The following is a 56,494-nucleotide window of genomic DNA, read 5'->3' on the forward strand; positions in this document are numbered from 1 at the left end:
GCTTGGCCCGGCGCCTTGCGGTCAACCAGTCCAGTCGGGCCCTGGGCGTTGAACCGAACAACCCAGTCCCGGACGATCTGCACCGTCACCCCGCCGATCCGGGCGGCCTCAGTGCGCGACACTCCGTCGTAAACGGCAGCCAAGGCCAGCAGGCGACGGGCTTGGGCCGCATCCTTGGTCCGGCGAGCCGCAGCACGAAGCCCAGCTGCGTCAAAGTCAGCTCGGAGTGGGATGGGCATGGCGAAGCTCCCCTGTTCGCCATGTTGAATCAGAGCGACGCCAGTCTGGGAATCCCCAACGAGTCACGCTCTCGGAGACTTGGTATTACCCCCGAGTTCAAGGGTGAGACCGTCGCCCTGCTGCAGGGCAGCAGGCCGCCGCTGACGAGGGTCGCAGCGGAGTTGGGCATCCAGCCCTCGATGGTGCGGCACTGGCGGGCGGCGCAGGACGGCAATCCGTTGCGGCCTTGTGCGGGACAGCCGACGCGTTCGGTCGCAGCCACTGGGTTGGCAGCACCATCTCCAGCCGATCTGGCGTCGGAAAACGCTAAGCTGCGGCAGGTTGGCCAACAAGCTGTAGGCGGGCTGCAGATTGCCATCTGTCGGCGCGTGACGGTGAAGGCAGAACGCGGACGGCGCCGCCAGGCGAGATGGATTTGGATGCTTCGCCTGCCGCAGGAGCGGCTTTTGACCTCGCGGCCGCCTCCCTTCACGCCGGCCATCGAGCCGCATGTGTTATGATACAAGATTACGATTTCGCGAGGTATTTGTGATTTGCACAACCGGGACAGGCATACAACTATAGGTGGCGTTGGGGCCTAGGATAACAAAGCCCCACGAGGGCGGACGCACATGCACATGCATCTCTCAGCCACCGGTTCGGGGGTTACCGAGGAAGATTTCTCGGCTCCGTCCAGAGGGCTTACCAGCCTTCCCGCCATTGCGTGCGCCTACTTGGCCATTGGATTGATAAGGGTCTCGGCTGCAGTAGCGCTCGCCTCCCCACTGCTGGTCGCCTGGTGGGTTTGGTAGGCACTCCTTTGTAGCGGCCTCACCGCCCAGGGCTTCACCAACATCCATCTGATGAATGGATAGCATCTGGGCTTCGCATTGGCGTAAAGCCGGTTTGCGCATCACCTTCCATCTCAAGCAAGGCCGGTCGGGGCGAAGTCTCAGGCGCCGGCTCCTTGGATGGAGAATCAAGCCATGATCCGCAATACCGTATTTGCCTCGTTGATTGCCCTGACCGCTGCCGGTGCCGCCCAGGCGCAGGACAACGGCCCCCGCCTGATTGGTGGCGGTGCCGATGGTGGCCCCCGCGTCGAGTATGGGATGCCGAGCGAGAATGTGGTCGGCGGCGGCTATGCCCGCATCACCGGCGAGGCCAACAGCCGCACCGTGGCCTATTCCGGCCAGACCGCCGCCCAGCATGAGGGCCGCTATGTCGCCCAGCTCGTCGGCGGTGGCCGGGAGCAGGCCCTGGTCTATGTCCCCGCCCAGGCCGCCAGCCCCACCCTCGCAGGCCGCCTCGTCAGCCAGGGCGGCTGATCGGCTAACAGCCTGGAAGGGCCCTGTTGCAACCGCTTCACTTCTGAACCTGCAGTCGGCACCTTACCCATGACCAGCAACAGAATCGCATGCACGCTGGTTGCCCTTGGCGCCGCTACGCTGTCATGGAGCTCCGTGCCGCAATCGCTCAACCGCGGTGAGGCTGCGCGATTGGCAGCTATCGAATTTGCGGCCCAGGCCACAGCCGCAGGTCATGGTCTATCCACCATGACGGAGGAAGAACGCCTTATGCGAGGGGCTCGGGCTTGGCTGGAAATGGTCGGTCCCAGATCGCGCCGATGATGCTCACCGACCAAGGATGCCGCAGCCATGTCAGCTGGAAATGCTGCTTGGCCTTGGTCAAATGGATGCGCCAGGATGATCCCTCTGGTAGCCTATTTTGGTAAAATGCACCCTGGCACCGCTTCATGTTCTTTACCACCACCGTGCCGCCCAACTTCGTGTTCCGGAAGGGGCGAAGATGTGGGCTATGCCTCCCGGGCCGGCACCGACCGCGAAGCCATGAGGAGTTCAGCCGAACACAACGCCAGCAATCCGGATATTATCGGGTATCCTGTTGCTGTGGCTTGATCTGCCGCTGAATGACGCGCGCGCGAACCATGATCCAAGCCAAGCCGAGCACCAGCAAAACCGGAATGCTGATGGCCATGGCAGAGCCACCAATGGTGACGCCCTGCCAACTGATGCCGAATTCCATCATCGCCATGCTGGAAACGGCAGCTCCGAACAGGAAAGAGCCGGCGACAGCAGCAGCCAAGGTTTTTCCCATAAGCCACCAAATGCCTGGAATATCGAAAACCTTCACAGTTGATGAGTGACCCTGACTGAATGCCGATGAGGCAGGTGTATGGCTGACGTCGGCGGGAAAGCAACACCCATGGCGGCAAGAGTCCGGCTGTGAAGGGTAAGGGGCTAGCTGGTGATGGTCCGGCTCATGCTCCACCGTATCTCATGTTCAATCGCAAGCGACTGCCCGGCTATGACTTCGACGCGAGATGCGAGGATATATCGCGGCGCGAGCAAATGCATTCGGTCCTTTTAGCTTTCTTCCCAATACGCCAAGGCCGATCCTGGGCGTAGCTGACAGGCTATCCATCGATTGTAGTAAACGGCTCATCGCCCTGGCTCCTTGCCACAACTGTTCCGCAGATCGCGCTGTTTGCCTCTCGGTGGCGCTGGAATTGCCTCCTTGTAGGGTGACACCCTGCTTACACCGCCCTAGAAGGCTGACATGCCTGCGCATCACAGCCTTCACGTCGCCCTGACGGCCGAGTTATGCCGGCTTGTCGAGCGTCTCGTCGCCTCCGGCCGCTACCAGAGCTCCAGCGAGGTGGTCCGCGCCGGCCTGCGCCTATTGGAACGCGCAGAGGCCTTGCCATCCGAGGCGTCCCTCCCCGGCTCCGTCCCTTCGACCTCGAGCGCCGCCAATGACCAGCCGCAAGAGTGAGCTGGCCCGCCACCGGCTGCCGAGCCCGGGGCGCCTCGCTGAGCTGGTCCTGGAGAGCTCGGCCGATTTCGCAATCCTCACGATCTGCCTGGACGGCATCATCACCAGCTGGAACAGCGCCGCCGAGCATGTGATGGGCTGGCCGGAGGCGGAGGCGGTCGGCCAGCGCGCATGCATAATCTTCACACCCGAAGACCAGGCGGCAGACGCTTGCAGGGGAGAAATGCTGGCGGCCCAAGGCTCCGACCGAGCCGTGAATGAGCGCTGGCACATGCGCAAGGATGGCAGCCGCTTCTGGGGATCGGGCTCCATGGCCCGCCTCGAGGATGACGAGACGGGCGAGCATATTGGCTACGTCAAGATCGTGCGGGACCGGACCGACCAGCATCTGGCTGGCGAGCGGCTCCGGGCTAGCGAGGCGGTACTGCGCAATGTGATGGAAAGCAGCGCTGACTGTCTCAAGCTGCTGACGCTCGACGGGCGGCTGACATTCATGAACGGTCCTGGCCTGTGCGCGATGGAGTTCAGCGAGCTGGGTGCCGTGAGAGGTCAGGACTGGACCTCCATCTGGCCTGAGGAGGAGCGGGGCAAGGTCAAGGCGGCCTTGGCCGAGGCTGCCGCCGGGCGGGTGGGCTGCTTCCGGGGCTTCTGCCCGACCAGAACGGGTGCGCCTCGGTGGTGGGACGTGCAGGTCACCGCGGTGCTGGGCGCGGACAGACGGCCGGAGCTCCTGCTGGCCTCTTCGCGCGACGTGACTGAGCGCGAGCGCTCGCGGGAGGCGCTGCGGGTGAGCGAGGCACGACTGCGTGCCGCTCTCGGCATCAGCACGGTCGGGGTGATGTTCTGGGACGCCGACTTCCGCCTGACAGAGGTGAACGACGCCTTCCTGCGCCTCACCGGATTCAGCCATGAGGAGGCGGTCGGCAAGGCCTGGCAGGAACTGACACCGCCCGAATTCTACCCGCCTTCGCTCAAGGCCGTGGGCGAGCTCACCACGACCGGCGAAACCACACCTTACGAGAAGCAGTATTATCGCAAGGACGGTTCGCGCTGGTGGGGTTTGTTTGCGGCGCGCCAGATCGGCGACGAGGTGGTGGAGTTCGTCCTCGACATCACCGACCGCCGGGAGGCCGGGGCGGCATTACGGGCCAGTGAGGAGCGCTTCCGGGCCCTGGTCGCCACGTCCGCCGCGACGGTTTGGACCACCGATGCCCAAGGGTTGGTAAGGGAGGATTCACCCAGCTGGCGCAGCTTCACCGGCCAGACGTTGGAGCAGTGGCTCGGTACGGGCTGGCTTGACGCCGTCCATCCGGATGACCGCGCCCATGCGGCCGAGAGCTGGGCCACGGCTGTTGCGTTGGCGATGCCGCTCGATACCGAGTTCCAGCTACGCCGCGCGGATGGGGAGTGGCGCCTGACCGCCGTGCGAGCCGTGCCTGTTTACGACGCGGACGGCAGCATCCGTGAGTGGGTTGGGACGAATGCCGATATCACCGACCGGCGCCGGGTAGAGGAGGCGCGGCAGTCCATCGAGGACCGGCACCGTATTGCCGTCCGGGCAACCAACGACACCATCTGGGACTGGGACCTGCGAACTGACCGGATCGAGTGGAACGAGGCGCTGCACGAGGCGCATGGCTACGCTCTGGAAGATGTCGATCCCTCGGGGGCGTGGTGGGTCAACCAAATCCACCCTGACGACCGCGAGCGGGTAAGCGCCTCGATCCGTGCCGTCATCGATGGAACTGACGCCCACTGGTCCGACGAATATCGCTTTCTGCGCGCCGACGGCACCTACGCCGACGTGCTGGATCGCGGCTTCATGGTGCGCGGGCCCGGCGGCGAGCCGCTACGGATGATCGGCGCCATGCTGGATGTGACGGAGCGACGGCAGTCGGAGCGGGAACTGCGGCGGCTGAACGAGGAGCTGGAGGTCGAGGTGGCACGCCGCGCCGAGCAGCTTCGACGCCAGGAGGAAGCGCTGCGGCAGAGCCAGAAGCTTGAGGCCGTGGGCCAGCTCACGGGCGGAGTGGCCCACGACTTCAACAACCTGCTGACTGTTATCCGCTCCTCGGCCGGGCTGCTGCGGCGACCCAACCTGTCTGAGGAACGGCGGCGCCGGTACGTCGAGGCCATCGCCGATACGGCCGATCGGGCGGCCAAGCTCACCGGCCAGCTCCTGGCCTTTGCGCGACGGCAGCCCTTGAAGCCCGAGGTGTTTGCGGTCGGCGAGCGGGTCCAGGCTGTCGTGGAACTTATTCGGCCACTGGTGGGCGCACGCGTGACGATCGAGACCGCCGTCGTGCGCGAGGACTGCGCGGTCGAAGCCGACCCCAGCCAGTTCGAGACGGCACTGGTCAATCTGGCGGTCAACGCGCGCGACGCGATGGAGGGCGAGGGACGTCTGACCCTTCGCTCCTGGCTCGCCTCCGCCGTGCCGCCTACCCGCGGGCATGCGGGCACCCCGGGGGCCTTCGTGGCCGTTTCTGTCTCGGATACGGGGGCAGGGATCGCGCCCGAGATGCTGGCCAGGATTTTCGAGCCGTTCTTCACCACCAAGGAGGTCGGAAAAGGCACCGGGCTGGGTCTGTCGCAGGTCTACGGCTTTGCCAAGCAGTCGGGTGGCGAGCTCCATGTTGAAAGCCAAGTCGGTCAGGGCGCGGTTTTCACGCTCTACCTGCCGCGGGCCGATGTGAAGCCGGTGGTCGCACCCGTGCAGCCCGACGACGAGGCCGACGTGCCAGCGGCGGGGTGCCGGAACGTGCTGCTTGTCGAGGACAACACCCAGGTTGGCGAGTTCGCCCGTCAGATGCTGGAGGATCTCGGTTACGTTGCCACCTGGGCGCCGCACGCCAAGGCCGCCCTGGCGCTGTTGGAGAAGGATGCGGGCCGCTTCGACGTGGTGTTCTCGGATGTGGTCATGCCTGGCATGAACGGGGTGGAACTCGGGAGGGAGATCCAGCGCCGGTGGCCGGAGATGCCCGTCATCCTGACCAGCGGCTACAGCCACGTCCTGGCGGAGGGCGGCGCCAAAGGTTTTGAGCTGTTGCACAAGCCCTACTCGGTTGAGGGGATATCGAAGGTATTGCGTGCGGCTCGGTGAAACCGTGAGGCGGCCTTCATCAACCGGATTGCTGGGCGGCCTGCCTTCCCGCGCCGGTCGCGCCCACCCCGTCCGATCTGCTGCCGCATGCCGAGAAGTATCTCGCCGCATGGCGACGAGCTTGGCATCGGCTTCGTGTCGTTCAGTCCAATCGGCAAGGTATCCTGAGCAGCAGGACCGGCCAGGACGTGGCCTGCGGGATGCCGCAGGAACTCGACATCGCAGAGCTGACAATTGCCCAGCTGCTACGGAGATCGCCGCCGCCGCGGCTCGGTGAAGCCAAACCCCTGCCTGCCATTATGGATAAGGCCAAACTTCCCCAGCATCAGCATCAGCATCAGCACCGGGCGCGGGCGCGGGCTCGGCCAGGTCTGGATGCAGGTGCCGTGCCCGGTGCGGCGGGAGGCATTAACCCGCGCCTTGGGCAGCCACCGACCATGGGCTAGCTAGCCGGTTGCCGCCGGGCCGAGTCCAGGCTATCCGCCGGGCGCGATGCATGCCCCTGTCAACCCCCGCCCCCAGGACGGCCCCCTGCCGGCCTATCGAGCCCGAGTCGCGGCCGGGCTGTTGAAGCCGGACACTGCCCAGGCCCTGGCGGCGGAAACGCTGCAGGAGCTCTGGCATCGGCTGCGCGGCTATGACCCGCATCCGGAGGCGCCTGCCGAGGCCGGGTTCTTCGCCCGCTTTATGCGCCGTAAGCCGGTGCCCGAGGCGCCGGAGGGAACGCCGCAGGGCCTGTACCTCGTCGGTGAGGTGGGGCGGGGCAAGTCCATGTTGATGGACCTGTTCTTCGAATGCGCCGATGTCATCCGCAAGCGGCGAATCCACTTCCATCAATTCATGCAGGACTGCCACCAGACGATCCATGCCTGGAAGAAGCGCAACCCGGGCGAGGCGGACCCGATTCCGCCGCTGGCCAACAGCATCAGCGCCGATGCCGCCCTGCTCTGCTTCGACGAGTTCCAGGTCCATGACATCGCCGATGCGATGATCCTCGGCCGGCTGTTCGAGGCGCTCTTTGCCCGTGGCGTGGTGGTGGTGGCGACCAGCAACACCGCCCCGGACGACCTGTTCAAGGGTCGGCCCGGCCGCGACGCCTTCCTGCCTTTCATCACGCTGATCAAGAAACGGCTGAACGTGCTGCACCTCGAGGCACAGCAGGATTACCGGCGGGAGCGGATCCGCGGCCTGCCGACCTGGCACAGCCCTGTGGACGGACGGGCGGAGCGGGCGTTGGACGCAGCCTTCCTGGAGTTGACAGGCGAGGCGCAGGGGGTGCCGGTACGCCTCACGGTCCTTGGCCGGGTCGTTGAACTGCCGGAAGCGGTGCGGGGGGTGGCAAGGGCGGAATTCGACGATCTCTGCGGCAAGCCGCTCGGCCCCGCCGACTACCTGGCCGTGGCGACGCATTTCCATACCCTTGTGCTGGACGGCATACCCCGTCTCGGGCCGGAGAATTTCGACCGGGCCCGGCGCTTCATCACCCTGGTGGACGCGCTTTACGAACATCGCTGCAAGCTCGTGGCCTCGGCCGAGGCACCGCCCGATTCCCTTTATGAACAAGGGGAGAACGCGGCGATGTTCGAGCGAACTGCGAGCCGGCTCACGGAAATGCAAAGCAAGGACTATCTCGCACTGCCGCATCTAACGTAATATGAAGTAATAATTCACGGAATCGAGAGGACTCTGCATGCGCCTGCTGCCCCTGATCCTCCTGGGCCTTGGTCTGGTTGCTGCCCCGGCGGGTGCTGCGGAAAAGGGGGGAGGGAGCAGGCCACAGGCCAGGACGGCGTCAGCGAAGCCGCAGCAGGCAGCGATGGCACGGCGGCCGCAGGCGGTGGTACATCGCTCGGCCCCGCTGCGCGGCCAGCTTGGCGTCTCTCGGGACCAGCGGGCGGCTTCGGCGGCCGGGGCTTGCAGTGCAAAGCGGGGTGGTTGCCGGGCACCGCGAATGAGCTGGACCCAGGGTCTGCCGCCGGCGGCCGGCATCCAGGCCAATGCCTGCCCGGATGGAACCATGGCTGTTCTCGCGCAGGGGCATGACGATATCGTCCGCTGCATGCCGATCTAGCCTGCCCTGAGGGCAAATGCCGGGGCATGCCTTGCCGGTCGATGCGGTCGGGAGTAGGAAGCGGCGCTGTTTTTGCTTGGATGGTCATGGCTGAGTAGCCATGGCTGCCCAGGCGCCTTCTGCCCCCCGTTCCTCAAGGACACGTCATGGCCCGCAAGAAGATCGCGCTGATCGGCGCCGGCAATATCGGCGGCACCCTCGCCCACCTGATCGGCCTCAAGCAGCTGGGCGATGTCGTCATGTTCGACGTCTTCCCGGGCGTGGCGGCGGGCAAGGCGCTCGATATCATGCAGTCCGGCCCAGTGGACGGGTTCGACAGCAACATGGCCGGCACCGGCGACTACGCCGCCATCGCCGGCGCCGATGTGGTGATCGTCACTGCCGGCTTCCCGCGCATGCCGGGGATGAGCCGCGACGACCTGCTGACCAAGAATGCCGGCGTCATGGGCCAGGTGGCGGAGGGCATCAAGACCTACGCGCCCGACGCCTTCGTCATCTGCATCACCAACCCGCTCGACGTCATGGTCTGGGCGCTGCAGCAGAAGTCGGGCCTGCCGGCGAACAAGGTGGTCGGCATGGCCGGCGTGCTGGATAGCAGCCGCTTCCGGCTCTTCCTCGCCCAGGAGTTCAACGTCTCGGTTGAGGACGTGACGGCCTTCGTGCTGGGCGGCCACGGCGACACGATGGTGCCGCTGACCCGCTACTCCACCGTCGCCGGCATCCCCGTCCCCGACCTGGTCAAGATGGGCTGGACGACGCAGGAGAAGATCGACGCCATCGTCAACCGCACCGCCAATGGCGGCGGCGAGATCGTGAAGCTGCTGGAGAAGGGTTCGGCCTTCTACGCCCCAGCTGCCTCCGCCATCGCCATGGCCGAAGCCTATCTGCTCGACAAGAAGCGGGTGCTGCCCTGCGCCGTGATGCTGAACGGCGAGTACGGGCTGAGCGACTTCTATGTCGGCGTGCCGGTTGTCATTGGCGCCGGCGGCGTGGAGCGGATCGTCGAGGTGCAGTTCACGCCGGAGGAGAAGACCGCCTTCGACAAGTCCTGCGATGCGGTGAAGAAGCTGATCGAGGACTTCAAGAAGCTCGGCGTCTGAGGGCCGGTCTGGCGTCCATTCGCTTGCAGGGGTGACCGCATGAACATCCATGAATATCAGGCGAAGGAGCTGCTGGGGCGCTACGGCGTCACGGTGCTCCAGGGCCATGTGGCCTGGACGCCGGACGAGGCGGTCGAGGCAGCCAAGCGGCTGCCCGGCCCCGTCTATGTGGTGAAGTCGCAGATCCATGCCGGCGGCCGCGGCGCCGGGCGCTTCAAGGAGGACCCGAACGGCAAGGGCGGCGTCCGCGTCGTCAAGTCGGTCGAGGATGTCCGGGCTGCCGCCGAGGCGATGATCGGCAAGACGCTGGTCACCAAGCAGACCGGCGATGCAGGCAAGGTCGTCTCCCGCGTCTATGTCGAGGATGGCTGCGACATCAAGCGGGAGCTCTATCTGGGCCTGCTGGTCGATCGCGCGACCTCTCGCCTCACCATCATGGCCTCGACCGAGGGCGGGATGGAGATCGAGGAGGTGGCGGAGCACCACCCCGAGAAGATCCTGAAGGCGGCGATCGACCCGGCTTCGGGCATCTCCGGCTTCCATGCCCGGAAGCTGGCCTTCGGCCTCGGGCTGACCGGCAAGCAGGTGGCGAGCTTCACCAAATTCGTGACCTCGCTCTATGGCGCCTTCCAGGAGCTCGACTGCGCCATCGTCGAGATCAACCCGCTGGTCGTCACCGGCGCGGGGGAGATCGTGGCCCTCGATGCCAAGGTCTCCTTCGACGACAACGCGCTGTTCCGCCACAAGGACCTTGAGGCGCTCCGTGACGATACGGAGATGGACCCGAAGGAGCTGGACGCGGTCAAGAATGACCTGAACTATGTCGCGCTCGACGGCGAGATCGGCTGCATGGTGAACGGCGCTGGCCTCGCCATGGCGACGATGGACATCATCAAGCTTTACGGTTCCTCGCCGGCGAACTTCCTCGATGTCGGCGGCACGGCGAATGCAGCGCGGGTGACCGAGGCGTTCCGGATCATCACCTCGGACGCCAACGTCAAGGCGATCCTGGTGAACATCTTCGGCGGCATCGCCAAGTGCGACATGATCGCCAACGGCATCGTCGAGGCGTCGAAGAACCTCTCGCTCTCCGTGCCGCTCGTGGTCCGGCTCGAGGGGACGAATGTCGAGCTGGGCAAGAAGATCCTGGCCGAGAGCGGTCTCGCCATCATTCCCGCCGAGAACCTGGCGGACGCGGCACAGAAAGTCGTCGCCGCGGTCAATGAGTCGCGCGCCTCCGGCACGACGAAGGGGGCCTGAGCCATGGCGATCCTGATCGACGAAAACACCAAGGTCATGACCCAGGGCTTCACCGGAGCCCAGGGCACCTTCCATGCCGAGCAAGGCATCGCCTATGGCTCGAAGTATGTGGGGGGCGTGACGCCGGGCAAGGGCGGCACCACCCATATCGGCCTGCCGGTCTTCGACACGGTGGCAGATTGCGTCGCCGCCACCGGGGCCAATGCCAGCGTCATCTACGTGCCGCCGCCCTTCGCCGCGGATGCGATCCTTGAGGCGATCGACGCCGAGCTGCCGCTCGTCATCTGCATCACCGAGGGCATCCCGGTGCTCGACATGGTGCGGGTGAAGCGGGCGCTCGGGGGGTCGAAGTCGCGCCTCATCGGGCCGAACTGCCCAGGCGTGATCACGCCGGATGCCTGCAAGATCGGCATCATGCCGGGGCATATCCACCGGCGCGGCTCGGTCGGCATCGTCTCCCGCTCGGGCACGCTGACTTATGAGGCGGTGTCGCAGACCACGGCGGCGGGCCTCGGCCAGTCCACCTGCGTCGGCATCGGCGGCGACCCGGTGAAGGGCACCGACTTCGTCGAGGTGCTGGAGATGTTCCTTGCCGATCCCGAAACCAAGTCGATCGTCATGATCGGCGAGATCGGCGGGCAGTCCGAGATCGAGGCGGCGGAATTCCTGGCCGCTGAGAATCGTGGGGCGAACGCCAAGCCGGTGGTCGGCTTCATCGCCGGTGCCACGGCCCCTCCGGGCCGCCGCATGGGCCATGCCGGTGCCGTGATCTCGGGCGGCAAGGATACGGCTGAGGCGAAGTTCGAGGCCATGCGCGCGGCCGGCGTCCATGTGGCGGATAGCCCAGCGGCGCTTGGTTCCACCATGGTGAAGGCCCTGAAGGGCTAGGCACCCAACGCGGGGCAGCCCTGTGGGGCTGCCATTGGGGCATGCCGGCCCTATGTTACGTGTCGCCGCAGCCTTTCGGGGGTGCGGCGATCATTGCATGTGCCGATAGAGACCGCCGGCTCCCTTGGCCGGCACGGAGAGATACATGGCCGGAGTGGATATCCTCGCGACAGCGATGACGGGCGCCAATGCCGCCTTCCTCGCCGATCTCTACGCCCGCTGGGTGGAGAAGCCCGACAGCGTCGATCCCTCCTTCGCTGAACTCTTCGCCGTCCTCGACGACGATGCGAAGGCGGTGCTGACCGATGCGGTCGGTGCCTCCTGGGCGCCGCGTGGCCGTGGCGGCTTCGCCCCGGAGCCCGAGCCTGCACCGGCCGCCAAGGGTGGCGCGAAGGGCAGTAAGGGTGCCGCACCGGCTGCGGCCCCCGCCGCCGATGCCGAGACGATCCGCCGCGCCCAGCTCGACTCGATCCGCGCACTGATGCTGATCCGCAGCTACCGGGTGCGTGGCCACCTGCACGCCCAGCTCGACCCGCTGGGCCTGGCCAAGCCGCGGCCGCACCAGGAGCTGGAGCCCACCTTCTGGGGCTTCTCCGAGGCCGATATGGACCGGCCGGTCTTCATCAACGGCGTGCTCGGCCTCGACACCGCGACGCCGCGGCAGATCATGGAGGTCTGCCGGGCGACCTATTGCGGGCCGATCGGCGTCGAGTTCATGCATATCCAGGACCCGGACCAGAAGGCCTGGATCCAGCAGCGCATGGAAGGCGCGCCCTGGTCCACCGCCTTCGATGCGAAGGCGAAGCGGGCGATCCTCGAGGACCTGACCGAGGCCGAGGGCTTCGAGGCCTTCTGCGCCCGCAAATACGTTTCCACCAAGCGCTTCGGCCTCGAGGGCGGCGAGAGCACCATCCCGGCCATCCAGGCGGTGATCGAGACGGCGGCCGGCGCCGGGGTGAACGAGATCGCCATCGGCATGGCGCATCGCGGCCGGCTCAACGTTCTGGTGAACGTGGTGAAGAAGCCCTTCACCCAGGTCTTCTCCGAGTTCAAGGGCGTCGGCGCCAATCCTGACGATGTTCAGGGTTCGGGCGACGTGAAGTATCACCTGGGCACCTCGACCGATATCGAGGTCGGTGGCCGGCGGGTGCACCTCTCGCTGCAGCCGAACCCCTCGCATCTCGAGGCGGTCGACCCCGTAGTGGTCGGCAAGGTCCGGGCGCGGCAGGACATGGCGGGCGACACCAAGGGCCGGCATTCGGTTATGGGCATCCTGCTGCATGGCGACGCGGCCTTCGCCGGCCAGGGCCTGGTCTACGAGACCATGGCGATGAGCCAGCTCATCGGCTACCGCACCGGCGGCACCATCCATCTGGTGACCAACAACCAGATCGGCTTCACCACCGTCCCGGCGCATGCCTATTCCGGCCTCTACTGCACCGACATCGCCAAGTCGGTGCAGGCGCCGATCTGGCACGTGAACGGCGACAATCCGGAGGCGGTGGTCTTCGTCTCGCGCCTGGCGGCCGAGTTCCGCCAGACCTTCTCGACCGATGTGGTGGTGGACATCGTCTGCTACCGCCGCCACGGCCATAACGAGAGCGACGAGCCGGCCTTCACCCAGCCGATCATGTATGGCCGGATCAAGGAGATGCGGACCACCCGTACCCTCTATGCCGAGCGGCTGGCGGCCGAGGGCAGCGTCCCGGCCGAGGAGTCGAAGGCAATGTGGGACGCCTTCAACCAGACGCTGGAGCAGGCGCATGAGGCCGCTCAGAGCTTCAAGCCCAACAAGGCCGACTGGCTGGAAGGCCATTGGTCCGGGCTGAAGGCCGCCGGTACCGAGGATGCGATAGAGCAGCTTCACCCGACCGCCGTGGCGCTCGAGACGCTGCGCGAGGTCGGCGCGGCGCTGGCCCGGGTACCGGAGGATTTCGCCGCCAACCCGAAGATCGCTCGGCAGCTCGAGGCGAAGCGGCAGGCGATCGAGAGCGGCGAGGGCATCGACTGGGCCACCGGCGAGGCGCTCGGCTTCGGCACGCTGCTGCTGGAGGGGCACCGTGTGCGCCTCTCGGGCGAGGACGTGCAGCGGGGCACCTTCAGCCATCGCCATGCGGTGCTGGTCGACCAGAAGACCCAGGCCGAATACGTGCCGCTGAACAACATCCGCTCGGGCCAGCCGCGATTCGAGGCCTTCAACAGCCTGCTGAGCGAGTTCGGCGTGCTGGGCTACGACTACGGCTACTCGCTGGCCGACCCGCACACGCTGGTGCTGTGGGAGGCGCAGTTCGGTGACTTCGCCAATGGCGCCCAGGTCATCATCGACCAGTTCATCGCCTCGGCGGAGACCAAGTGGCTGCGCATGAGCGGCCTCGTCATGCTGCTGCCGCATGGCTATGAGGGGCAGGGGCCGGAGCACAGCTCGGCCCGGCTGGAGCGCTACCTGCAGCTCTGCGCCGAGCGGAACATGCGGGTCTGCAACCTGACCACGCCAGCCAACTACTTCCACGCGTTGCGGCGCCAGCTGAAGGCGAATTACCGCAAGCCGCTGGTGCTGATGACGCCGAAGTCGCTGCTGCGGCACAAGCTGGCGGTCAGCAGCCTGGCGGAATTCGGCCCGGGCAGCGGCTTCCGCTACATCATCCCCGAGATCGACGCGATCGCGCCGGAGGAGGAGGTGAAGCGGGTCGTGCTCTGCACCGGCAAGGTCTATTATGACCTGCTGCAGGAGCGCCGCGACAAGGGCGTGAAGGATGTGGCGATCATCCGCATCGAGCAGCTGCATCCTTTCCCGAAGCAGAGCCTGAGCCAGGCGCTGGCGCCCTACAAGAATGCCGAGGTGGTGTGGTGTCAGGAGGAGCCCGAGAACATGGGCGCCTGGACCTATATCGACCGGCGGCTCGAGAAGGTGCTGAAGGGTCTCGACATCAAGGCAAAGCGGCCCGACTACGTCGGCCGAGACGAAGCGGCGAGCCCGGCCACCGGCCTCGCCAAGGTCCACCAGCAGCAGCAGGAAGCCCTGGTGCGAGCCGCGCTCGGCCTCTGAGGCCCGCGGCTGCTAAGCGGAAGGCGAGAGAAGAATGGCGACGGATATCCTGGTACCCACCCTCGGCGAGAGCGTGAGCACCGCCACCGTGGCACGCTGGCTGAAGAAGGCCGGCGAGCAGGTCTCGGTGGATGAGCCGCTGGTGGAGCTGGAGACCGACAAGGTCACGGTGGAGGTGAATGCCCCTGCCGCCGGCGTCATCGAGTCGATCGCCGTGGACGAGGGTGGTGAGGTCGAGCCCGGCGCGGTGCTCGGCGTGATCGGCGCGGCCGGTGCCGCGGCAGCGGCGAAGCCGGCTGCCGCCCCGAGCCCGGCACCTACCGCACCCGCGCCTGCTGCGCCGACGCCCGTCCCGGCGGCGGCGGCCCAGCCCAAGGTGGAGGAGCCGCGGGTGCCGCAGGGCCCTGTTGCCGTGCCCGGCACCCCGCATGCCCCGCTGCCTGCGGCGGCCAAGCTGATGACCGAGAACAAGGTCAGCGCCGAGCAGATCGGCACCGGCACCGCCAAGGACGGCCGGATCAGCAAGGGTGACGTGCTCGACTTCCTCGCCCGCCCTGCCGCCGCGCCAGCTGCGGCTCCGGCCGCCGCCAAGGCCGCGCGCCCGATCGAGGCGGGCGAGGAGCGGGTGAAGATGACCCGGCTGCGCATCACCATCGCGCGCCGGCTGAAGGAGGCGCAGAACACCGCCGCCATGCTCACCACCTTCAACGAGGTGGATATGGGCGCGGCGATGGCGCTGCGCGCCGAGTACCGCGATGCCTTCGAGAAGCGCCACGGGGTGAAGCTCGGCTTCATGTCCTTCTTCGTGAAGGCCTGCGTGGCCGCGCTGAAGGAATTCCCCGCCGTCAACGCCGAGATCGATGGCGACGCGGTGATCTACAAGAACTTCGTCCATATGGGCATCGCGGTCGGCGGGCCGAACGGCCTGGTGGTGCCGGTGCTGCGCAATGCCGACCAGATGAGCTTCGCCGGGATCGAGAAGACCATCGGCGATTTCGGCAAGCGCGTCCGTGACGGGCAGCTGAAGCTGGAGGAGATGGCGGGCGGCAGCTTCACCATCACCAATGGCGGCATCTATGGCAGCCTGATGAGCACGCCGATCCTGAACCCGCCGCAGTCCGGCATCCTCGGCATGCACAAGATCCAGGAGCGGCCGATGGTGGTCGGCGGCAAGGTCGAGGTACGGCCGATGATGTACCTCGCCCTGTCCTACGATCACCGGATCGTCGACGGGAAGGAGGCGGTGAGCTTCCTTGTCCGCGTGAAGGAAGGCGTCGAGGATCCGCGCCGGCTGATGCTCGACCTCTGAGCTGACATCCAAGGATCACGGGGGCCGGTGCGCCGGCCCCCTGATTCCTGCGCGCTACCTGCATTCATCTGCTAGGATTCCGGCTGGCGAAAGCCGGACCCTCGGCGCGCGCCCCCGGGTGCCGCGCCGCAATCCATACCGGGAGAGTCACATGCGTTCCTTCGAAGGCCAATTCTCCGACAACCGCCCGCTGAAGCGGACGCGCGAGGAGAAGACGCGCCAGCTGGCCGAGCTGAAGGAGACCTACAAGTCGCTGAAGCCGCACACCTCGCCCGAGCTCCGCAGCTCCATCGCCGGCAAGATCCGCGAGCTGCAGGCTGAGTTGGCGGCCCCGCCGCCGCCGCCGCGGGAGCGCCGCGGGCCCCCGCACCAGGAGCAATTCGGCACCGGCCCCCGCCCGCCCCGCCGCCCGCGGCCGCCGCGGGAGATCTGACGCCGGGGCCTTGGTGCCCTCCTGGCGCCCCTACCCCTCCGGCCCGCATCGGCGCAGCATGGGCCGAACGAGCCAAGGTATTGGATCGGGGAGGGGAAGCGCCATGCGCCTCAAGGACAAGACCGCCATCATCATCGGCGCCGGGCAGAGCCCCGGTGAGGGTATCGGCAACGGAAGGGCGACCGCCATCCGCTTCGCCCAGGAGGGGGCGCGGGTCTGTTGCGCCGACCGCGACCTCAACTCTGCCGAGGAGACGGCGCAGCTGGCAGGGAACGGCGCCTTTGCGATTGAGGCGGATGTGACGCGGGAGGCAAGCCTCGCCGCGGCGCTGGCCGAGGCGGTGGCGCGTTTCGGGCGACTCGACATCCTCCACTACAATGTCGGCGTCTCGCTGGCCGGGGGTGATGCGCCGCCGACCGAGATCACCGAGGAGGCCTTCGACCGCGTCACCGCCATCAATCTGCGCGGCTTCGTCATGGCGGTGAAGCATGCGCTGCCGATCATGCGGGCGCAGGAGGGGGGCGTGATCCTCTCCATCTCCTCGGCGGCGGCGGTCGAGAGCTACCCTTACGTGGCCTACAAGGCGACCAAGGCGGCGATGCTCGCCGTCACCGAGCAGGTAGCGAACCAGAATGCCGGCCATGGCATCCGCTGCAACACCATCCTTCCCGGGCTGATGGACACGCCCATGGCAGTCGATACCCGCGTCCGCCATACCGGCAAGACCCGCGCCGAGGTGGCAGCCGAGCGCGACGCCAAGGTGCCACTGCGCCGCCGGATGGGCACCGCCTGGGACGTGGCCAATGCTGCGCTCTTCCTCGCCAGCGACGAGGCGGGCTTCATCACCGGCGTGGCCCTGCCGGTCGATGGCGGCCGTCTGGTGCAGATCGGCTGAGCCTGTCCTGGCCATGGCCGGGCACTGAGTTGCAATCGACAAGCGTTCGCATCTACAAGAAGCTCCCCAGGCCAGGGATTCCGCATGTCCTTCGTCACCGATGCCGTCCTGGCAGACCCTGCCCAGGCCGAAGCCGTGCTCGATCTCGGGGCCGCGCCGCGCGGTTTCCGGGGGCGGATCCGCGGGTTGCGGGCCTTCGCCTCGGGTGGCCTTCCCGCGGAGGAGCTGGAGCGCCGCTTGCTCGAGCTCGGCTTCGTCGAGGGGGCCGAGGTGGAGCTCCTGCATCAGGGCCTCTTCGGCCGGGACCCCATTGCCATCCGGGTCGATTCCGCGACCATCGCGCTGCGCCGGCGAGAGGCTGCGGCGGTGCTGGTGGAGCCGGCCCCGTAGGACATAGCGCGTATGAATGAGATGTCCGCCGGCCTGCGCGATCTCCGCATCGCCCTGGTCGGCAATCCGAATTGCGGCAAGACGGCGCTGTTCAACACGCTGACCGGCAGCCGGCAACGGGTGGCCAACTATCCCGGCGTGACGGTGGAGCGGAAGGAAGGGGGCTTCCTCACCCCCGCCGGCCGGCGGGTGCGGATCCTCGACCTGCCTGGCACCTACTCCCTGCGCGCCCGCAGCCCGGACGAGGTGGTGACGCGCGACGTGGTGCTCGGCCAGCAGGCCGGGGTGGAGCCGCCGGAGCTGCTGGTCTGCGTCGCCGACGCGACCAACCTGCGGCTGGCCCTGCGCCTGGTGCTGGAGCTGAAGCGGGCCGGGCGGCCGATGCTGGTGGCGCTCAACATGTTCGACATCGCCCGGCACCGGGAGATCGAGGTGGATGCCGGGCGGCTCTCGGCCGAGCTCGGCCTGCCGGTCGTCACTACCGTCGCGGTGCGGCGGGGCGGGACCGCGGCCCTGCTCGAGGCGATCGACGCCCAGGCCTCGCCCGAACCCGGCACGGCCGTATGGGAAGCGCCGGATGCCGCGGGGCTGCGCGCCCTGCAGCGTGAGGCGGACCGCATCCTCGCCGCCGTGGTCCGGGTGCCGGACCGGCGCGACGCGGTGACGCGACGGCTGGACGCGGTGCTGCTGCACCCGGTGGCCGGGCTCGTCATCCTGCTGGTGGTGCTGTTCCTGATGTTCCAGGCGGTCTTCGCCTGGGCGCAGCCGGCGATGGACCTGATCGATGGCGGCTTCCAGGCGCTCGGCGCCGCCGTCGGCGCATTGCTGCCGGAGGAGGGGGCGGCCGGTCTGCTGCGCAGCTTCCTGCAGGATGGGCTGATCGCCGGCGTCGGCAGCGTGCTGGTCTTCCTGCCGCAGATCCTGGTGCTGTTTCTCTTCATCCTCCTGCTGGAGGATTTCGGCTACATGGCCCGCGCCGCCTTCCTGATGGACCGCATCATGGGCGGCGCCGGTTTGCATGGCCGGGCCTTCATCCCGCTGCTCTCCTCCTTCGCCTGCGCCATCCCGGGGATCATGTCGACGCGGGTGATCGACAGCCGGCGCGACCGGCTGGCCACCATCCTCGTCGCACCGCTGATGACCTGCTCGGCCCGCATCCCGGTCTATACGCTCATCATCGGCGCCTTCGTCCCCGACCGGCCGGTGGGTGAGGGCGCTTGGTCCTGGGTCGGGCTGCAGGGGCTGGTGATGTTCGGCCTCTACGCGGCGGGTATCCTCAGCGCGCTCGGGATGTCCTTCGTCTTCAAGCGGCTGCTCTGGCGCGGCCAGCCGACCGAGCCCTTCATGCTGGAGCTGCCGGACTACAAGCTGCCGCGCCTGCGGAACCTGGCGCTCGGCCTGTGGCAGCGGGCGAAGGCCTTCCTCAGGCGGGCGGGGACCATCATCCTGTCGATGATGGTGGTGATCTGGTTCCTCTCCTCCGTCCCGCGCCCGCCCGAGGGGGCGGACCGGCCCGCCATCGAGTACAGCCTCGCCTACGGCATCGGCCAGGCGGTGGAGCCGCTGCTGCGGCCGATCGGCTTCAACTGGCAGATCGGCGTGGCGCTCATCCCCGGCATGGCGGCGCGGGAGGTGGCGGTGGCCTCGCTCGGCACCGTCTATGCGGTGCAGGATGCGGAGGAGGATGCGGCCCAGCTCGGCCAGGCGCTCGCTGGCAAGTGGAGCCTGGCGACGGCGCTCGCCTTCCTCGCCTGGTACGTCTTCGCGCCGCAATGCGTGGCGACGCTCAGCGTGATCCGGCGCGAGACGGGCGGGCGGCGCTGGATGTGGTTCAGCTTCGCCTACATGCTGACGCTCGCCTACCTGGCGGCCTTCGCCACCTTCCAGGCGGCGCGGGCCCTCGGCGCCGGGTAGGGGCTCAGTACCGCACCAGCGACAGCACGATCTCGACCGCGATCAGCAGCAGGATGGCGGTCTCCAGCAGCTCCGCCCGGCCGCCGGCGGCCTCGCCATGCAGGGCGGTGTAGGTGTCGCGGATGATCGCCAGCTTGCGGTCCACCGCGGCGCCGACATTGGGCACGCGGAACTGCTCCATCGCCGCGGCATAGACGCGGGCGAGGTAGACGTCCTCGGTCACCTGCAGGGCGTTGTCGACGCGCTCCGTCAGCTCCGTCACCTCGGCGACGAGGGCGTGCAGGTCGCGGGCGAGGCGGGCATAGCGGCGGGAGGCGAGCAGGTTGGTCCGGCGCCGCGCCGCCTCCACCAGGGCCCGCATGCGCGGCAGCTCGTCATCCAGCATCTCGTCATAGCCGCGCAGCTCCAGAAGCTGGGCATTGGCCATCTCCAGAACGTCGGCGACATCGGTCTCCCGCTGCGGCTCGTGGATGAAGGCGCGGTCCCAGGTGAGCACCACCAGGTCGTCCGGGTGGTAGGAGAAGCGCTGGCGCAGCAGGTCGCGCCGGGCGCCCTCGGAAAGCGGCCGCTCCTCGCCCGAGAGCAAGGGGATGAGGTCGAGGGTCTCGACCAGCGCCTCCGCCGTCATCGGCCGGTCGAAGGCATCGACGATGGCGAGGAGGTAGTCCTCCTGCAGAGGCGTGGCGGCCGGCCGGTCCAGCGCCTCGGCCAGCAGCTCCCGCAGCCGTCCGAGCAGGTCTTCCCACAGGCGGGTCTCGGCCGCGGGACCGACGGCACGGTCGGCGCCGTTGACCAGACCGGTGAAGGCGGCCCAGCCGAGATCGGCGGCCGGCAGGCGCAGGGCGACCGCGGCAATGCCGAAATCATAGAGGCGGACGCCGGCCGAGGCCGTCATGGACCTGCCATCGACCGTGACCTCCACTGGCCCGAGGTCGAGGGCGAGCGGCGCGACGCCGAAGGAGACGGCCTTGGGCGAGGTGCCGACCAGGCGGCTGCGGACGCTGCTGCCCCGGGCGCGGCTGGCCCAGAGCGATTCGGCCCGGCGCAGGTCGATCTCATAGGCCAGGTCGAAGAGCCGCAGCGCCACCACCTGTCCCGACCGCACCGTGGGCTCCACCTGCGCCATCTCTCGCTCCTCATGCCTTGCCGCGGCCATAGCATGGGAAGATGACAGGCGAACGGGCGGCATTCCGCCGCAGGGAGGGTTGGCGATGGCGGATGATCATCTGGAGACGGGGACGCGGATCAGGGGCGAGGTGATCGGCGAGGCGCGCTCGGCGGCGGCGCTGGCCGGCGCGACGGAATTCGACCGGCCCTTCCAGGAGCTGGCGCTGCGCTATTGCTGGGGCGAGGTCTGGGGGCGGCCGGGGCTGCCGCGGCGCGACCGCAGCCTCATCAACCTCGCCATGCTCGGCGCGCTCGGCAAGCCGAACGAGCTGAAGATCCATCTCCGCGGGGCGCTGACCAATGGCGTGACCCGGGCGGAGATCCAGGAAGTCTTCCTGCAGCTCTGCATCTATGCCGGCGTGCCGGCGGCCGGCGAGGCCTTCCGCGTGGCGCGGGAGGTGTTCGAGGAACCGGAGTTCCGTGATGTCGGCCTAGGCTGACCGGCGAATCGCCTCATATCCCGCCTTGACCAGTACCGGCCCATGCTCGCGCTCCAGCCGGCGGATGGTGAAATGCGCCTGGGCAATGCTGGAGAAATGCTCGAGGAAGGCGATGTTCACCGCGGCGCCCCCGGCCGCGCCGATCACCGGCGCCGCCTGAGCGGAGAGCTTCAGCGCCACGGGCGCGCCGAAGCGGCTGGCGATGGCGCCGAGGAAGCCCGGCAGCAGGGCGCCGAGCCCACGCCCGACCGCCCCCTTCAAGGTCTCGGCGAGGGCGATGCGAAGGGCGAAGTAGCCGCTTTCCGCATCGTCCTCCGCGGGGTCGCGACCGCCGAGAGCGAAGACCTTCAGGCATTCCGCCTGCACCATCGGGTCCGACAGGTCCTCGCCCTGCTCGGCGGCGATGGCGGCGATGCGGCGCAGCAACAGGGTGGTGGAGACCGGCAATTCCATCAACGTGCCCGGCAGGCCGAAGGCCCCGCCCGCGGCGCCGGAGGCCGCCAGCAGCCCGCGATGCAGCCAGGAGGCGGAGAGCGGCGTCGGGTTGCGCTTCGGGTCCGAGCGCATGGCGGCCTGCATCGCCCCCTCAAGGGCGCGGCGAATGGCGCCATCCAGCATCCGCTGCACGGAATCCGGCAGGCGGCGCTTCAGCGCCTCGACCGAGCCGCCGACCAACGAGGCCAGGCGCACCGGGAGGGAGGTGCCTTCGAGGATGGCGACGGCATCAGCGAGCGCCGCCTGCTCGTCGCTGCGGAGGCCGGCGGGGATGGGCAGGGTCGTCATGCTGGTGTCGCTCATGCTGGCAACAACCTCCGTGCTGGCGCCGGGTTCGCCAGGCCGGCAGGATTACGGCGAGCCGAAGGAGTGAGTTGATGGATGGCAGCCTCGCCCCCACCGTGATCCGCACGGCCTGCCCGCATGACTGCCCGAGCGCCTGCGTGCTGGAGGTGGAGCGCGTCTCGCCGGAGCGGATCGGCCGGGTCCGCGGTGCCGCCGCCTATGACTACACGGCCGGCACCTGCTGCGCCAAGGTCGCCCGCTATGCCGAGCGGGTGCATCACCCGGACCGGCTGACCCGCCCCCTGCTGCGCATCGGCGCCAAGGGCGAGGGCCGCTTCGCCCCGATTTCCTGGGACGAGGCGCTGGACCGTATCGCCAAGGCCTTCCGCCTGGCTGCGGCACGGTATGGGGCGGAGGCGGTCTGGCCCTACCACAGCGGCGGCAATATGGGCGTGCTGGGGCGCTGGGGGCTCGACCGGCTGCGCCATGTGATGGGCTATTCCCGGCAGAAATCGACCATCTGCGTCACCCCGGCCGAGATGGGCTGGCGGGCCGGCCATGGCGCGGCGCGCGGCGCCGACCCGCGGCGGGTGGCGGAAGCTGACCTGATCCTGATGTGGGGCGGCAATCCGGTCTCCACCCAGGTCAACCTGATGACGCATATCCAGCGGGCGCGGAAGCGGCGCGGGGCGAAGCTGGTGGTGGTGGACGCCTACCGCTCCCCCACCATCGAGGCGGCGGATATCGGCATCGTGCTGCGGCCCGGGACGGATGCGGCGCTGGCCCTTGCCCTGATGGGCATGGCGCTGGAGCGCGGCGCGGCGGACCGTGCCTTCCTTGCCGCGCATACCGATTGGGACGCGGCGGTGGAGGCGCATCTCCGTCGCCATACGCCGGAATGGGCGGAGGGCCTGACCGGCGTGCCGGCGGCCACGATCCGTGCGCTGGGCGAGCTCTATGCCGGGACGCGGCGGATGTTCCTCCGCCTCGGCGTCGGCTTCACCCGCTACCGCAACGGGGCGGCGACAATGCATGCCGTCTCCTGCCTCGCCGCGCTGACCGGCGCCTGGGCGGCCGAGGGGGGCGGCGCCTTCTTCTACGCTCTGGAGGGCTGGGGGCTGGATACGCGCCTTGCCTGGGCGAGCGACCGGATCGACCCGAAGGTGCGCGTGCTCGACCAATCGCGCATCGGCGCGGTGCTGGCCGGCGAGGCGCTGGCGGGCGGGCCGCCGGTCACGGCCATGCTGATCCAGAACGCCAACAGCGCCGAGGTGGCGCCCGACAGCCATGCGGTGCGGCGCGGGCTGGCGCGGGAGGATCTGTTCCTCGCGGTGCATGAGCAGTTTCTCACCCCGACCGCGGCCTTCGCCGATGTGGTGCTGCCGGCGACGACCTTCCTCGAGCATAGCGACCTCTATCTCGGCCTCGGGCATACCGCGCTGACCGTCGGGCCGCGGGTGATCGAGCCGCAGGGCGAGGCACGCAGCAACCATGCCGTGGTCCGTGGCCTCGCAGCGCGCCTCGGGGCGGAGCATCCCGGCTTCGGCATGGGGGAGGAGGCGATGCTGGATGCGACGCTTCGTGCCTCCGGCCTCGGTGACTGGGAGGCGGCAAAGGCGGCGGGCTTCATCCCGGTCGCCAACAGCATCCCGGCCGGCGAGGCCTTCGCCGGCTTCCCGCAGCCGGATGGGCGCTTCCGCTTCCATGCGGACTGGGCGGCGCTCGGCCCCTATTCCGCCGGCATGCCGGAACTGCCGAGCCATTGGGAGCGGCTGGAGGAGGCCGGCGAGGCCACGCCCTTCCGCCTCATCACCCCGCCGGCGCGGAGCTTCCTCAATACCAGCTTCACCGAGACCCCCGGCTCCCGCACCCGGGAAGGGGCGCCGCGGCTGCGGCTGCACCCGGCGGATGCCGAGCGGCTCGGCATTGCCGATGGCGACCGCGTCCGCATCGGCAATGCGCGCGGCGTGTTGACCCTCGCGGCGATGCGCTTCGACGGCGTGCTGCCCGGCGTGCTGGCGGTGGAGGGCATCTCGCCCAGCGCCGATTTCCCCGAGGGCATCGGCATCAACGCCCTGGTCGGCGCCGAGCCGGTGGCGCCGGCGGGCGGCGTCGCCTTCCATGACATCGCGGTATGGCTACGCCCCGCCTGACACCACGAGGATGCCTGCCGAAGTCACCGGGAAGCCCTGCACCGAGAGGCGCAGATGCGGCGGGAAGAGCGGGCCCAGCGGCGGCCCCTCATCGGCCTGCTGCGGCGCGAGGTCGATGAACCGGTCCAGCATGCCGGGCCCCTGGTTGTCGTCGAGTGGGAGCATGCGGTGGCCCTCGGCGGCAAGGCGGCGCTCCAGCGCCTCCAGGTGGCGGCGCTGGTAGAGCACGGTGCTGCCGCGGCCGAGCGTGCCGCCGAGCCCGTCGAGGTTGAACTCGGTGGTGTGCACGGCTATCCCGCCCGGCTTCAGGCAGCGCATCGCCGCCATGACGAAGTCGAGCCCGCGCTGCAGCGTGCCGAGATGCTCCATGGCGCAGACAGACCACACCATGTCGAAGCCGCGCTGCTGCAGCGCCTCCGGCACCTGGGCCATGTCCGCCTGGCGGAAGCTGACGAGGCGGTCGAACTCGGCGCGCCCCACCATCTCGGGACGGTAGAGCGCCTCGGTCGCGGTGCTGTGCTGGCCGGTCTCGATCCAGTCCCGCGCGCGGGCATCGCCGGCATCGAGATCGGTCGCCACCACCTCGACGCCATGGGCGGCGAGCAGGCTCGGCAGCGCCTCGCGCCCCACCGCGAAGCCGAGGGCGCGGCGGCCGGGCGCGAGCATCCCTGCCTCCCACATCGCCTGGAGGACGAAGGCATCCTCCCAGAGCTTGCGGTGATAGACCGGCGGCGTGCCGAGCAGGCGCGACCAGTGGCGCAGCCAGTCATGCTCGATGTCGGACTGGCGGCAGGTTCGGCTGGCGAGGCCGGTATGGGTCGGGCCCATGGGCACCGGCGCGGCCGGGCCGGCGAGGCCGGAGGCATAGTGGCGCTCCGCCATCTCGGCGCCGAGCACCTTCACGCTCCAGCGGAGCAGCCCCGCCTCCCGTTCGCTGCGCAACCGGGTATCGCCCAGCAGCGGCAGGCGACGGTGCCGCCGCCGCCAGCGGGCCAGGATGCGCAACGGGTTCAAGGGAGGCGCCGGCTCAGCTGTCCAGCCGGATGCCGAGGTCGCGGATCAGCGGGCGCCATTCGGCATTCTCCCGCTTCACGAAATCCTGGAACTCGGCCGGTGACCAGGGCGCGCTCTCGATGCCGAGGTCGCGGTAGCGGGCCTGCACGTCATCCGCGCCGACACCGGCCTTCAGCGCCTCGGCGAGGCGGGCGACGATGGGGGCGGGCACGCCGGCCGGCACGCTCATCCCCTGCCAGCCATAGGCCACGGCATCGGCATGGCCGAGCTCGCGCAGCGTCGGCACATCTGGGGCACGGGGTGAGCGCGCCTCGGAGAAGACGCAGAGGGTCTTCACCCGCCCCGAGGTGATGAAGGGGATGCCGGAGGCGCAGTCGATGACGACCGATTCGAGGTTGCCGGCGAGCAGGTCCTGCATCGCCGCCGGACCGCCGCGATAGGGGACATGCGTCGCCTCGAGCCCGGTGCGGCGCTTCACCATCTCCATCGCGAGGTGGTGCGGCGAGGCGACGGCGGGGCTGCCGTAATTCGGCGGCCGCGTCTTCGAGGCGGCAAGGAAGCCGGCGAAGTCGCGCACCGGGTTGTCCGGCCGCACCACGAGGAAGAGCGGGAAGCGGCCGATGAAGCCGACACCCTGGAAGTCGCGGTCCGGGTCGAAGGGCAGGCGGCTGTAGAGCGCCGGGTTGTAGACCAGGATGCCGTTGTCGACATGCAGCAGCGTGTAGCCATCCGGTGCGCTGCGCGCTGCGGCTTCGCTGGCGACGACGGCGCCGCCACCCGGGCGGTTCTCCACCACCACATTCTGGCCGAGCTTCGCCCCGATATGGGAGCCGATCAGCCGGGCGAAGGTGTCGCTGGCACCACCGGGCGGGTAGCCGACGATCCAGCGCAGCGGCCGGTCGGGGAAGGCTTGCGCCCGCGCGATGCCGGCCAGCGTCGCTCCGCCAATTCCGGTGAGAAGAGTGCGTCGTCCCAGCATCGCTTCAAGCCCCCGTATCGCCATGCAGCATCTAGCGGATTCCATCGCCCTTCGTCACGATCCGCCGCGCAGGAGGGCTTGTAGCAGCAGGAGCCAGCAGGGCAGCGTCGCCACGGCGAGGAGGTGCTCGAGGCTGGTGATCGCCGCCATCAGCGGAGCATCGCCGCCCATGGCGCGGGCCATGACATAGCTGGTGGTCGCCGTCGGCAGCGCCATGAACGTCACGGCGGCGGCGAGCGGCAGCGGGTCGAGCCCGAACCAGCGGCCGAGGGCGAAGGTCAGCGCCGGCATCAGCAGCAGCTTCACCGCGGTGGTGGCGAGCTGCAGCGGCAGGCGGCCGCCGAGCGTGCCGAGCGAGAGGGCCGCGCCGACGCAGAGCAGGCCGAGCGCGACCGACGCCTGGCCGAGCGACTGCAGCAGCGGCTTCACCCCAGGCGGCAGGCCGCCAAGCAGCGCGACGGCGAAGCCGGCGAGGCAGGCGAGCAGCAGCGGGTTCAGCATCAGCTGCCGCAGCACCCGCCGTGGCGAGAGCCGCCCGCCGGTCCCCGGCCCGAGGGCGAAGACCAGCGTCGTCAGCGTCTGCACGAAGGGCACGATGAGGCCGGTGGCGACGGCGCCGAGCGCCGTTCCTCCCGCGCCGAAGATGCCGCCGATGACGGCGAAGCCCATCAGGTTGTTGAAGCGGATGCCACCCTGGAAGACCGAGGTGGCGGCGGGATGGTCTACCCGGAAGGCGCGGGCGAGCAGGAGGCTGACGGCGCCGCCGGTGAGCAGGCTGAGCCAGATCGCCAGCCCCATGCGGCCGATCGGCAGGGCGAGGATGTCGACCGAGGCGATGGCCGAAACCAGCAGCGCCGGCATCAGCGCCCAGAAGACCAGGCGCTCGATCCCGGCCCAGATGGCGTCATGCGGCAGCAGGTGGCGCTTGAGCAGCGCGCCGAGCAGCAGCAGCCCGAAGGGTGGCACGAAGACGTCGATGTAGAGCAGCATCTAGGCGCCGCGGCCGGTGGCGCGGGACAGGCCTGCGAGCTCGCCCAGGCAATGCGCCTCGGTCCGCGCCTCCGTCCCGCTGGCCCGTGCAGCGGCATGGGCGACGCGGAGATGGCCGGCCTGCGGATAGAGGATCACGTCGAGGGCGCAGGCGGGGCCGGCATAGAGCCAGATCTCGGCGCTGCCCTCGCGGCGGCGGAAGGCGGGCTCGCCCAGCCAGCGTCGCAGCAGGTCGGGCCCGAGGCCGAGCAGCTCCACGGCAGCGGCGGGCCGGGGCGCGGCGGGATTGGTGGCGACGGGCAGCGGACGGGCCAGTGCAGGAACTATGGGCGGGGCGGCGCTAGCCGGGCCGATGGCGACGAGGCTGGCACGGCTGCTTTCGAAGGCTTCGCGGAGCGCATCGGCCCGCTCCTCCGGCGCGGCGCAGGCGCCGAGCAGGCCGATGGCCGGCAGCGTGAGGGTGCGGCGGCGGGGCGCCATGGCGGCGCGGGCTCCGGAGAGGGCGGCGCGCCGCCGGAGCTGTCCCCGACGGCGCGACCAGGCAGGCGGCAGGCTTTTGCGTGGCTCAGCCTCGCGGCGGGTGGCCACGCTCCGGCATCAGACCTCGGCGGGGGTGGTCATCAGCCGGGGCGCCGGCGCGGCACTGCCCTCGCTGATCATCTCCATGCGGCCGGAGACCTGGCCGCCTTCCTCGACGGAGAGCTTGCGGTAGCGGGCGGTGCCGTTGACCTTGCCGGTGCCACGAATGGTGAGCGAGCCGCGGGCGGAGATGGTGCCGTCGAACAGGCCGGCGATCTCGGCATCCTCGACCTGGACCTCGCCGCGGAACACGCCGGTCGGCGCGACATAGAGCTCGGCAGCGTGGATCATCTCGGACTCGACCGTGCCCTCAACCACCAGGCGCTCGGCATCGGTGACGGTGCCCTGCAGGCTGATGCCGCGGCCGACCACCAGGGTGCGGCGCTCGGCGGCGTCGGGCCGTGCCGGAGGGCGAGCCGGAACGCCCATCGGGGCCGCCGGTACCGCCGGGCGAGGCGCCATGCTGGGCGTGGCGGGGGCGGCGTTCGGCTTCGGGGCCATCGACATCATGGGCGTGTCCTTGAGTGTTGAGCGGAAGGGCGGCACGCCGATATCGGCATCGCGTGCGGCGGAGGTCGTGCCGGCATCCTCGGCACCCGGCGGGAAGCCCGCTTCCTGGCCCGTCCCCGTGTCGCTGGCCGGCGAGCCCGGCCCGTCTTCGCGTTTGCGGCCAAAAATGGCCATGCTGTCCCCCAAATCCACAGCGGTGCGCCACGGCGGCGCATCGACGGGCGCCGCATATCCCCACACGGCGTCCCGAGAGACCCGGGCTAACATGGCGGGTTGCGCCGGCACAACGGCGCGCTGCATTTCAGCTGCGGAATTGCGGCGCCGTCCCTGCCGCGCTCCGCTCCTGCCCACGATGCAGCAGATGCGTCATCGCCGCGGTGCCCAGCACGGGCACCAGCAGGTTCAGCCCGGGCACCAGGGAGAGCGCCGCCAGCAGCGCGCCGAGCACCAGCACCGGCGCCTCCCTCCGCCGCCGCTCCACCCGCGCCGCATCGACCGGCATGCGGCGCTGAGCGACTCCCTCGAACAGGCCATGGCCGAGCGCGATGGTCGAGATAAGCCAGAGCGCCACCGCGCCGAAGGGCGGGGCGAAGGCGAGCAGCGGCAGGGCGGCCAGCGTCACCACGCCGGTCTTCAGCGCGAAGCCGATGTTGAACCGGGTCTGGGCCATGAGGCTGGCCCCGAGGGCTGGCGGCAGATGCGGGTAGTAGCGCCGCTCGACTGCCGCAGCCACCGGATCGAGGAAGAGGCCCGAGAGCGCCAGCATCACCGGCACGAAGAGCCAGATGGCGAGCACCAGCACCAGCAGCCCGCCCAGCGCCCCGGCGATGCCGGCCAGCCAGCCATCGCCGCCGGCGGCGCCCGCGACCGCCCAGGCGGCCAGCGCCGCCAGACCGAGGAAGGCGAGCAGCGCTGCCCCGAAGGACTTGGCCAGTGGGCCGAGGAAGGCCGGGTCGGCCAGCTGGCGGAGGGAAAGGAGGCAGGCGGCAATCATGCGGGAAATCCTCGGCGGGGGAAGGCGGGCTGGGGCATGGGCAGCATCCTCTCCGTGGTTGCGGCGGCCAGGGGCGGGGGCTATCCCCGCATCGCCACGGGCACAACGCCCAAGGCCGCCGGATGCAACCGCGCAATGAGGTCCCATGAGCGAGCCCACCCTCGACATTCTCGGCATCGGCAACGCGATCGTCGATGTGCTCGCCCGTGCCGCTGACGCCTTCCTCGCCGCCGAGGGGCTCGAGAAGGGAGGGATGCGGCTGATTGGGGCCGAGGAGGCCGAGGGCCTCTATGGCCGGATGGGGCCGGGCATCGAGAGCTCGGGCGGCTCGGCGGGCAATACCTGCGCCGTCGCCGCCGCGCTCGGCGCCCGGGTCGGCTTCCTCGGCAAGGTGGCGGAGGATGCGCTGGGGCGGGTCTTCGCGCATGACATCCGGGCGGCGGGGGTGCATTTCCCCACCGCGCCGCTCGCGGGCGACGCGCCGACCGCGCGCTGCCTCATCCTCGTCACGCCGGACGCGCAGCGGACGATGAACACCTATCTCGGCGCCTGCGTCGCCTTCTCGCCGGCCGATGTCGATCCGGCCGAGGTGGGCCGGGCCAAGGTCACCTATCTCGAGGGCTATCTCTTCGACCCGCCGGCGGCGCAGGAGGCCTTCCGCGCCGCGGCCCGGGCGGCGCATGCCGCCGGCCGGCAAGTGGCTCTCAGCCTCTCGGACGCCTTCTGCGTCGAACGGCACCGCGATGCCTTCCGCCAACTGGTGCGGGAGGAGGTCGACATCCTGTTCGCCAATGAGAGCGAGATCACGGCGCTCTACGGGACCGATTTCGAGGCAGCGGCGGCGGAAGCCGCGCGGGAGGTCGCGCTGGCGGCCCTGACGCGGAGCGAGAAGGGCAGCCTGATCCTCGCTGGAGGCGAGCGGCACGCGGTGGCTGCGGCGCCGGCCGATGTCGTGGACACGACCGGCGCAGGCGATGCCTATGCCGCCGGCTTCCTTGCTGCCCTGACGCGCGGCCTGGCGCTGCCGGAATGCGGGCGCTGGGGCTCCATCGCTGCGGCCGAGGTGATTTCGCATTTCGGTGCAAGGCCCCAGGCTGATCTGCAAGCCCTGGTTGCGGCCGTTCCGGGGAACCACCCCGTCTCCTCCGTGTTGGGCTGAGGCAGGCCCGGGGCCGCCTCGCCAAGTGCGGGGCTGGCGCCACGGGCCATCATGCCCCGGCAGTGTCTTCGGCTGGCCGGTGGCCAAAGGAGACGCCTCCCATGCGACTGAAATCGGAACTGCTTGCCACCGCGCTCGGCATCACCTTGCTGGCCGCGCCGGCCCTCGCCCAGATGAGCCCGGCGCCGATGACGACGCCCATGACGCCTGCGCCGCAGGGCTCGGCCGAGCGCGCCATGCCGCATCATGGCCACCATCACGGCATGCGCGCCGAACGCCGCGCCGAGCGGCGGGCGATGCGCGAGGAGAACCGACAGGACGCCGCCGGCCTGGTCGAGGAGGCGAGCGAGGCGCTGCGCCGCGGCCGCACCGCCCAGGCGACCGATCTGCTTGAGCAGAGCGAGACGCGGCTGCTGACCCGCAGCATCCCGGCCGACCGCGCCGGCCAGCCGATGCGGAGCCCGGCGCTCGACAGCCTGGCCTCGGCCCGCAGCGCCATCCAGAACCGCGACCGGGCGGGCGCCCAGCGCGAGATGGAGCAGGCCCTTGCCATCCTCCGCCGTGACGGCGGCATGAGCGGGGCCGATGCCTCCGGCACCATGCCGATGGGGGGCTCAGGGATGGGCCAAGGGACGATGGGCCAAGGCATGGGCATGCCCGGACGGACCATGCAGGATGGCGGCAGGGCCGGCAGTTCGATGAGCCGGGCTGATGGCATCATCCGCGTCCAGTCCGGCGGGCAGGACATGCGGACCCGGCGGGATGGCGACCCGGCCACCAGCCATGGCACCGTCAACCGCGGCTCCGGCGGGGTCGGGGCGGCGCCCCAGCCCGGTACGACCCCGACGCCGCAGGTCACCGGCAGCGGCCGCAGCAGCAGCGGCGGGGCCGTGACCACGGGGACGCCGAGCAGTGGCAATGCCAGCGGCGCCACCACCCCGCCGACCGGCAACCAGTCCGGCGGCACGGGCGGCCAGCCGGCGCGCTAACCGCCGACGGCAGCGCCGCTTTCCGCCCCGAAAACGGCGCCGCATGCAAGGCGAGCGCCGTGTGCATGGGATTTCCTGCATGCGGCGCTCGCTTTTTCCGCGGCGAAGCCCTATGTGTGCGCCGCAACAAGCCGTCAGCCTGCTCTGCCCGACCCTCAGCCGCCTCCGGCTGATGAGGCCGGGCTTCGCTTTGCGTTGCGGCGGCAAGGGAATCAAGGCCCCGCAATGGAAATCCGTAACGTCGCGATCATCGCGCATGTCGACCATGGCAAGACGACCCTGGTGGACAATCTGCTGAAGCAGGCCGGCGCCTTCCGCGCCAACCAGGCTGTCGCCGAGCGTGCGCTCGACCGCAACGACCTGGAGCGCGAGCGCGGCATCACCATCCTCGCCAAGTCCACTGCCGTTGAGTGGAAAGGCGTCAAGATCAACATCGTCGACACCCCCGGCCACGCCGATTTCGGCGGCGAGGTGGAACGCATCCTCTCCATGGTCGATGGCGCCATCGTGCTGTGCGATGCCGCCGAGGGGCCGCTGCCGCAGACCAAGTTCGTGCTGACCAAGGCGCTGGCCCGTGGCCTCCGCCCGATCGTCGTCATCAACAAGGTCGACCGCCAGGACGCGCGCCCGGACGAGGTGCACAACGAGGTCTTCGACCTTTTCGCCGCGCTGGGCGCCACCGACGAGCAGCTCGACTTCCACACGCTGTTCGCCTCCGGCCGCCAGGGCTGGGCGGATCTCGAGCTGGAGGGGGCCCGCAAGGACCTCTCGCCGATGTTCGACCTGATCCTCAGCCATGTGCCGGCGCCGAAGGTCGATCTCGAGAAGCCCTTCGCGATGAACGCTTCGATCCTCGAGAGCGACAACTTCCTTGGCCGCATCCTCACCGGCCGCGTCGAGCAGGGCACCGCCCGGGTCAACATGCCGGTCCGCGTGCTGCGCCAGGACGGCACGGTGGTCGAGAGCGGCCGCCTGACCAAGCTGATGACCTTCTCCGGCCTCGACCGCGTGCCGGTCGAGGAGGTCCAGGCGGGCGACATCATCGCCATCGCCGGCCTGTCCGACGCGACCATCCCCGACACCATCGCCTCGCCCGAGGTGACGGAGCCGCTGCCCGCCATCCCGGTCGACCCGCCGACGCTGGCCATGACCTTTCGTATCAATGACGGCCCGCTTGGGGGTCGCGAGGGCAAGAAGGTGACGTCGCGGCAGATCCGCGACCGGCTTTTCAAGGAGACCGAGGGCAACGTCGCCATCCGCGTGAAGGTCAGCGAGGAGGTGGACGCCTTCGAGGTCGCCGGGCGCGGCGAGCTCCAGCTCGGTGTTCTGATCGAGCAGATGCGGCGCGAGGGCTTCGAGCTGACCATCGGTCGCCCCCGCGTCCTGACCCGCGACAACACGGAGACGGGCGAGCGCGAGGAGCCCTTCGAGGAGGCGCTGATCGACGTGGACGAGGCCTATTCCGGCGTCGTCGTCGAGAAGATGTCTCAGCGCAAGGGCCAGATGCAGGACATGCGGCCCTCGGGTGGCGGCAAGGTGCGGCTGACCTTCCACATCCCCTCGCGTGGCCTCATCGGCTACCACGGCGAGTTCATGACCGACACGCGCGGCACGGGCATGATGAACCGGCTGTTCCTCGGCTACTTCCCCTGGGCGGGGCCGATCGAGGGGCGGCGCAACGGCTCGCTGATCTCCAACTCCGATGGCGAGGCGATCCAGTACGCGCTGTTCTACCTGCAGGAGCGCGGCACGCTCTTCGTCGATCCGGGCGTCAAGGTCTATGTCGGCATGATCCTCGGCGAGCACAGCCGGGACAACGACCTGGACGTGAACCCGATCAAGGAGAAGAAGCTCACCAACATCCGCGCCGCCGGCAAGGATGAGGCGCTGCTGCTGATCCCACCGCGGCGGATGAGCCTCGAGCAGGCCATCGCCTATATCGAGGATGACGAGCTGGTGGAGGTGACGCCGGGCGCCATTCGCCTGCGCAAGCGCTACCTCGACCCGCATGAGCGCAAGAAGCACGCCCGCCGCTCGGACAGCGAGGCGGCGTGAGTGGCGGCCGTGGCACCGCGATGCGGTGCCGCGGCCAGATGCGGCATCCTTGTCCATGATCCAGGAAGGCTTCGGTGATAAGATGCCGGAACCTTCCAGATCTGCACCGAGGATGCCTGTCCGTGACGACGCCGATTGCCGAGGACTTCCCTGCCATCCGAGCCCGGCTCGAAGCCATCCGTGCCGAGGAGCAGCGGCCGGCTGCCGAGCCGGAGCGGAGGGCCGAGGCCCGCCCGGCTCAGCCGGTCGATTTCTATTCCTGGCTGACGGGAGGCACCCTTTGGGCACCGGGCGCCTGAGTCAAAAGCTCAGGGCGAGCCCTGCCAGCAGCCCTACGACGACATTCACCACGATCCCGACCAGCACGGCCGCCACGGTGAAGGCCATCACCCGGTCCTGCGGCACCCCCAGCACCAGCGGCGCACCTTTGTAGAAGGTGTAGAGGCTGTAGAGCCCGAGCAGGGCGAGGATCGCCAGCGGCGGGATGATGGCGAAGATGCCAGCCAGCCAGGCCGCCGTCGGCGTATGGACCGCAAGCTTCATTGCCGCCGTCTCGTCCGCCGTGCCGCCGAAGCGTGGCGACAGCGCCTGCACCACCTTGCCCCACAGCCAGAGGCCGAGCAGCCCCAGCAGGTAGCCGAGGATGGCGTTCACCAGCAGGCTGAAGATGCCGACCGGCGCGCCGAGCACGCTACCCAGATAGCCGGCGAAGATGGCCGAGCCGATGAAGCCCGCCACCGCCGGCAAGGCCGAGAGCGGCATGGCGTAGCCTTTGAACAGGCTCGCCGTATCCGCCGGCTCGGCCGCGATCGCGCGCCATTCCTGCTCGGGCCGTTGGAGCAGCGCCTTCGCGCGGTCGAGGAATGTCATGGGCATGGCGTTCAGCGATAGACGAAGGCGGCGTCGTCCAGGTCGATGGCGGCGAAGGCATCCTTCTCCGACCAATAGTCCTGGGTGTGCTGCCATTCCGGCTTGTCACCACGCTTGGGCAGCAGGTGCATGCCGCGCATCAGGTAGCCCGGATTGAAGTTCTCGGGGTCGATCCAGGGCAGGATCGGCATGTCCTTGTCCTCGGGTCGCAGTGCCACCTCGACGCGCCGGGCGCCCTTCGCCTCCATATGCTTCAGCAGCCGGCAGACGAAATCGCCGACGAGGTCGGCCCGCAATGTCCAGCTCGCGCGGAAATAGCCGAAGACCCAGGCCATGTTGGGGATGCCGGTGAACATCATGCCGCGATAGGTCACCGTCTCATGGAAGGCGAGCGGCTTGCCGTCGATCTCGAAGGCAATGTCGCCGAGCACATTGAGATCGAAGCCGGTGGCGGCGACGATGATATCCGCCTCCAGATGCTGGCCGGATTTCAGCTGGATGCCCGTCTCGTCGAAATGCTCGATTTCGTCGGTGACCACCGAGGCCTCGCCGCGCGCCACGGCCTGGAACAGGTCGGCATCCGGGACGAAGGCGATGCGCTGGCGCCAGGGCCGGTAGCTCGGGGTGAAATGCGTGCCGATATCGTAGTCGGGGCCAAGGATGCTGCGGAGATTGGCCAGCATCTCCGCCTTCACCGCGTCCGGCTCGTTGAAGCAGCGCTCGGTGAAGACCGTCTGCTCCAGCAGGATCTTGCGGCGGACGATCTCGTGGATCCAGGTCTCGTCCACCTGCAGCTTGCGCAACTCCTCGGCCAGTTCGATCGCGTTGCGGCCCGTGCGGAAATAGGTGGGCGAGCGCTGCAGCATCGTCACATGCGCCGCCTTGCCAGCCATGGCCGGCACGATGGTCGCAGCCGAAGCGCCGGAGCCGATGACGAGGACGCGCTTCCCGGCATAGTCCAGCCCTTCCGGCCAGCTCTCGGAATGGACGAGTTGGCCACGGAAGCGCTCCTTCCCTGCCCAGTCGGGCATGTAGCCCTGGCCATGACGGTAATAGCCCTGGCACATCCAGAGGAAGCCGGCGGTGATGGTGACCGTCTCCCCGGTGTCGCGGCGCGTCGCCTCGATGGTCCACAGATTGTCGGCGCTGGACCAATGGGCGGAATGGATCCTGTGGTTGTACCGGATATGGCGGTCGAGGCCGTTCTCCTCGATCACGTCGCCCATATATTTCCGGATTTCCTCGGCGGTCGCGATGGGCGTGCCGGTCCAGGGCTTGAAGCGGTAACCGAAGGTATGCAGGTCGCTGTCCGAGCGGATGCCAGGATACTTATGCGTCCACCAGGTGCCGCCATAGGTTTCCTCGGTTTCCAGCACGGTGAAGCTGGTGCCCGGGCATTGGGTCTTCAGGTGGTAGGCACCGCCCACCCCGGAGATGCCGGCGCCGACGATCAGCACATCGACATGCTCAGCCGGCTGCGAGGAGGGCCTTTCAAGAGTTGCGGCTTCGGACATCGTCCCTGATCCTTGCTGGGGCACCGTCTGGCGGGCGCCTGTCCCGCAGATAATGGTAGCAGCCTATCGGTCGAGCAAGCAGGATCGACGGTGGCATCTCAGACAAGAGCCTCCGGCCCCGTCGGCGTCCAGGTGCGGCCGGGCACGCTGGCGAGCAAGGCCTGGGTGTAAGGGTGCTGTGGGGCGGCGAAGAGGATGGCGGTCTCGCCCTGCTCGACCATCTCGCCCCGATGCATCACGAGGATGCGATCACAGACCTGCGCGGCGACGCGGAGGTCGTGGGTGATGAACACCAGCGAAAGGGAAAGGCGCGCCTTCAGCTCGGCCAGCAGCCGCAGCACCTGGGCCTGGACGGAGACGTCGAGCGCCGAGACAGGCTCATCCGCTACCAGCACCGCGGGCTCCAGCGCGAGCGCCCGGGCCAGGCCGATGCGCTGGCGCTGGCCGCCGCTGAACTCGTGCGGGAAGCGGTCGGCCGCCGAAGGGTCGAGACCGACCAGCTCCAGCATCCGCACCGCCCTGGCGCGGGCCTCCGCGCGGGAGGCGCCATGGATGCGCGGGCCCTGGGCGATAAGGTCGCCGGCCCGCCGGCGCGGGTTGAGCGAGGCGAAGGGGTCCTGGAAGACCATCTGGATGTGCCGCGTCATGGGCCGGAAGGCGGCGCGGGAGGTGGCGCGCAGCTCCGCCCCGTCCAGCCGAATACTGCCGCCATCGGTCGGCAACAGGCGGACCAGGGCGCGGGCGATGGTGGACTTGCCGGAGCCGCTCTCGCCGACGATGCCAAGCGTCTCGCCCCGATGCAGGGTAAAGGAGACGCCCTTGAGGGCTTCCACGCTGCGCCGCCGGGCGAAGAGGCCGCCGCTGCGATAGGTCTTCCGCAGATCCTCCACCTCCAGCACGGCCGGGCCGGGGGGCGTGGCCGGGCGGCGGGGCGGGGCGAGCGGCGGCACCGCGGCGATGAGGGCGCGGGTATAGGGATGGCTGGGCGCCTCGAGTACCTGCCGGGCGGGGCCGGTCTCGACGATGCGGCCGCGCTGCATCACCGCGACGCGGTCGGCGATCTCCGCCACCACGCCGAAGTCATGGGTGATGAACAACACGCCGGTGCCGCGCCGGGCCTGGATCTCGCGGATCAGCGCCAGGATGCGGGCCTGGGTGGTGACGTCGAGGGCGGTGGTCGGCTCGTCGGCGATGAGCAGGCGCGGCTCCATCGCCAGGGCCATGGCGATCATCGCCCGCTGACGCTGGCCGCCCGAGAGCTCATGCGGATAGGCGCGGGCGGCGGCGGGCGGGTCGGGGATGCCGACCTCGGCCAGCAGGGCGGGCACGCGGGCAAGGTCGCCGCCATGCTCCTCCAACACCTCGGCGATCTGCCGCCCGACGGGCATCACCGGGTTCAGCGCCGTCATCGGTTCCTGGAAGATCATGCCGATGCGGGCGCCGCGGATCGCGCGGAGGCGGGCCGGCGGAAGGCGCGCGAGATCCTCGCCCTCGAACAGGATCCGCCCGCCGGCCAGCGTCACCCGCGGGGCCGGCAGCAGGCCGAGAATCGCCGTGGCGGTGAGCGACTTGCCGGAGCCGCTCTCGCCGACGACGCAGAGGATCTCGCCCGCCGCGACGTCGAGGTCCACGTCCTGAAGGGCGAATTCGCGGTCCGCCCCGCGCGGCAGCCGGACCGAAACACCGCGCAGCGAGAGCAGCGGCGCGCTCACAGCACCTGCATCCTGGGGTTCAGCGCATCGTTCAGCCCCTGGCCGACCAGGCTGAAGGCCAGCACGGTGACGAGGATGGCAGCGCCAGGGATGGCCGAGACATACCATTCGGTCCGCAGGACGGAACGCCCGGCGCCGATCATGTTGCCCCAGGAGGCGATGTTGGGGTCCGACAGGCCGAGGAAGGCGAGGGCGCTCTCGAGCAGGATGGCGATGGCCATGACGACGCTGGCGTAGACGATGACCGGCGGCAGGGCATTGGGCAGGACCTCGCCGAGGATCAGCGGCATGTCGCGCATGCCGAGCCCCCGCGCGGCAAGGACGAATTCGCGGTTCCTGAGGGAGAGGAATTCCGCCCGCACCAGCCGGCAGGGCGCCGTCCAGCCGACCAGGCCGATGGCGATGGTGATGACCGACAGCTCCGAGCCGAAGACGGCGACGAGGACCAGCAGCAGGATGAAGTTCGGCACCGTCTGGAAGGCCTCGGTGATGCGCATCAGCAGGTCGTCCACCCAGCCGCCATAGAAGCCGGCGACGGCCCCGACCAGCACGCCGATCCCGACCGCAACCACCGAGGCGACGAGGCCGATCAGCAGCGAGACTCGGGCACCGTGGAACAGGAAGCCGGCGATGTCGCGGCCGAGATTGTCCGTCCCGAGCGGCAGGCGCGGGTTGGCGCCGGGCCATTGCAGCGGCCGGCCGGCGAGGGCCAGCGGGTCGCGCGGGAAGAGGGCATCGGCCGAGAGGGCGGCGGCGATGACGGCGATGAGCAGCACCGCGCCGATGATCCCGGCCGGGCTGCGTAGATAGGCCCGGAGGGCCTTCATGCGCCGATCCGCGGGTCGAGCCGCGCATAGAGGAGATCGACCACGAAATTCACCAGGATCACCAGCAGGGCGGAGACGAGGACGATGCCGAGCAGCGTGTTGAGGTCCCGCTGCACCACGCTCTCGAAGGCCAGCCGCCCGAGGCCGGGCAGGGAGAAGACGCTCTCGATGACCACGCTGCCGCCGAGCATGGTGCTGAACTGCAACCCGACGAAGGTCACCATCGGCAGCAGGGCGTTCCGCAGCACATGGCGCCGCAGCACCTTGCCCTCCGGCAGGCCCTTGGCGCGGGCAGTGCGGACGAAGTCGAGGCTCATCACCTCGAGCATCGAGGCGCGCATGAGGCGGAGGTAGATGGCGAGGAAGATCAGCGCGAGCGAGACCACCGGCAGGACGAGATGGGTGGCGATATCGGCCACACGGGCAAGGCCGGTCAGCCCCGCGCCGATGGTCTCGAACCCGCCCGGCGGCAGCCAGGCCAGCTTCACGCTGAACAGCACGATCAGCATCAGCCCGAGCCAGAAGGAGGGAATGGCGTAGAAGACGAGGCCGAGCGTCGAGATCAGCGTGTCCGGCCAGCCATTCACCCGCCGCGCCGCCAGCACGCCGAGCACCAGCCCGGCGGCGAAGGCGAAGGCCAGCGCGCAGGACATGAAGAGGGCCGTGACCGCCAGCCTCTCCCCGATCACGCTCGCCACCGGCTTGCCGTAGATCGCGGATTGCCCGAGGTCGAAGCTCGCCAGCCGCAGCAGGTAGCGGCCGAGCTGCACGGCGACGCCGGCGTCCAGCCCGTACTGCTCCCGCAGCCGCGCCGCATCCTCGGCGCTGCCGCCGCCCATCTGCGCCATCAGCGCATCGACGGTATCGCCTGGCGCCAGCTGCAGCAGCAGGAACAGGCCGACCAGGATGACGGCCAGCACCGGCAGCGACTGCGCCAGGCGGCGCAGCGCCAGCGCGGCAAGCCGCATCATGCCCCCCTCCTCATGTCCGGGACCTCACGCTGGCGCCAACCAGGCATCCGCCCAGGAGGAAGAGGCCCAGCGCGGGTTGGTGTGGCTGTTCATCAGCCGCTTCGAGTAGACGCTGATGAAGGCGTGCTCCACCGCCATGTGCACCGGCAGGTCGTCGATCGCGAGCTTGACGAAATCCTGATAGAGCGACTTGCGCCGCGCCGGGTCGAGTTCCGTCGCCGCAGCGTCGATGGTGCGGTCCATCTCCGGATTGTCGTAGCCATACTGGTTGGTCCAGGGCGCCCCGACCGGGCTGCCGGTGCGGAACCAGACGGTGGTGGAGACCGCTGGATCGTTCCGGTACTGGTGCCAGCCCGTCGTCAGGTCGAAATCGTGGTTGCGGTAGACGCCGGTGAGGAAGCCGGGTGCGTCGCGGGCCTCGATCTCCACGCGGATGCCGATCTCGCGCAGGCTCTGCTGGATGAAGGTGGCAAAGTTCAGCGTGTACTCGCCCCAGGGCGCCGGCAGCAGCTTCAGCGGCTGGGCGAAGCGCTGGCCGTTGCGTGAGGGGCGCTTGTAGCCCGCCTCGTCCAGCAGCGCCTCGGCCCTGGCCTTGTCGAAGGGGTAGGGCGCCGGCCGCGGCACGTAGAAGGGCGCCGAGGAGGAGGGGATCGGCCCGGTGCCGAGCCTGGCGTAGCCGAAGAGGAAATTCTCGACGAAGAAGTCGAGGTCGAGCGCATGGGCGATGGCCCGCCGCACCCGGACATCCGACAGCTCCTTCCGGCGGAGGTTGTATTCGCAGACGGTATGCGCCGTGTTGCCCTCGTTGCCCTTGGTCCCGACGGTGAAGCGCGCATCCTTCGACAGACGCGCGATGTCGGAGAGGGACAGGCCGGAATAGGGGCTGAATTGCACCTGCCCGCTCTCGATGGCCGCCGCGGCCGCCGCACGGTCCGAGATGAAACGCCATACGATGCGGTCGAGATAGGGCAGCCCGTTGCCACGCCAGTAATTCGGGTTGCGCTCGGCCAGCAGATACTGGCCGCGCTGGTACTCGACGAATTTGAAGGGGCCGGTGCCGATCGGCGCGGTATTCGCCGGGTTGGCGCGGATATCGGCGCCTTCATAGACATGCGCCGGGATGACATGGCCGAGATCCGGCAGCGCCCGCAGCAGCAGGCCCTGCGGCATCGGCCTGCTGAATTTGAAGACGGCGGTGTGCTCGTCCGGCGTCTCCACCGCTTCGAGGAAGAGGTAGAGGGTGGTGCCGTAGTTGAGAATCTTCTTCCAGCACTCCATGGCGCTGAACTGCACGTCCTTCGAGGTGAAGGGCTTGCCGTCATGCCAGGTGACGCCGCGGCGCAGATGGAAGGTGTGGGTGAGGCCGTCCGGCGCACTGTCCCAGCGCTCAGCCAGCACGCCGGTCGGCTCGCCGGCGGCGTCGAGATCGACCAGTGGTTCGACCATCTTGGAGGCCATGACATAGACGCCGGTCGAGGCCTGGATTGCCGGGTTCAGCACCCGCTGCTCGCCGACGATCTGGACGGTGAGGGTGCCGCCGCGCTGTGGCGCGCCCTGGCCGAAGGCAAGGCCTGGCATCAGCCCACCCAATGCGATGCCGCCCGCGCCGGTCAGCGCCTGCCTCCGCCTCAACTCCATGATCCCGCTCCTGTTTCGTTGCGTTGCAGCATGCCGGGCGCCGCTGCCGGGGGCAAGCTCAGCGGAAGGCGAGGATGAGGCCATGCGCCGCCGCCGGTGGCACGGCCAGGCCGAAGCGCCCCTCCATCGCGCCCAGGCCGGCGGCGCAGCGGACGGCGGCGGAGGGGTTGGCGACGCGCACGGCCAGCGTCACCGGCCCCTCGGGCGGCAGGCCGGAGAGGTCGAGCCCCGGATAGCGCCCGGCGAGCTGCATCCCGTCGAGGAAGACGAGCGGCGCCGCCCCGGTCTCGACCCGCATGGCGCCGTCCGGCTCGGCCGCTGGGCTGCTGTCGAGCATCTGCCCGATGCGCGCGGCCGTGCCGGCGGGGTCGGCGGCCAGCACCTCGATGGCGGCCAGGGCCTCGGCGGTATTCTGGTGCCGGGTCAATTCCGGGATCCAGGTGGCCTCGGGCGTGAGGTGCTCGCAGGCGAAGAGGCGAAGGCCCGGTGCCGCCGGCTCGGCCAGGTGGAAGGTGCGGAAGCGGGTCTCGGTCGTGCGGCCATCCGGCAGGGTCACGGGGCGTCCGAACTGCTGCACCGGCAGGGTCGGCACCCCGCGCGCGGCCATCTCGGCGGCGCCGGCCTCGGCGTCATGGGCGCGGAAGGCGATGGCGGAGATGCCCTCCCGTGTCTCCAGCATCTGCCGCCAGCCGGCATTGAGCTCCGTCGGGGCGAGCACGCCGAGCAGCTCGAAATAGTCGCTCTTCAACATGATGCAGTTGTTGCCGGTGCCCATATGCGGGGAATGGGTTCCCCTCGGGGCGACGGTGAAGCCGAGCCGGGCGAAGCCGGCCGCCGCGGCATCCAGGTTCCGCACCAGCACCACGCCATGGTCGATCCCGCCCAGATGCGTCAGCATGATCCCAATTCCCTCCAGCCCCCATGCCTCAGCACAAGGGAGCGTCATGTCGCACGCCATCGAAACCCGCGTCACCCGCCTGCTCGGCATCCGTTACCCGATCGTGCAGGGCGGGCTGGCGCGCGTGGCCTTCTCGGGCCTCGCCGCCGCCGTCTCCAACGCCGGGGGGCTCGGACAGATCAGCACGGCAGGGCTCGACGGGCCGGAGGCGCTGCGGGCCGAGATCCGCCGCTGCCGCAGCCTGACCGACCAGCCCTTCGCGGTGAATTTCCCGATCGGCCGGAACGATATCACCCCTGGCCTCGATGCCGCACTGGAGGAGGGCGTGCGCATCATCGCGCTGACCGCCGGCAACCCGGCCCCCTTCATCCGCCGCTGCGAGCAGGTGGGCGCGAGGACGCTGGTGCTGACCGCCGGGCCTGAGCTGGCGAGGAAGGCCGAGGCGGCCGGGGCCGACATGGTGGCGACCGTCGGCTATGAGGGCGGCGGCCATATCGGCCGGTCCGACGAGACGACCATGGTGATGGTCCCGCGCACCGTCGCGGCGGTGAAGATCCCGGTGCTGGCCTCGGGCGGCATCGCCACCGGGGCGGGCCTGCTCGCTGCGCTGGCGCTGGGCGCCGAGGGGGTGGAGATGGGCACCCGCTTCGTCGCCAGCGCCGAGGCGGTCGCGCATGACAATTACAAGAATGCCCTGGCCGGGGCGGCGCCGGCGGACACCATGCTGATCAAGCGGACGCTCGGCATGCCCGGCCGGGTGCTGCGCAGCCCGCATGCCGAGCGGATCGTCGCCGCCGAGGCGGCCGGCGCCCCGAAGGAGGAGATCGTCGCCATGATCGCCGGCACCGCCAATGCCCGCGGCACCGATGGCGGCGACCTGCTCGACAGCTATGTCTGGGCCGGGCAGTGCGTCGGGCTGATTGGCGGGGTGGAGCCGGCCGGCGCCATCATCGCCCGCATGGCCGAGGAGGCGGCCGCCGGCCTCGTCCGGCTGCGGGGGATGGTGGCATGAGCGACCCGGCCCTGCTCTCCGCCACCACCCTGGCCGGTCGCTTCGCCCAGGGGACGCTCTCGCCGGTCGAGACGCTGGAGGCGGTGCTGGCCCGTATCACTCGGCTGAACCCAGGCCTCAACGCCATCGTCGCGCTCGACGAGTCCGGCGCCCGCGCCGCCGCCGAGGCCAGCGCCCGGCGCTGGCGGGCCGGGTTGCCGCTCTCGCCGCTGGATGGCGTGCCCTTCACGGCAAAGGACAACATCGCCGTCGCCGGCCTGCCCTGCGCCTGGGGCAGCCCGCTCTTCCGCGAATTCGTCCCGGAACGGGACGAGCTGCCGGTGGCGCGGCTCCGCGCCGCAGGGCTGGTACTGCTGGGCAAGACCAACGTCCCCGAATTCACCCTGCAGGGCTATACCGACAACCCGGTCTTCGGCCCGACGCGCAACCCGTGGGACATGGCGCTGACGCCGGGCGGCTCCTCCGGCGGGGCGGTTGCCGCGGTGGCGGCCGGGCTCGGCCCGCTCGCGCTTGGGACGGATGGCGGCGGCTCGATCCGCCGGCCGGCCTCGCATACCGGGCTGGTCGGGCTGAAGCCGACGCCGGGCCGGGTACCGCGCTGCGACGGGCTGCCCGCGATCCTGCTCGACCTCGAGCAGATCGGGCCGATCGCCCGCACCAGCGCCGACCTCGTCGCCCTGCTTGCCCTGCTGGCCCCGCCGGATGCACGGGACCCGCTCTGCCGCGCCATGCCGCCCTTCGTGGTGCCGGAGGCCGTCCGGCGGCAGCGCATCCTCTTCGTGCCGCGTTTCGGGGCGAATCCGGTTGACCCCGAGATCGCCGCCAGCACGGCGGCGGCGGCCGGGAGGCTCGCCGCCCTCGGCCATCATGTGGAGGAGGGCGAGGCGCCCTTCGGCGCCGACATGCTGGCGGCGTTGTTCAACCCGATCGGACAGTCCGGCCTTGCCTGGCTGCTGGCGGCGAAGGGGGGCGAGGCGAGCGCCCCGATGCTGCGGGAGATGGCCGCGGCGGGACGGGCGCTGCCGGCGGCGGCGCTGTTCGGCGCGATGGATGGCATCGCGGCCTTCCGCCGCCGGATGGCGGGCTTCTTCACCAGCCACCGACCTGATCCTGACACCCGCCGCCGCGGCCCTGCCCTGGCCGGCCGGGACGGTGGCGCCAGCGGTCATCGATGGCCAGGCGGTCGGGCCACGCGGCCATGCCGTCTTCACCAATTTCGCCAATCTCGCGGGGCTGCCGGGGATCGCGCTGCCGGGCCGGCCCTCGGTCTCGGGCCTGCCGATCGGCTTCCAGCTCGTCGGCCCGACGGGGGCCGATGGCCTGCTCTGCGCCCTGGCGCGGGAGTGGGAGGCGGCGGAGCCATGGGCGGCGTGGCAGGAAGGCTAGGCCACTCAGGGCGGCAGCAGCACCACTGTCACGCTGCGCTCGGCCGGCACGGTGCCGCGGGCGAAGGCGGCGCGCCGGGCCTCGGCGCGGATACGGTCGCGTTCCACGCCGAGCTTGGCCAGCGCCTCGGCCACCGCCCCGGCGCGTTTGGCGGCGAGCTGCACGCCGGCCTGGGCGCCGCCCTCCTGCGGGTCGGCATGGCCGAGCACGCAGATCAACCGCTCCGGCTCCCGCTTCGCACGGTCGGCTGCGGCTTCCAGATTGGTGCGGGCGGCCGGGCCCGGCGCCGCCGCGCCGCGCGGGAAGGGGATGGCGAAGGAGTCATCCTCCAGCTGCTCGGCGCCGACGCAGGTGAAGGGACGGGGCTGCGCCAGGGCCAGGCCGGGCAGCAGCAGGAGGGCAGCGAGGATAGGGATCATGCGGCGGCCAGCAGCCCGGCATCCTTGAGCCGCGCCAGCAGTGCCGCGGCATCGACGCCGGGATGGGCGGCGCGCAACTCGGCCTCCGCCACATCCGGCCGGGCCAGCAGCCAGCCGGCTGCCTCCACCTCCGGCCCGGCGAGGGACACCGCGCCCGAGGCGGTCTTCAGCACCCAATCGGCGCCGCGCCGCACCGGCCTCGCGCCCGGCGCCAGCACGCGGAAGGCGGGGGCATCCGCCTCCGCCACGGCCTGTTCGCTCGGCGGGGCGATGCCGCGCGCCGCCAGCAGGTCGTGGCCACCCCGCGAGAAGCGGTAATCGGCGACGAAGCGCTCCAGCACTTCCATCACCTTCGGCTCCCGGCAGAGCTCGGCCAGGCGTTGTCCGAGCGCGCCGGCCCGGCTGGTGAGGGCGAATTTGGCCGCCGCGCTGCCATCCTGCCGCGGCAGGGGCTTGCGGAATTCCACATCGTAGAGCGCCCGCTCGACGAGGATGTTGAGCAGGTCCATCCCGAGCGGCGCATGCACACCATAGGCGATATGGACCGAGGCCGGGGCCCCGGCCAGGGCGTCATGGTACCAGCCGCGCGGCAAATAGAGCAGGTCGCCCGGGCGCAGCAACACGCGCTCCCGCAGCTTGCCCTTCTGCTGCTCGTGCTGCGCCTGGGGCATGTTGCGGAAGACGGGGTGGGCGATCGGCCATTCGGCGCGGCCTTCCCAGAGGTTCCAGGTCTTCTCCCCCTCCACCTGCACCGCCCAGACGTCATGGGTGTCGAAATGGGCGGGGAAGGCCTTGTGGCTCTGCCAGGAGATATAGACATTCCCCTGCGCCTTCCCGAGACCGGCCCCCTCCAGCGCGGCGGAGACGGCGGCGAGGCCGGGGGTGAGGCTGTCCACGTCGTTCATGACGATGCTGGCGCCGCGCTTCACCCAGTCCCGCACCTTGGGCGCCTCGGGCTGCAGGACCTGGGCGTTGTCCCGGCTGGTGGCGCGGCCGCAATACTGCTCGGGCGGCACCGGCGTGCCGTCCATGACGAGCTGGAGCGAATGGCCGGACCAGATATGGGTCATGTCCAGCAGCCGGTTGATCTGGCGCCAGGAGAGGACATGGGCGAATTTCGCCGCCCCACCCTGGACGTGCAGGGGCTTCCGGTCATGGTACTCGGCGAAGAACCGCTCGGGCGTGACCGGGGCGAGCAGCTCGGCAAGGGTCATGGTCATGGTCCCCCTCCTGTAGCAGATCACGCGCCCGAGCGGGACCGTTCCGTGCAGCTTGCAGTCGGCGCCCGAAGCCGCGAAGGATGCCGGCAAATACGGGGGATGGACGAAGGATGACGGAGCCGGCCCGGCTTGAACTGCTCCACCTGGCGGAGGATGCGCTGCGGCGCCAGGCGCCCGCACTGCCGGGGGAGGCGGCGGCGCTGCTCCACCTGCTGCATGCCGAGGTGCCGACCGCCGAACTGGCCGCGCCGGAGGCAGTGGCGGCCGCCACCGCCAGCCTCTTCGCCCTCGCTCAGGAGCGGCCGCCGGGAGTGGCCCGCCTGCGCGTCATCCCGCCCGCGACCGGGCAGGGGCCGCATGCGGTGGCGGAGATCGTCACCGACGACATGCCCTTCCTGGTGGACAGCGCCCTCGGCGCCCTGGCCCGGCAGGGGCGGGTGGTGCGCCAGCTGCTTCACCCCGTGGTGCCGGTGCGGCGCGATGCCGCCGGGCGGCTGCTCTCCCTGGGCCGGGATGGCCATCCGGAGAGCATGATGCGCATCACCCTCGGCGCCGCGCCCACCGCGCTGCTGCCCGGCCTGCCGGGCGCCGCGCCGGATGACTGGGCCGGGCTCGAGGCGGCGCTGGCCGGAGCGATGGCCGATACCCGCCGCGCCGTGGAGGATTTCCCCGCCATGGCAGCGCTGCTGCGACGTGCGGCGGATGAGGTGGCACCGCGCGCCGAACCCGGCGCCATCGGCCTTCTGCGCTGGCTCATGGAGGATAATTTCGTCCTGCTCGGCCACCGCCGGCTGATGCTGACGCCGGATGGCGGCCTTCGCGCCGCCGAGGCGGAGAATCTCGGCCTGCTGCGCGACCTGGCCCTGCCGGTCTTCGACGTTCTGCGCGGCGAGGGCGCGCTGCCGCCGGCGCTGCGTGCCGCCCTGACGGATTCCGCGGCCGTCACCATCGCCAAGGCGAATATGCGGAGCACGGTTCACCGGCCGCAGCATGCCGATGTCATCGTCACGGACCTGCTCGGCCCGGATGGCGCGGTGGTCGGCCTGCGGCTCTTCCTCGGCCTCTTCGCCGCCTCGGCCTACAACCGCAACCCGCGCAGCATCCCGCTGCTGGCCGAGAAGGTGGACCGTATCCTCGGCGCCGCCGGCTACGACCCGGAGGCGCATGACGGCCGGGCGCTGCGCAACATCCTCGACACCTGGCCGCGCGACGAGCTGTTCCAGGCGCCCGAGGCGCAGATCCTCGCCGCCGCCCGCCGCGCGCTCGACCTGCAGATCCGCCCTCGCCCGGCGCTGGCGCTGCGACGCGACCCCTTCGGCCGCTTCGTCTCGGCGATCGCCTGGCTGCCGCGCGACACCTTCGACACCCGGCTGCGCGAGCGGGTGGGGGCCATGCTGGCGCGGGCCTGCGGCGGGAAGCTGAGCGCCTGGTACATCGCGCTCGGCGACTCGCCGCTGGCGCGCATCCACTACATCATCGGCACCGACCCGGCCCGCCCGGGCGAGTTCGACGAGGCGGCGCTGGAGGCCGCCATCGTCCAGGCCGCGCGCGGCTTCCCGGAACGCCTTTCCGAGGCGCTGGCTGCCGAGCGGGGCGAGTCGGCCGCCGCGGCGGCGCTGGCGCGCTGGCGGGATGCCTTCCCCGCGGCCTACCGCGAGGTGGCGACGGGGGCCGAGGGCGCGGCCGACCTGGCGCTGGCCGAACGGGCGCTTGCCGAAGGGAGGCCCGCCGCCGTGCTCGCCCGCCCGGCGGGTGCCGCCGGGCTGGTGCTGCGGCTGGCTAATCCCGGCGGTCCACTGCCACTGGCCGATGCGCTGCCGCTCTTCGAGAGCCTCGACCTCCGCGCCATCGAGGAGGTGCCGCACCGGCTGAGCCCCGCGGGCGAAGGCGTGGTGGTGCTGCATGTCTTCACCCTCGAGCCCGGCGCGGCGGCGGAGCCCGCGCGCTTCCCGGCGCTGCTCGAGGCGCTGGCCGCGCTGCTCGACGGCCGGGCCGAGGCGGATGGCTTCAACCGGCTGGTGCTCCGTGCCGGCCTCGGCTGGCGCGAATGCTGGCTGCTGCGGGCACTCTACCGCTGGCTCAAGCAGGTGGGCTTCCCCTTTGCCCAGGCCAGTGTGGAGGCGGCGCTGGCGGCGCACCCCGCCGCGGCGCGGCTGCTGCTCGACCGTTTCCAGGCCCGCTTCGACCCGGACCGGCCACGCGGCGAGGAGGCGGCACTGAATACTGCCTGGCGGGCGCTGCTCGACACGGTGGAGAATCCGGACGAGGACCGCATCCTCTCCCGCCTGCACGGGGTCCTGGGCGCGGTGCTGCGGACCAACTACTTCCAGGGCCATGACTACCTGTCGCTGAAGATCGACAGCGCCGCGGCCGGCGAGATGCCGGCGCCGCGGCCCTGGCGCGAGGTCTTCGTCCATTCGCCGCGGATGGAGGGCGTGCATCTCCGCGCCGGGCCGGTGGCACGCGGCGGCATCCGCTGGTCCGACCGGCGGGAGGATTTCCGCACCGAGGTCCTCGGGCTGATGAAGGCTCAACGGGTAAAAAATGTCGTCATCGTGCCGACCGGGGCGAAGGGCGGCTTCGTCCTCAAGAATGTGCCGGCGGAGCGCGAGGCCTTCCAGGCCGAGGGCGTCGCCTGCTACCGGCTGCTGGTCCGCGGGCTGCTCGACATCACGGACAACCTCTCGCCTGGGGGTGTGGTACCGCCCGCGCGGGTGGTGCGGCGCGACGGCGACGACCCGTATATGGTCGTCGCCGCCGACAAGGGCACGGCGACCTTCTCCGACATCGCCAATGGCCTCTCCGCGGAATACGGCTTCTGGCTGGACGATGCCTTCGCCAGTGGCGGCTCGGCCGGCTACGACCACAAGGGTATGGGCATCACCGCGCGCGGCGCCTGGGTGATGGTGGCGCGGCATTTCGCCGAGCTGGGGCACGACATCTTCAGCCAGGACTTCACCTGCGCCGGCATCGGCGACATGTCGGGAGATGTCTTCGGTAACGGCCTGCTGATCACGCCGCATACGAAGCTCGTCGCGGCTTTCGACCACCGCCACATCTTCCTCGACCCGGACCCGAATCCGGCGGCATCCTTCGCCGAGCGCAAACGCCTTTTCGCCCTGCCACGCTCCTCCTGGGCGGATTACGACACGGCGAAGATCTCGGCTGGCGGCGGGGTCTTTGCACGCAACCTCAAGACCATCCCGCTCTCGCCGCAGGTCCGCGCCCTGCTCGGCCTCGAGGCGGAGCGGATCGAGCCTGCGGCGCTGATGCAGGCGATCCTGCGCGCCCGGGTGGACCTGCTCTATTTCGGCGGCATCGGCACCTATGTGAAGGCCGGCACGGAGAGCCAGGCCGAGGCCGGCGACCGCGCCAATGACGCGCTGCGCGTCAACGGAGACGAGGTGCGCGCCCGCGTCGTTGGGGAGGGCGCCAATCTTGCCGTAACGCAGGCTGGCCGCGTCGAGATCGCGCGCGCGGGTGGACGCATTAACACCGATGCGCTGGATAATTCGGCCGGCGTCTCCACCAGCGACCATGAGGTGAACATCAAGATCCTCCTGGCCGATGCCGAAGCCTCCGGTGCGCTGACCCGCACCCAGCGCGACGCGCTGCTCGCTGAGATGACGGATGAGGTCGCGGAGCTGGTGCTGCGCGACAATGCGCAGCAGGCGCTGGCCGTCTCGCTCGAGGAAAGGGCGGGGGCCGAGGCGCTGCCGGCCCAGGCGGCGCTGATGCTGCGGCTGGAAGCGGCCGGCGTGCTCGACCGTGCCGTTGCCGGCCTGCCTGACGCCGCCACCATGACCAGCCGCATCGCCAGCGGTGAGGCGCTGACCCGCCCGGCTATCGCCGCCCTGCTGCCACTCGCCAAGCTCTGGCTGACCGAGGCCATCGAGGCCGGCGACCTGCCGGATGACCCGGTCTTCGCCCCGCTGCTGCTCGCCTATTTCCCGCACCCATTGCAGGAACGCTTTCCGCAGATGATCGCCCGCCACCGGCTGCGGCGTGAATTGGTGGCGACCGCCATCGCCAATGAGGTGGCCAACCGCCTCGGCTGCGCCGCGCTCGGCCGGCTGGCGGCGGCCGCCGATCCGGTGACGGTCACTCGCGCCGCCTGGTTGGCCGGAGAGATCTTCGCCCTGCCCGCGGCGGCGAATGCGGCGGATGCCTCCGCCGCCCCGGCCGGGGCGCGGCTCGACCTTCTGATGGCGCTGCGGCGGCTGCAGGAGGAGGCGGCGCTCGGCCTGCTCGATGCGCCGCGGCCGTTGGAGCTCGCTTTGGCCGCGTTGCAGCCGGGCGTCGCGGCGCTGGTGGCCGGGGCGGAGCCGGGGCCGGAGGCCGCCGCCTGGCGCGAGGCCGGGCTGCCGGTGGAGGCGGTGGCGCTGGCCGCGGCGGCCGGGCGCCTGGCCGCCGCGCCGGTGATCCTGCAACTCTCCGGCGCCACTGGCTCGGCGCCTGAGGCCGCCGCCGCCGCCTGGTCCGCAGTCGGTGCCGAGTATGGGATCGAGGCGCTGCATGCGGCGGCGCAGTCGGCCCCGGCGCCCGGCCCCTTCGGCCCGCGGGCACGGGCGGCGCTGCTGGCCGATCTCGGTACCATCCAGGCGCGGCTCGCCGCCGCCCGGCTGGCCGGCAAGGCTCCCTCGGCCGAGGCGGAGATCGCGCTGGCGCGGGAGGCGGCAATGGCCGGCGATCTGGCGGCAATCGGCGTCGCGGTGCGGGCGCTGGCGGCGGTGGCGTAAAATTCCTTCTTGGTTCTAAGATAAGAAAATTCTCATTCACAGTTGCGAATCTAAGGCTTGCCGCGTTAGCCTTTTCGGGAAAAGGTAAGGTGTCTCATGGCTAAATTCTTGAGCGTTTTAACAACAAAGGCGGCGTAGGAAAGACTAATATCACATGGAATCTGGCCGATCAGCTTGCAGAAAACGGAAAAAAAGTTCTAATTATAGACTTTGATCCACAATGCAATTTGTCGATCGCGATGTTGGGGGCAGAGCCTTTTAAGGCGCTTGTTGCATCCGCTTCAATTCCAAAAACTATAAGGTCTTTTCTCCAAGGATATCTGCAAAATACAGGTCCGGGGCCAATTGACGTTTACAAGGGGCCAAGCACAAATCCAAATGTCCATCTCGTTGCTGGAGATTTTTGGCTGAATGTGTATTCAGACGCACTAAGCGTCGGCAACGATTTGCTGACTGGCAATGGAATTGCTAAATTTGTGGCACTGCGCACGCTTGAGAGAAAATTATCAGAAGAGGGTTGTGATTATGATTATGTATTAATTGATCTTCCGCCCTCGTTTGGTGGCCTTGTAAGGTCGGCTCTTTATTCGTCAGATTATTTAGTAATTCCTTGTACCTCTGATACGTTTAGTGAATATTGTATTGGCCTCATAGCACAAATGTTGCCGCAATTCGTTGCGGATTGGCAAAACGGTTTGGTGCGATTTAAAGCAAATAACTACGGTTCTGTTGAGTATGATCAATTCGGCAGACCCGTTTTCGCTGGGTGGGTATTTAATGGATTTGATACCCGTGACGGTAAGCTTTTGCGCGCTGATGATGCTCATTTTCAAAATATCACCAAGGCAATAGATCGGCTTACGCAAGCTCTCGTATCATCGATAACTGTTTACGATCCGGTTGTTCATAAAGCTGGAAGTAGTTTGCTGGGTAAAATTGAAGATATGAATGTTCTCATCCAAAATAGCCTTTGGCAAAACATACCTGCCGCGAAACTTGATAAGCATCAGCAGGTTAAGGATTTAACAGGCGGAAAAAGTTCTTGGTCTGATGCGCAAAAGAGACTAATCGTTTCGATACGAAATCAAATTGATGACATAGCCAAAGCTGTAATCTCTAAGCTGTAGATCATGACCCGCCAGGCCTGGGCCTGGGCCCTTTATGACTGGGCGAACAGCGCCTTCCCCACCGTCGTCTCCACCTTCGTCATCGCCGCCTATTTCACCAAGGGCATCGCGCCGGACCCGGCGACAGGCCAGGCGCAATGGGGCTGGATGCAGACGGTGGCGGGCATCGTCATCGCCCTGCTCTCGCCCGCCCTTGGCGCCGTCGCCGATGCTGGTGGCCGGCGGCGGCTGATGCTCGGCCTCTGCACCGCGGTGATGGTGGTGGCGACCGCTGGGATCTGGTTCGCGCGGCCGCAGCCGGAAGATGCGCTCTGGGCGCTCGCCTGCGTCGGCCTTGCCACCATCGCCTTCGAATTGGGCACGGTCTTCTACAACTCGCTGCTGCCGGAGGTGGCGGCACCCGCGCAGATCGGCCGCGTCTCCGGCCTCGCCTGGGGGCTCGGCTATGCCGGGGGCCTTGTCTGCCTGGTGCTGGCGCTGGTGGTGCTGGTGCAGCCAAAGCCGCCACTCTTCGGGCTGGACGCCGCGAGCGCCGAGCCCGTGCGGGCGACGGCGCTGCTGACCGCCGCCTGGGTCGCCGCCTTCGCCTGGCCGGTGCTCGCCTTGCTGCCGGGCGCGCAGGGACCGAGGCCCGGCTGGTGGGCGGCGGCGCAGGGAGGGATGGCGGAGATCATCCGCCTGTTGCGCGGCCTGCCACGCAACCCGGTGATGGCGCGCTTCCTGGTCGCGCGCCTGTTCTACACCGACGGGCTGAACACCCTCTTCGCCTTCGGCGCGATCTATGCCGCCGGCGTCTTCGGCATGGGCTTCGAGGAGATCCTGGTCTTCGGTATCGCGCTGAACCTGACGGCCGGACTCGGCGCCGCCGGCTTCGGCCTCGTCGAGGACCGGGTGGGGTCGAAGCGCATGGTGATGGTGGCGCTCGGCGCGCTGGTGCTGCTCAGCGCCGGGCTGCTGGTGGTGGAAGGCAAGCCCGCCTTCTGGGCCCTGGCCCTGGCGCTCGGCGTCTTCATCGGCCCGGCCCAGGCGGCGAGCCGTACGCTGATGGCGCGCCTCGCCCCGCCGGCCGAGGTGGCGGCACATTTCGGTCTTTTCGCCCTCAGCGGCCGGGTCACTGGCTTCCTTGGCCCGGCGGCGCTGGCGGCCATCACCACGGCGACGGGCAGCCAGCGGGCGGGGATGGCGACAGTGGTGATCTTCCTCGCCCTGGGCGCCGCCATCCTCGCAGGCGTCAGGCCTTACGCGGCGATGGAGAGATAGGCCGGCATCGGCTGGGTATCATCCACCACGCCGATGACGCCGGGAACATTCTCCGCCAGTACGCGCAGTGCCCGCCGGACCGCCTCGCTGCGGACGAAGCCGTGGAAGGTGACGGTGCCGTGGTCCACCTCGACCATGGTGGTGAAGGTATCCGCCCAGGGCTGCTTCCGCATCGCCGCCAGCACCGCCGTACGGATGCGGGAGTCGGACAGGCCCTGCGCCTCGGGCGGCGGCGCGACCAGGGCGCGCAGCAGGTCTGCCCGGCTGACGAGGCCGCGCAGCCGGCCCCCTTCCACCACCAGCACGCGGCGGATGCCCATCTCCTCCAATAGATGCGCGACATGGGTCGCGGTGGTATCCGGGGTGACGGTGACGAGCTGCTCGGTCATCACATCGGCCGCGGTCACGCCATGGGTGCGCGCATAGCGCTCCGCCTCGGTCGCGGGGTTGCCCAGCAGGCGGCGCAACCAGCCGGCCGGCCGGTCCTCGGCACCGGCGAGGCGTCGGATCAGGTCGGCCTCGGTCACGATGCCGCGCAGGCGGCCATCATGGTCGAGCACCGGCACGGCGGAGATGCCGCGCTCGGCAAGCAGCCGGGCAATGGCGGTGACCGGCGTTTCCGGCGGCACGGTCACGACATCCGGGGTCATCAGGTCGCGGGCGGTGAGGCTGGTCATGGCAGGTTTCTCCTTCGCCGATGACCGGAAGATGCGCCGCCCCGGGCCGGCGCACCTTGATCCGGCGCAAGCCGGCCCTTCCGCGATCGGAGCGGAATAGTTATGTCTGGCGCGACGTGACCCAACCGGGAGGACCAAGAAGAATGATCCGCTTCACACGCCGCACCCTGCTTGCCGCCGGCAGTGCCGCACTGGCCGCACCCAGCATCGGCCGCGCCCAGGACCTGCAGCTGGCCATTGCCACCGGCACCACGGGCGGCGTCTATTACCCGCTCGGTGGCGGCCTCGCGAACATCCTCTCGCGCACCATCCCGGGGATGAGCGCGACGGTCGAGGTGACCGGCGGCTCGGTCGCCAACAACCAGCTGCTCGGCGCCGGGCGGGTTGGGCTGATCTTCTCCCAGGTCGATGCCTGCGTGGATGCGGTGAACGGGCAGGACCGTTTCCGGGGGCGGCCGGTGAAGGTCCGCGCCATCGCCGTGCTCTACACCAACCGCATGCAGGTGGTGACGACGGCCTCGAGCGGCATCCAGAGCATCGCCGACATGAAGGGCAAGCGCGTCTCGAGCGGCGCGCCCGGCTCGGCGACCGAGGTGATGGCCTTCCGGCTGATCGAGGCCGCCGGCCTCGACCGTGACAAGGACTTCCGCGCCCGCGAGCGCCTGTCGCCGGCCGAGAGCACCAACGCCGTCAAGGACGGCAAGCTCGACGCCTATTTCTTTGTCTCCGGCGTGCCGACCAGCGCGGTGACCGACCTTGCCGCCTCGCCCGGCATCACCATCCGCCTGGTCGACCATGCCGATTTGGTGCCGAAGATCACGGCGAAGCACGGGCCGGTCTATTTCCCCGAGGTGATCCCGGCCGGCACCTATCCCGGCCAGACCACGGACAACCAGCAGATGTCGGTGGCCAACATCCTCGGCGTGCTGGACACCATGCCGGACGAGCAGGTGACGAAAATCCTCGAGAGCACCTGGAACAACCGTGCCGAGCTGGCCCAGGTGCATGCCGAGGGGCGCGGCTTCACGATGGAGCGGCAGAAGACCGCAGCGGCCGGCGTGCCCTGGCACCCGGCGGCCGAGGCCTTCTGGAAGAAGCAGGGCGCAACCCTGGCCTGATGGGGAGGGCGGGGGTCCCTGGGCCGCCGCCCTTTCGCCTCACCCCCGCTGCATGGCCGCAGCCGTCGCCCGGTCGCGTGGATCGGCGCTGGCGGCGAGGCCGGCTGTGGCGCCCGCCCGGTCGGGGGCAGTGCGGTTCTGGCTCAACTTGCGCTTGCCGGTCAGCTGCTCGATCCGCAGCACCAGGCCGACGATGCCCTTCAATTGCCCGGCGACGAATCCCTCCGGCGCATCCGCAACCGACCAGGGGCGGGGCTGGGCCGCCTCCTTCTCCGCTGTTAGGTGGCTGACGATCGCGTGCAGCCGCGCCGCATCCTCGATGATCTCGACCGGCCCCTCGGCATGCACCGCCTCGTAGTTCCAGGTCGGCAACACCCGGTGGTGCTCTGCCTTCGACGGATACCAGTTGGGCGAGACATAGGCCTCTGCCCCCTGGAACACCGCAATGGCCCGGCCGACCTCTCGCAGCGCCGTCCAATGCGGGTTGGCGCGGGCAAGATGGCCGATCAGCACGCCCTGCCCTGCATCGAGCGTCAGCGGCAGGTGGGTGATGTCAGGCAGACCTCCCGCGCCGTTCGAGACAAGCAGGGCAAGGCGCGCCTCACGGATCAGCGCATGCAGGATCTCCGGGCGGTCCTCCCGGAAGGCGGTGGGCGTGTACATGGGCCGAGCATGCCGCCGGAAGGCACGGCTCGTCCAATACGGTGAAGCTGCGGCAGTTTTCTAAGGACGCTTGTCGCTTTCAGTTTCAGCGGCCGCGCTCTCGGTCCTGGCGCGGTCGTCATTGGGGCGGCCCTGGGGGGAACCTCCGGCCTCCTCGATCTCCTCCGGCTTCGCCGCGCCGCGGGATTTCTCCTCCTCGGTCCAGGGCTGCTCGCCGGTGCCTTTTTGTGGCGCTGGTGTCTGGTTCGGCATGTTGCACCTCCTCCGTATCGAGCATCCAGCGCGCCCCGGACGCCACGGTTCCGTCTTTGCTGCGTTGGGGCGGCTGCTCGATGGAACAGGTGCCCATGTTCAATGACATCCTGGTGGGCGGGCGGGACATGCCGATCTGGCTGTCCCTCCTGATAGCCTTCGTCCTTGCCCCCGTCCTGGCGCTGCTCGCGCTGCGGCTGCTGCATACCCTGCTCGATCGCATCCTGGCCAATGGCCAGGCCCGGGTGCTGCGGCGGGTGATCGCGGATGGCCGCATCGCGGTACAGATCTCGGTGGCGCTGATAGCCGTTGAGGTGGCGCTGCCGACGGTGGACTTGCCGACCGCCGCCGAGCAGGCGGCCAGCCGGGCCGCCGCGCTTGGCCTTGTGGCGGCGATCGGCTGGGCCATGACACGCAAGGTGGCCGCCATCTTCGACGCCTATATGGAGGGCGATCTCGGCGAGGATGCGGACTGGCTGCAGCGCCGCCGCCGCACCCAGCTCATCGTCTTCCGCCGTCTTGCGGTCTCGGCCGGGGTGCTGCTGACGGCGGGGGTGGTGCTGACGGCCATCCCGGCGGTGCGGGCGGTGGGGCTCAGCCTATTTGCCTCCGCCGGTGTCGCCGGCATCGTCGCCGGCCTCGCGGCGCGGCCGGCAGTCTCCAACCTCATCGCCGGCATCCAGATCGCGCTGACCCAGCCGATCCGCCTCGGTGATGCGGTGGTGGTTGAGGGGGAATGGGGCCATGTGGCGGAGATCACGTCCACCTATGTGACCATAGCCACCTGGGATCAGCGCTCGCTCGTCGTGCCGATCGCCTATTTCACTGAACGCCCGATCCGCAACTGGACAAAGACCAGCGCCCAGCTTCTCGACACCGCCTTCGTCTATGTGGATTACACGGTGCCTGTAGACGCCTTGCGGGCGGAGGCACGGCGCATCCTGGAGGCCAGCCCGCT

At 69.5% G+C, this 56,494-nt stretch carries 49 protein-coding genes and 1 pseudogene (1 of these 50 cut by a window edge); 27 read left to right on the forward strand and 23 right to left on the reverse strand.

Translation table 11 applies throughout. The features are described from left to right. The coding region (locus BLR02_RS28835; RefSeq protein WP_143018241.1) for a helix-turn-helix domain-containing protein at nt 1–239 on the reverse strand (239 nt) is incomplete at its 3' end. Between the two features lie 966 nt (nt 240–1,205). Between BLR02_RS28835 and BLR02_RS22435 the strand changes: the two genes are divergently transcribed. Next, entirely contained in the window at nt 1,206–1,547 is a 342-nt protein-coding gene (locus tag BLR02_RS22435; RefSeq protein WP_090563937.1) for a hypothetical protein, read from the forward strand. A gap of 562 nt (nt 1,548–2,109) precedes the next feature. Here the strand turns inward: BLR02_RS22435 and BLR02_RS22440 are convergent. After that, nucleotides 2,110–2,373, reverse strand: coding sequence for a hypothetical protein (locus tag BLR02_RS22440; protein ID WP_143018242.1), 264 nt, complete (start codon nt 2,371–2,373; stop codon nt 2,110–2,112). Nucleotides 2,374–2,799: 426 nt separating this feature from the next. Between BLR02_RS22440 and BLR02_RS22445 the strand changes: the two genes are divergently transcribed. The 12 genes from BLR02_RS22445 (at nt 2,800) to feoB (ending at nt 19,424) form a co-directional block, all read left to right on the forward strand. Next, nucleotides 2,800–3,015 carry a type II toxin-antitoxin system ParD family antitoxin gene (locus tag BLR02_RS22445; protein ID WP_090664718.1) on the forward strand — a complete coding sequence of 72 codons (216 nt, stop codon included), beginning with the start codon at nt 2,800–2,802 and terminating at the stop codon, nt 3,013–3,015. After that, entirely contained in the window at nt 2,996–6,118 is a 3,123-nt protein-coding gene (locus BLR02_RS22450) for a PAS domain S-box protein (RefSeq protein WP_090664719.1), read from the forward strand. The genes BLR02_RS22445 and BLR02_RS22450 overlap by 20 nt, the downstream gene beginning before the upstream one ends. A gap of 492 nt (nt 6,119–6,610) precedes the next feature. After that, nucleotides 6,611–7,771 (forward strand): cell division protein ZapE, encoded by a 1,161-nt coding sequence (zapE, locus tag BLR02_RS22455; protein ID WP_090664720.1) that lies wholly within the window; start codon nt 6,611–6,613, stop codon nt 7,769–7,771. Between the two features lie 564 nt (nt 7,772–8,335). Further along, nucleotides 8,336–9,289, forward strand: coding sequence for a malate dehydrogenase (gene mdh, locus BLR02_RS22460; RefSeq protein WP_090569496.1), 954 nt, complete (start codon nt 8,336–8,338; stop codon nt 9,287–9,289). Between the two features lie 39 nt (nt 9,290–9,328). Beyond that, entirely contained in the window at nt 9,329–10,549 is a 1,221-nt protein-coding gene (sucC, locus tag BLR02_RS22465) for an ADP-forming succinate--CoA ligase subunit beta (protein ID WP_090664721.1), read from the forward strand. Nucleotides 10,550–10,552: 3 nt separating this feature from the next. Then, nucleotides 10,553–11,437, forward strand: a complete 885-nt coding sequence (gene sucD, locus BLR02_RS22470; RefSeq protein WP_090569502.1) for a succinate--CoA ligase subunit alpha — start codon at nt 10,553–10,555, stop codon at nt 11,435–11,437. A gap of 145 nt (nt 11,438–11,582) precedes the next feature. Beyond that, nucleotides 11,583–14,483, forward strand: coding sequence for a 2-oxoglutarate dehydrogenase E1 component (locus BLR02_RS22475; RefSeq protein ID WP_090569505.1), 2,901 nt, complete (start codon nt 11,583–11,585; stop codon nt 14,481–14,483). A 34-nt stretch (nt 14,484–14,517) separates the two neighbouring features. Further along, a complete protein-coding gene (odhB, locus tag BLR02_RS22480) occupies nt 14,518–15,792 on the forward strand; it encodes a 2-oxoglutarate dehydrogenase complex dihydrolipoyllysine-residue succinyltransferase (RefSeq protein ID WP_090664722.1) in 1,275 nt (424 codons plus the stop codon). 151 nt (nt 15,793–15,943) lie between these two features. Then, a complete protein-coding gene (locus BLR02_RS22485; RefSeq protein ID WP_090569511.1) occupies nt 15,944–16,225 on the forward strand; it encodes a hypothetical protein in 282 nt (93 codons plus the stop codon). Nucleotides 16,226–16,328: 103 nt separating this feature from the next. Continuing rightward, nucleotides 16,329–17,120 (forward strand): SDR family NAD(P)-dependent oxidoreductase, encoded by a 792-nt coding sequence (locus BLR02_RS22490; RefSeq protein ID WP_090664723.1) that lies wholly within the window; start codon nt 16,329–16,331, stop codon nt 17,118–17,120. Nucleotides 17,121–17,204: 84 nt separating this feature from the next. Then, on the forward strand, nt 17,205–17,510 hold the full coding sequence (locus BLR02_RS22495) for a FeoA family protein (RefSeq protein WP_090664724.1): 306 nt from the start codon (nt 17,205–17,207) through the stop codon (nt 17,508–17,510). 12 nt (nt 17,511–17,522) lie between these two features. Next, nucleotides 17,523–19,424 carry a ferrous iron transport protein B gene (gene feoB / locus BLR02_RS22500; RefSeq protein ID WP_245704904.1) on the forward strand — a complete coding sequence of 634 codons (1,902 nt, stop codon included), beginning with the start codon at nt 17,523–17,525 and terminating at the stop codon, nt 19,422–19,424. Between the two features lie 4 nt (nt 19,425–19,428). On the opposite strand, the gene BLR02_RS22505 is transcribed toward feoB, so the two are convergent. Then, on the reverse strand, nt 19,429–20,550 hold the full coding sequence (locus BLR02_RS22505) for an RMD1 family protein (RefSeq protein ID WP_090664725.1): 1,122 nt from the start codon (nt 20,548–20,550) through the stop codon (nt 19,429–19,431). Nucleotides 20,551–20,635: 85 nt separating this feature from the next. Here BLR02_RS22505 and BLR02_RS30925 point away from each other — a divergent pair, with 85 nt between their 5' ends. After that, nucleotides 20,636–21,031 (forward strand): carboxymuconolactone decarboxylase family protein, encoded by a 396-nt coding sequence (locus BLR02_RS30925; RefSeq protein WP_090569522.1) that lies wholly within the window; start codon nt 20,636–20,638, stop codon nt 21,029–21,031. Here the strand turns inward: BLR02_RS30925 and BLR02_RS22515 are convergent. Continuing rightward, nucleotides 21,023–21,829 (reverse strand): EcsC family protein, encoded by an 807-nt coding sequence (locus BLR02_RS22515; protein ID WP_090569525.1) that lies wholly within the window; start codon nt 21,827–21,829, stop codon nt 21,023–21,025. The genes BLR02_RS30925 and BLR02_RS22515 overlap by 9 nt on opposite strands. Nucleotides 21,830–21,903: 74 nt before the next feature. Here BLR02_RS22515 and BLR02_RS22520 point away from each other — a divergent pair, with 74 nt between their 5' ends. Beyond that, nucleotides 21,904–23,964 carry a molybdopterin-containing oxidoreductase family protein gene (locus BLR02_RS22520; RefSeq protein WP_090664726.1) on the forward strand — a complete coding sequence of 687 codons (2,061 nt, stop codon included), beginning with the start codon at nt 21,904–21,906 and terminating at the stop codon, nt 23,962–23,964. Here BLR02_RS22520 and BLR02_RS22525 read toward each other — a convergent pair. From BLR02_RS22525 to BLR02_RS22550, 6 genes are all read right to left on the reverse strand, one after another. After that, on the reverse strand, nt 23,950–24,969 hold the full coding sequence (locus BLR02_RS22525; protein ID WP_245704905.1) for an SAM-dependent methyltransferase: 1,020 nt from the start codon (nt 24,967–24,969) through the stop codon (nt 23,950–23,952). The genes BLR02_RS22520 and BLR02_RS22525 overlap by 15 nt on opposite strands. Nucleotides 24,970–24,991: 22 nt before the next feature. After that, nucleotides 24,992–25,957: a Bug family tripartite tricarboxylate transporter substrate binding protein gene (locus BLR02_RS22530; RefSeq protein ID WP_090664727.1), complete on the reverse strand. Its 966-nt coding sequence runs from the start codon at nt 25,955–25,957 to the stop codon at nt 24,992–24,994. 54 nt (nt 25,958–26,011) lie between these two features. After that, the gene (locus BLR02_RS22535; RefSeq protein ID WP_090569534.1) at nt 26,012–26,947 is read right to left on the reverse strand and encodes an AEC family transporter; all 936 of its coding nucleotides are present in this window, start codon (nt 26,945–26,947) and stop codon (nt 26,012–26,014) included. Then, entirely contained in the window at nt 26,948–27,427 is a 480-nt protein-coding gene (locus BLR02_RS22540) for a hypothetical protein (RefSeq protein WP_090664728.1), read from the reverse strand. It lies immediately after the preceding gene. A 117-nt stretch (nt 27,428–27,544) separates the two neighbouring features. Beyond that, nucleotides 27,545–28,210: a bactofilin family protein gene (locus BLR02_RS22545; RefSeq protein ID WP_245704906.1), complete on the reverse strand. Its 666-nt coding sequence runs from the start codon at nt 28,208–28,210 to the stop codon at nt 27,545–27,547. A 127-nt stretch (nt 28,211–28,337) separates the two neighbouring features. Beyond that, on the reverse strand, nt 28,338–29,030 hold the full coding sequence (locus BLR02_RS22550) for an EI24 domain-containing protein (protein WP_245704907.1): 693 nt from the start codon (nt 29,028–29,030) through the stop codon (nt 28,338–28,340). 145 nt (nt 29,031–29,175) lie between these two features. Between BLR02_RS22550 and BLR02_RS22555 the strand changes: the two genes are divergently transcribed. The 4 genes from BLR02_RS22555 (at nt 29,176) to BLR02_RS28840 (ending at nt 33,532) form a co-directional block, all read left to right on the forward strand. Then, complete coding sequence (locus tag BLR02_RS22555) at nt 29,176–30,189, forward strand: adenosine kinase (protein ID WP_090664729.1); 1,014 nt, start codon at nt 29,176–29,178, stop codon at nt 30,187–30,189. Nucleotides 30,190–30,290: 101 nt separating this feature from the next. Further along, on the forward strand, nt 30,291–31,178 hold the full coding sequence (locus BLR02_RS22560; RefSeq protein ID WP_090664730.1) for a hypothetical protein: 888 nt from the start codon (nt 30,291–30,293) through the stop codon (nt 31,176–31,178). A 225-nt stretch (nt 31,179–31,403) separates the two neighbouring features. Beyond that, on the forward strand, nt 31,404–33,233 hold the full coding sequence (typA, locus tag BLR02_RS22565) for a translational GTPase TypA (protein ID WP_090664731.1): 1,830 nt from the start codon (nt 31,404–31,406) through the stop codon (nt 33,231–33,233). A 122-nt stretch (nt 33,234–33,355) separates the two neighbouring features. Next, nucleotides 33,356–33,532, forward strand: a complete 177-nt coding sequence (locus tag BLR02_RS28840; RefSeq protein WP_143018243.1) for an NAD-glutamate dehydrogenase — start codon at nt 33,356–33,358, stop codon at nt 33,530–33,532. 1 nt (nt 33,533) lies between these two features. Here the strand turns inward: BLR02_RS28840 and BLR02_RS22570 are convergent, their stop codons facing one another. The 7 genes from BLR02_RS22570 to BLR02_RS22600 all read right to left on the reverse strand — a co-directional run bounded on the left by BLR02_RS22570 (nt 33,534) and on the right by BLR02_RS22600 (nt 41,663). Further along, nucleotides 33,534–34,109 (reverse strand): YIP1 family protein, encoded by a 576-nt coding sequence (locus tag BLR02_RS22570; protein ID WP_176849742.1) that lies wholly within the window; start codon nt 34,107–34,109, stop codon nt 33,534–33,536. Between the two features lie 5 nt (nt 34,110–34,114). After that, on the reverse strand, nt 34,115–35,617 hold the full coding sequence (locus tag BLR02_RS22575; protein ID WP_090569549.1) for a flavin-containing monooxygenase: 1,503 nt from the start codon (nt 35,615–35,617) through the stop codon (nt 34,115–34,117). Between the two features lie 98 nt (nt 35,618–35,715). Beyond that, nucleotides 35,716–37,329, reverse strand: a complete 1,614-nt coding sequence (locus tag BLR02_RS22580; protein ID WP_245704908.1) for an ABC transporter ATP-binding protein — start codon at nt 37,327–37,329, stop codon at nt 35,716–35,718. Continuing rightward, complete coding sequence (locus BLR02_RS22585) at nt 37,326–38,156, reverse strand: ABC transporter permease (protein ID WP_090664733.1); 831 nt, start codon at nt 38,154–38,156, stop codon at nt 37,326–37,328. Before BLR02_RS22585 ends, BLR02_RS22580 begins: the two co-directional genes overlap by 4 nt. Further along, complete coding sequence (locus BLR02_RS22590; RefSeq protein ID WP_456303802.1) at nt 38,153–39,127, reverse strand: ABC transporter permease; 975 nt, start codon at nt 39,125–39,127, stop codon at nt 38,153–38,155. Before BLR02_RS22590 ends, BLR02_RS22585 begins: the two co-directional genes overlap by 4 nt. Nucleotides 39,128–39,151: 24 nt before the next feature. Continuing rightward, the gene (locus BLR02_RS22595) at nt 39,152–40,765 is read right to left on the reverse strand and encodes an ABC transporter substrate-binding protein (RefSeq protein WP_090664734.1); all 1,614 of its coding nucleotides are present in this window, start codon (nt 40,763–40,765) and stop codon (nt 39,152–39,154) included. 58 nt (nt 40,766–40,823) lie between these two features. Next, a complete protein-coding gene (locus BLR02_RS22600) occupies nt 40,824–41,663 on the reverse strand; it encodes a VOC family protein (protein WP_176849743.1) in 840 nt (279 codons plus the stop codon). Nucleotides 41,664–41,709: 46 nt separating this feature from the next. On the opposite strand from BLR02_RS22600, the gene BLR02_RS22605 reads away from it, so the two are divergent. Together BLR02_RS22605 and BLR02_RS22610 are read left to right on the forward strand one after the other, a co-directional pair. Next, nucleotides 41,710–42,675, forward strand: coding sequence for an NAD(P)H-dependent flavin oxidoreductase (locus tag BLR02_RS22605; RefSeq protein WP_218128028.1), 966 nt, complete (start codon nt 41,710–41,712; stop codon nt 42,673–42,675). Further along, a pseudogene (locus tag BLR02_RS22610) lies at nt 42,672–43,583 on the forward strand (amidase); the annotation flags it as partial. The gene BLR02_RS22605 and the pseudogene BLR02_RS22610, both read left to right, overlap by 4 nt. Here BLR02_RS22610 and BLR02_RS31125 read toward each other — a convergent pair. After that, nucleotides 43,541–43,732, reverse strand: a complete 192-nt coding sequence (locus BLR02_RS31125; protein WP_218128029.1) for a hypothetical protein — start codon at nt 43,730–43,732, stop codon at nt 43,541–43,543. The pseudogene BLR02_RS22610 and the gene BLR02_RS31125 sit on opposite strands and share 43 nt — an antisense overlap. Between BLR02_RS31125 and BLR02_RS31130 the strand changes: the two genes are divergently transcribed. After that, entirely contained in the window at nt 43,726–44,061 is a 336-nt protein-coding gene (locus tag BLR02_RS31130) for an amidase family protein (RefSeq protein WP_218128030.1), read from the forward strand. The two genes, BLR02_RS31125 and BLR02_RS31130, sit on opposite strands and share 7 nt — an antisense overlap. A gap of 5 nt (nt 44,062–44,066) precedes the next feature. Here the strand turns inward: BLR02_RS31130 and BLR02_RS31135 are convergent, their stop codons facing one another. Both BLR02_RS31135 and BLR02_RS22620 read right to left on the reverse strand, forming a co-directional pair. Beyond that, a complete protein-coding gene (locus BLR02_RS31135) occupies nt 44,067–44,480 on the reverse strand; it encodes an OmpA family protein (protein WP_090664736.1) in 414 nt (137 codons plus the stop codon). Then, nucleotides 44,477–45,700 carry a cupin domain-containing protein gene (locus BLR02_RS22620; RefSeq protein ID WP_090664737.1) on the reverse strand — a complete coding sequence of 408 codons (1,224 nt, stop codon included), beginning with the start codon at nt 45,698–45,700 and terminating at the stop codon, nt 44,477–44,479. Before BLR02_RS22620 ends, BLR02_RS31135 begins: the two co-directional genes overlap by 4 nt. Before the next feature lie 110 nt (nt 45,701–45,810). Here BLR02_RS22620 and BLR02_RS22625 point away from each other — a divergent pair, with 110 nt between their 5' ends. From BLR02_RS22625 to BLR02_RS22635, 3 genes are all read left to right on the forward strand, one after another. Then, nucleotides 45,811–50,439 (forward strand): NAD-glutamate dehydrogenase, encoded by a 4,629-nt coding sequence (locus BLR02_RS22625; protein WP_245704909.1) that lies wholly within the window; start codon nt 45,811–45,813, stop codon nt 50,437–50,439. Nucleotides 50,440–50,543: 104 nt separating this feature from the next. Beyond that, a complete protein-coding gene (locus BLR02_RS22630; RefSeq protein ID WP_090664739.1) occupies nt 50,544–51,566 on the forward strand; it encodes a ParA family protein in 1,023 nt (340 codons plus the stop codon). A 3-nt stretch (nt 51,567–51,569) separates the two neighbouring features. After that, the gene (locus BLR02_RS22635) at nt 51,570–52,826 is read left to right on the forward strand and encodes an MFS transporter (RefSeq protein ID WP_090664740.1); all 1,257 of its coding nucleotides are present in this window, start codon (nt 51,570–51,572) and stop codon (nt 52,824–52,826) included. On the opposite strand, the gene BLR02_RS22640 is transcribed toward BLR02_RS22635, so the two are convergent. Further along, nucleotides 52,805–53,503: a CBS domain-containing protein gene (locus BLR02_RS22640; protein ID WP_245704910.1), complete on the reverse strand. Its 699-nt coding sequence runs from the start codon at nt 53,501–53,503 to the stop codon at nt 52,805–52,807. The two genes, BLR02_RS22635 and BLR02_RS22640, sit on opposite strands and share 22 nt — an antisense overlap. Nucleotides 53,504–53,646: 143 nt before the next feature. Here BLR02_RS22640 and BLR02_RS22645 point away from each other — a divergent pair, with 143 nt between their 5' ends. Then, complete coding sequence (locus tag BLR02_RS22645; protein ID WP_090664741.1) at nt 53,647–54,621, forward strand: TAXI family TRAP transporter solute-binding subunit; 975 nt, start codon at nt 53,647–53,649, stop codon at nt 54,619–54,621. Between the two features lie 39 nt (nt 54,622–54,660). On the opposite strand, the gene BLR02_RS22650 is transcribed toward BLR02_RS22645, so the two are convergent. Further along, complete coding sequence (locus tag BLR02_RS22650; protein ID WP_090664742.1) at nt 54,661–55,284, reverse strand: FMN-binding negative transcriptional regulator; 624 nt, start codon at nt 55,282–55,284, stop codon at nt 54,661–54,663. Nucleotides 55,285–55,344: 60 nt separating this feature from the next. Beyond that, entirely contained in the window at nt 55,345–55,536 is a 192-nt protein-coding gene (locus BLR02_RS22655; protein WP_090569592.1) for a hypothetical protein, read from the reverse strand. An 80-nt stretch (nt 55,537–55,616) separates the two neighbouring features. Here BLR02_RS22655 and BLR02_RS22660 point away from each other — a divergent pair, with 80 nt between their 5' ends. Further along, a protein-coding gene (locus tag BLR02_RS22660; protein WP_090664743.1) for a mechanosensitive ion channel family protein crosses the window boundary here: on the forward strand, nt 55,617–56,494 show its 5' portion. 208 nt of this gene lie beyond the right edge of the window; only the first 878 of its 1,086 coding nucleotides appear in the window; its start codon is at nt 55,617–55,619; its stop codon lies off the right edge, out of view.

It is taken from the genome of Belnapia rosea (assembly GCF_900101615.1).
In the GTDB taxonomy this organism is placed as follows: Bacteria; Pseudomonadota; Alphaproteobacteria; order Acetobacterales; family Acetobacteraceae; genus Belnapia; species Belnapia rosea.

Bases quoted from the DNA above. Each gene is read 5' to 3' on its own strand.
- BLR02_RS22650 (WP_090664742.1), bottom strand. From the start codon at position 55,284: ATGTACACGCCCACCGCCTTCCGGGAGGACCGCCCGGAGATCCTGCAT.
- BLR02_RS22560 (WP_090664730.1), top strand. From the start codon at position 30,291: ATGCGACTGAAATCGGAACTGCTTGCCACCGCGCTCGGCATCACCTTG.
- BLR02_RS22645 (WP_090664741.1), top strand. From the start codon at position 53,647: ATGATCCGCTTCACACGCCGCACCCTGCTTGCCGCCGGCAGTGCCGCA.
- BLR02_RS31130 (WP_218128030.1), top strand. From the start codon at position 43,726: ATGGCATCGCGGCCTTCCGCCGCCGGATGGCGGGCTTCTTCACCAGCC.
- BLR02_RS22635 (WP_090664740.1), top strand. From the start codon at position 51,570: ATGACCCGCCAGGCCTGGGCCTGGGCCCTTTATGACTGGGCGAACAGC.
- BLR02_RS22605 (WP_218128028.1), top strand. From the start codon at position 41,710: ATGTCGCACGCCATCGAAACCCGCGTCACCCGCCTGCTCGGCATCCGT.
- BLR02_RS22545 (WP_245704906.1), bottom strand. From the start codon at position 28,210: ATGGCCATTTTTGGCCGCAAACGCGAAGACGGGCCGGGCTCGCCGGCC.
- sucD (WP_090569502.1), top strand. From the start codon at position 10,553: ATGGCGATCCTGATCGACGAAAACACCAAGGTCATGACCCAGGGCTTC.
- BLR02_RS22550 (WP_245704907.1), bottom strand. From the start codon at position 29,030: ATGATTGCCGCCTGCCTCCTTTCCCTCCGCCAGCTGGCCGACCCGGCC.
- BLR02_RS22590 (WP_456303802.1), bottom strand. From the start codon at position 39,127: ATGATGCGGCTTGCCGCGCTGGCGCTGCGCCGCCTGGCGCAGTCGCTG.
- BLR02_RS22475 (WP_090569505.1), top strand. From the start codon at position 11,583: ATGGCCGGAGTGGATATCCTCGCGACAGCGATGACGGGCGCCAATGCC.
- BLR02_RS22620 (WP_090664737.1), bottom strand. From the start codon at position 45,700: ATGACCATGACCCTTGCCGAGCTGCTCGCCCCGGTCACGCCCGAGCGG.
- BLR02_RS22520 (WP_090664726.1), top strand. From the start codon at position 21,904: ATGGATGGCAGCCTCGCCCCCACCGTGATCCGCACGGCCTGCCCGCAT.
- BLR02_RS22600 (WP_176849743.1), bottom strand. From the start codon at position 41,663: ATGCTGACGCATCTGGGCGGGATCGACCATGGCGTGGTGCTGGTGCGG.
- BLR02_RS22490 (WP_090664723.1), top strand. From the start codon at position 16,329: ATGCGCCTCAAGGACAAGACCGCCATCATCATCGGCGCCGGGCAGAGC.
- BLR02_RS22530 (WP_090664727.1), bottom strand. From the start codon at position 25,957: ATGCTGGGACGACGCACTCTTCTCACCGGAATTGGCGGAGCGACGCTG.
- BLR02_RS22585 (WP_090664733.1), bottom strand. From the start codon at position 38,156: ATGAAGGCCCTCCGGGCCTATCTACGCAGCCCGGCCGGGATCATCGGC.
- BLR02_RS22640 (WP_245704910.1), bottom strand. From the start codon at position 53,503: ATGACCAGCCTCACCGCCCGCGACCTGATGACCCCGGATGTCGTGACC.
- BLR02_RS22495 (WP_090664724.1), top strand. From the start codon at position 17,205: ATGTCCTTCGTCACCGATGCCGTCCTGGCAGACCCTGCCCAGGCCGAA.
- BLR02_RS22435 (WP_090563937.1), top strand. From the start codon at position 1,206: ATGATCCGCAATACCGTATTTGCCTCGTTGATTGCCCTGACCGCTGCC.
- BLR02_RS22505 (WP_090664725.1), bottom strand. From the start codon at position 20,550: ATGGCGCAGGTGGAGCCCACGGTGCGGTCGGGACAGGTGGTGGCGCTG.
- BLR02_RS22535 (WP_090569534.1), bottom strand. From the start codon at position 26,947: ATGCTGCTCTACATCGACGTCTTCGTGCCACCCTTCGGGCTGCTGCTG.
- zapE (WP_090664720.1), top strand. From the start codon at position 6,611: ATGCATGCCCCTGTCAACCCCCGCCCCCAGGACGGCCCCCTGCCGGCC.
- odhB (WP_090664722.1), top strand. From the start codon at position 14,518: ATGGCGACGGATATCCTGGTACCCACCCTCGGCGAGAGCGTGAGCACC.
- BLR02_RS22555 (WP_090664729.1), top strand. From the start codon at position 29,176: ATGAGCGAGCCCACCCTCGACATTCTCGGCATCGGCAACGCGATCGTC.
- mdh (WP_090569496.1), top strand. From the start codon at position 8,336: ATGGCCCGCAAGAAGATCGCGCTGATCGGCGCCGGCAATATCGGCGGC.
- feoB (WP_245704904.1), top strand. From the start codon at position 17,523: ATGAATGAGATGTCCGCCGGCCTGCGCGATCTCCGCATCGCCCTGGTC.
- sucC (WP_090664721.1), top strand. From the start codon at position 9,329: ATGAACATCCATGAATATCAGGCGAAGGAGCTGCTGGGGCGCTACGGC.
- BLR02_RS22450 (WP_090664719.1), top strand. From the start codon at position 2,996: ATGACCAGCCGCAAGAGTGAGCTGGCCCGCCACCGGCTGCCGAGCCCG.
- BLR02_RS31135 (WP_090664736.1), bottom strand. From the start codon at position 44,480: ATGATCCCTATCCTCGCTGCCCTCCTGCTGCTGCCCGGCCTGGCCCTG.
- BLR02_RS22445 (WP_090664718.1), top strand. From the start codon at position 2,800: ATGCCTGCGCATCACAGCCTTCACGTCGCCCTGACGGCCGAGTTATGC.
- BLR02_RS22570 (WP_176849742.1), bottom strand. From the start codon at position 34,109: ATGCCCATGACATTCCTCGACCGCGCGAAGGCGCTGCTCCAACGGCCC.
- BLR02_RS30925 (WP_090569522.1), top strand. From the start codon at position 20,636: ATGGCGGATGATCATCTGGAGACGGGGACGCGGATCAGGGGCGAGGTG.
- typA (WP_090664731.1), top strand. From the start codon at position 31,404: ATGGAAATCCGTAACGTCGCGATCATCGCGCATGTCGACCATGGCAAG.
- BLR02_RS22655 (WP_090569592.1), bottom strand. From the start codon at position 55,536: ATGCCGAACCAGACACCAGCGCCACAAAAAGGCACCGGCGAGCAGCCC.
- BLR02_RS22575 (WP_090569549.1), bottom strand. From the start codon at position 35,617: ATGTCCGAAGCCGCAACTCTTGAAAGGCCCTCCTCGCAGCCGGCTGAG.
- BLR02_RS31125 (WP_218128029.1), bottom strand. From the start codon at position 43,732: ATGCCATCCATCGCGCCGAACAGCGCCGCCGCCGGCAGCGCCCGTCCC.
- BLR02_RS22540 (WP_090664728.1), bottom strand. From the start codon at position 27,427: ATGGCGCCCCGCCGCCGCACCCTCACGCTGCCGGCCATCGGCCTGCTC.
- BLR02_RS22485 (WP_090569511.1), top strand. From the start codon at position 15,944: ATGCGTTCCTTCGAAGGCCAATTCTCCGACAACCGCCCGCTGAAGCGG.
- BLR02_RS22625 (WP_245704909.1), top strand. From the start codon at position 45,811: ATGACGGAGCCGGCCCGGCTTGAACTGCTCCACCTGGCGGAGGATGCG.
- BLR02_RS22515 (WP_090569525.1), bottom strand. From the start codon at position 21,829: ATGAGCGACACCAGCATGACGACCCTGCCCATCCCCGCCGGCCTCCGC.
- BLR02_RS22595 (WP_090664734.1), bottom strand. From the start codon at position 40,765: ATGGAGTTGAGGCGGAGGCAGGCGCTGACCGGCGCGGGCGGCATCGCA.